The sequence below is a fragment of the Streptomyces sp. NPDC030820 genome (genome assembly GCF_055572075.1).
In genome coordinates this window covers 390,646-445,958 of the sequence record NZ_JBVIEB010000007.1, presented here as the reverse complement: position 1 = coordinate 445,958, position 55,313 = coordinate 390,646, and the positions used below count along the sequence as shown (strand labels likewise).

55 protein-coding genes and 2 pseudogenes (2 of these 57 only partly in view) are annotated in these 55,313 nt (G+C 71.2%); 24 read left to right on the top strand and 33 right to left on the bottom strand.

Features of this window, described 5'->3' with window-relative positions; translation table 11 throughout:
* From ACZ418_RS22110 to ACZ418_RS22100, 3 genes are all read left to right on the top strand, one after another.
* Positions 1-503 carry the 3' portion of a TetR/AcrR family transcriptional regulator gene (locus tag ACZ418_RS22110; protein WP_468365371.1) on the top strand. 94 nt of this gene lie to the left of the window's left edge, so only the last 503 of its 597 coding nucleotides appear in the window; the start codon falls outside the window, past its left edge; it ends in the stop codon at positions 501-503.
* A gap of 109 nt (positions 504-612) precedes the next feature.
* Entirely contained in the window at positions 613-1,020 is a 408-nt protein-coding gene (locus ACZ418_RS22105) for a response regulator transcription factor (protein WP_468365369.1), read from the top strand.
* A gap of 80 nt (positions 1,021-1,100) precedes the next feature.
* Positions 1,101-1,871 (top strand): Hsp20 family protein, encoded by a 771-nt coding sequence (locus ACZ418_RS22100; RefSeq protein WP_468365367.1) that lies wholly within the window; start codon positions 1,101-1,103, stop codon positions 1,869-1,871.
* A gap of 150 nt (positions 1,872-2,021) precedes the next feature.
* On the opposite strand, the gene ACZ418_RS22095 is transcribed toward ACZ418_RS22100, so the two are convergent.
* Both ACZ418_RS22095 and ACZ418_RS22090 read right to left on the bottom strand, forming a co-directional pair.
* Positions 2,022-2,201 carry a hypothetical protein gene (locus ACZ418_RS22095; RefSeq protein WP_468365365.1) on the bottom strand — a complete coding sequence of 60 codons (180 nt, stop codon included), beginning with the start codon at positions 2,199-2,201 and terminating at the stop codon, positions 2,022-2,024.
* Positions 2,202-2,247: 46 nt separating this feature from the next.
* Positions 2,248-2,382: an Hsp20/alpha crystallin family protein gene (locus ACZ418_RS22090; RefSeq protein WP_468365363.1), complete on the bottom strand. Its 135-nt coding sequence runs from the start codon at positions 2,380-2,382 to the stop codon at positions 2,248-2,250.
* On the opposite strand from ACZ418_RS22090, the pseudogene ACZ418_RS22085 reads away from it, so the two are divergent.
* Positions 2,367-2,465 (top strand): annotated as a pseudogene (locus ACZ418_RS22085) (virginiamycin B lyase); the annotation flags it as partial. The gene ACZ418_RS22090 and the pseudogene ACZ418_RS22085 sit on opposite strands and share 16 nt — an antisense overlap.
* Before the next feature lie 428 nt (positions 2,466-2,893).
* Here the strand turns inward: ACZ418_RS22085 and ACZ418_RS22080 are convergent.
* Genes ACZ418_RS22080 through ACZ418_RS22070 form a run of 3 tightly spaced genes read right to left on the bottom strand, consistent with a single transcriptional unit; the run spans position 2,894 to position 6,235 of the window.
* Complete coding sequence (locus ACZ418_RS22080) at positions 2,894-4,423, bottom strand: sensor histidine kinase (RefSeq protein WP_468365361.1); 1,530 nt, start codon at positions 4,421-4,423, stop codon at positions 2,894-2,896.
* Positions 4,420-5,136: a response regulator transcription factor gene (locus ACZ418_RS22075; RefSeq protein ID WP_468365359.1), complete on the bottom strand. Its 717-nt coding sequence runs from the start codon at positions 5,134-5,136 to the stop codon at positions 4,420-4,422. The genes ACZ418_RS22080 and ACZ418_RS22075 overlap by 4 nt, the downstream gene beginning before the upstream one ends.
* Before the next feature lie 49 nt (positions 5,137-5,185).
* The gene (locus ACZ418_RS22070; RefSeq protein WP_468365357.1) at positions 5,186-6,235 is read right to left on the bottom strand and encodes a helix-turn-helix domain-containing protein; all 1,050 of its coding nucleotides are present in this window, start codon (positions 6,233-6,235) and stop codon (positions 5,186-5,188) included.
* 9 nt (positions 6,236-6,244) lie between these two features.
* On the opposite strand from ACZ418_RS22070, the gene ACZ418_RS22065 reads away from it, so the two are divergent.
* The 3 genes from ACZ418_RS22065 (at position 6,245) to ACZ418_RS22055 (ending at position 9,951) form a co-directional block, all read left to right on the top strand.
* Positions 6,245-7,756 (top strand): sulfatase family protein, encoded by a 1,512-nt coding sequence (locus tag ACZ418_RS22065; protein WP_468365354.1) that lies wholly within the window; start codon positions 6,245-6,247, stop codon positions 7,754-7,756.
* 124 nt (positions 7,757-7,880) lie between these two features.
* On the top strand, positions 7,881-9,083 hold the full coding sequence (locus ACZ418_RS22060; protein WP_468365351.1) for a beta-1,3-glucanase family protein: 1,203 nt from the start codon (positions 7,881-7,883) through the stop codon (positions 9,081-9,083).
* Between the two features lie 46 nt (positions 9,084-9,129).
* A complete protein-coding gene (locus ACZ418_RS22055) occupies positions 9,130-9,951 on the top strand; it encodes a thaumatin family protein (protein WP_468365349.1) in 822 nt (273 codons plus the stop codon).
* Between the two features lie 209 nt (positions 9,952-10,160).
* Here ACZ418_RS22055 and ACZ418_RS22050 read toward each other — a convergent pair whose 3' ends face one another.
* Entirely contained in the window at positions 10,161-10,565 is a 405-nt protein-coding gene (locus ACZ418_RS22050; protein ID WP_468365347.1) for a CAP domain-containing protein, read from the bottom strand.
* Between the two features lie 145 nt (positions 10,566-10,710).
* On the bottom strand, positions 10,711-11,148 hold the full coding sequence (locus tag ACZ418_RS22045; RefSeq protein ID WP_468365344.1) for a DUF6924 domain-containing protein: 438 nt from the start codon (positions 11,146-11,148) through the stop codon (positions 10,711-10,713).
* Positions 11,149-11,382: 234 nt separating this feature from the next.
* On the opposite strand from ACZ418_RS22045, the gene ACZ418_RS22040 reads away from it, so the two are divergent.
* The 3 genes from ACZ418_RS22040 to ACZ418_RS22030 are packed head-to-tail and all read left to right on the top strand — an operon-like array spanning position 11,383 to position 13,447.
* Positions 11,383-12,102 carry a chitinase gene (locus ACZ418_RS22040; protein ID WP_468365342.1) on the top strand — a complete coding sequence of 240 codons (720 nt, stop codon included), beginning with the start codon at positions 11,383-11,385 and terminating at the stop codon, positions 12,100-12,102.
* Positions 12,103-12,112: 10 nt separating this feature from the next.
* The gene (locus ACZ418_RS22035; RefSeq protein ID WP_468365339.1) at positions 12,113-12,967 is read left to right on the top strand and encodes a glycoside hydrolase family protein; all 855 of its coding nucleotides are present in this window, start codon (positions 12,113-12,115) and stop codon (positions 12,965-12,967) included.
* Between the two features lie 45 nt (positions 12,968-13,012).
* A complete protein-coding gene (locus tag ACZ418_RS22030; protein WP_450987658.1) occupies positions 13,013-13,447 on the top strand; it encodes a septal ring lytic transglycosylase RlpA family protein in 435 nt (144 codons plus the stop codon).
* 52 nt (positions 13,448-13,499) lie between these two features.
* Here ACZ418_RS22030 and ACZ418_RS22025 read toward each other — a convergent pair whose 3' ends face one another.
* The 5 genes and pseudogenes from ACZ418_RS22025 to ACZ418_RS22005 form a co-directional block, all read right to left on the bottom strand.
* Positions 13,500-14,684: an ROK family transcriptional regulator gene (locus ACZ418_RS22025; RefSeq protein WP_468365335.1), complete on the bottom strand. Its 1,185-nt coding sequence runs from the start codon at positions 14,682-14,684 to the stop codon at positions 13,500-13,502.
* A 184-nt stretch (positions 14,685-14,868) separates the two neighbouring features.
* Positions 14,869-16,407, bottom strand: a complete 1,539-nt coding sequence (locus ACZ418_RS22020; RefSeq protein ID WP_468365333.1) for a serine/threonine-protein kinase — start codon at positions 16,405-16,407, stop codon at positions 14,869-14,871.
* 577 nt (positions 16,408-16,984) lie between these two features.
* Positions 16,985-17,120: pseudogene (locus ACZ418_RS22015) on the bottom strand (dihydrofolate reductase family protein); the annotation flags it as partial.
* 320 nt (positions 17,121-17,440) lie between these two features.
* A complete protein-coding gene (locus ACZ418_RS22010) occupies positions 17,441-17,821 on the bottom strand; it encodes a toxin Doc (RefSeq protein WP_468365332.1) in 381 nt (126 codons plus the stop codon).
* A 2-nt stretch (positions 17,822-17,823) separates the two neighbouring features.
* Positions 17,824-17,994 carry an antitoxin MazE7 gene (locus ACZ418_RS22005; RefSeq protein ID WP_468365329.1) on the bottom strand — a complete coding sequence of 57 codons (171 nt, stop codon included), beginning with the start codon at positions 17,992-17,994 and terminating at the stop codon, positions 17,824-17,826.
* A gap of 46 nt (positions 17,995-18,040) precedes the next feature.
* On the opposite strand from ACZ418_RS22005, the gene ACZ418_RS22000 reads away from it, so the two are divergent.
* Complete coding sequence (locus ACZ418_RS22000; protein WP_468365327.1) at positions 18,041-18,271, top strand: Tn3 family transposase; 231 nt, start codon at positions 18,041-18,043, stop codon at positions 18,269-18,271.
* On the opposite strand, the gene ACZ418_RS21995 is transcribed toward ACZ418_RS22000, so the two are convergent.
* Positions 18,259-18,936: a TetR/AcrR family transcriptional regulator gene (locus ACZ418_RS21995; protein ID WP_361233922.1), complete on the bottom strand. Its 678-nt coding sequence runs from the start codon at positions 18,934-18,936 to the stop codon at positions 18,259-18,261. The two genes, ACZ418_RS22000 and ACZ418_RS21995, sit on opposite strands and share 13 nt — an antisense overlap.
* Positions 18,929-19,333: a PaaI family thioesterase gene (locus tag ACZ418_RS21990; protein ID WP_468365324.1), complete on the bottom strand. Its 405-nt coding sequence runs from the start codon at positions 19,331-19,333 to the stop codon at positions 18,929-18,931. Before ACZ418_RS21990 ends, ACZ418_RS21995 begins: the two co-directional genes overlap by 8 nt.
* Before the next feature lie 369 nt (positions 19,334-19,702).
* Between ACZ418_RS21990 and ACZ418_RS21985 the strand changes: the two genes are divergently transcribed.
* On the top strand, positions 19,703-19,894 hold the full coding sequence (locus ACZ418_RS21985; RefSeq protein ID WP_468365321.1) for a MerR family DNA-binding transcriptional regulator: 192 nt from the start codon (positions 19,703-19,705) through the stop codon (positions 19,892-19,894).
* Positions 19,895-20,507: 613 nt separating this feature from the next.
* The gene (locus ACZ418_RS21980; RefSeq protein ID WP_468365319.1) at positions 20,508-21,887 is read left to right on the top strand and encodes an MFS transporter; all 1,380 of its coding nucleotides are present in this window, start codon (positions 20,508-20,510) and stop codon (positions 21,885-21,887) included.
* A gap of 388 nt (positions 21,888-22,275) precedes the next feature.
* Here ACZ418_RS21980 and ACZ418_RS21975 read toward each other — a convergent pair whose 3' ends face one another.
* The 4 genes from ACZ418_RS21975 to lnt all read right to left on the bottom strand — a co-directional run bounded on the left by ACZ418_RS21975 (position 22,276) and on the right by lnt (position 27,320).
* The gene (locus tag ACZ418_RS21975; protein ID WP_468365316.1) at positions 22,276-24,195 is read right to left on the bottom strand and encodes a helix-turn-helix domain-containing protein; all 1,920 of its coding nucleotides are present in this window, start codon (positions 24,193-24,195) and stop codon (positions 22,276-22,278) included.
* A gap of 76 nt (positions 24,196-24,271) precedes the next feature.
* Positions 24,272-25,087: a 3-hydroxybutyrate dehydrogenase gene (locus tag ACZ418_RS21970; protein WP_468365313.1), complete on the bottom strand. Its 816-nt coding sequence runs from the start codon at positions 25,085-25,087 to the stop codon at positions 24,272-24,274.
* A 54-nt stretch (positions 25,088-25,141) separates the two neighbouring features.
* Positions 25,142-25,621, bottom strand: coding sequence for an NUDIX hydrolase (locus ACZ418_RS21965; RefSeq protein WP_468365311.1), 480 nt, complete (start codon positions 25,619-25,621; stop codon positions 25,142-25,144).
* Between the two features lie 88 nt (positions 25,622-25,709).
* Positions 25,710-27,320 (bottom strand): apolipoprotein N-acyltransferase, encoded by a 1,611-nt coding sequence (lnt, locus tag ACZ418_RS21960; protein ID WP_468365308.1) that lies wholly within the window; start codon positions 27,318-27,320, stop codon positions 25,710-25,712.
* Positions 27,321-27,782: 462 nt separating this feature from the next.
* Here lnt and ACZ418_RS21955 point away from each other — a divergent pair, with 462 nt between their 5' ends.
* Entirely contained in the window at positions 27,783-28,754 is a 972-nt protein-coding gene (locus ACZ418_RS21955; protein WP_468365306.1) for an O-antigen ligase family protein, read from the top strand.
* Positions 28,755-28,793: 39 nt separating this feature from the next.
* On the opposite strand, the gene ACZ418_RS21950 is transcribed toward ACZ418_RS21955, so the two are convergent.
* Together ACZ418_RS21950 and ACZ418_RS21945 are read right to left on the bottom strand one after the other, a co-directional pair.
* Positions 28,794-29,339, bottom strand: a complete 546-nt coding sequence (locus tag ACZ418_RS21950; protein WP_468365303.1) for a hypothetical protein — start codon at positions 29,337-29,339, stop codon at positions 28,794-28,796.
* A gap of 105 nt (positions 29,340-29,444) precedes the next feature.
* Entirely contained in the window at positions 29,445-30,230 is a 786-nt protein-coding gene (locus tag ACZ418_RS21945; protein WP_468365301.1) for a glutamate racemase, read from the bottom strand.
* Between the two features lie 39 nt (positions 30,231-30,269).
* Here ACZ418_RS21945 and ACZ418_RS21940 point away from each other — a divergent pair, with 39 nt between their 5' ends.
* Positions 30,270-31,463: a glycosyltransferase gene (locus tag ACZ418_RS21940; RefSeq protein WP_468365517.1), complete on the top strand. Its 1,194-nt coding sequence runs from the start codon at positions 30,270-30,272 to the stop codon at positions 31,461-31,463.
* Between the two features lie 6 nt (positions 31,464-31,469).
* On the opposite strand, the gene ACZ418_RS21935 is transcribed toward ACZ418_RS21940, so the two are convergent.
* Positions 31,470-32,825, bottom strand: coding sequence for a TerD family protein (locus tag ACZ418_RS21935; protein WP_468365298.1), 1,356 nt, complete (start codon positions 32,823-32,825; stop codon positions 31,470-31,472).
* Positions 32,826-33,111: 286 nt separating this feature from the next.
* Between ACZ418_RS21935 and ACZ418_RS21930 the strand changes: the two genes are divergently transcribed.
* The 5 genes from ACZ418_RS21930 (at position 33,112) to ACZ418_RS21910 (ending at position 38,277) form a co-directional block, all read left to right on the top strand.
* Positions 33,112-33,540: a DUF6643 family protein gene (locus ACZ418_RS21930; protein ID WP_468365295.1), complete on the top strand. Its 429-nt coding sequence runs from the start codon at positions 33,112-33,114 to the stop codon at positions 33,538-33,540.
* Between the two features lie 45 nt (positions 33,541-33,585).
* Positions 33,586-34,410, top strand: a complete 825-nt coding sequence (locus ACZ418_RS21925) for an MOSC domain-containing protein (RefSeq protein ID WP_468365293.1) — start codon at positions 33,586-33,588, stop codon at positions 34,408-34,410.
* 185 nt (positions 34,411-34,595) lie between these two features.
* Positions 34,596-35,201, top strand: coding sequence for an Rv1733c family protein (locus tag ACZ418_RS21920; RefSeq protein ID WP_468365290.1), 606 nt, complete (start codon positions 34,596-34,598; stop codon positions 35,199-35,201).
* 234 nt (positions 35,202-35,435) lie between these two features.
* Positions 35,436-37,874, top strand: coding sequence for a right-handed parallel beta-helix repeat-containing protein (locus ACZ418_RS21915; protein ID WP_468365287.1), 2,439 nt, complete (start codon positions 35,436-35,438; stop codon positions 37,872-37,874).
* Positions 37,875-37,926: 52 nt separating this feature from the next.
* On the top strand, positions 37,927-38,277 hold the full coding sequence (locus tag ACZ418_RS21910) for a VOC family protein (RefSeq protein WP_468365285.1): 351 nt from the start codon (positions 37,927-37,929) through the stop codon (positions 38,275-38,277).
* Here the strand turns inward: ACZ418_RS21910 and ACZ418_RS21905 are convergent.
* Positions 38,274-40,595, bottom strand: a complete 2,322-nt coding sequence (locus ACZ418_RS21905) for a hypothetical protein (protein ID WP_468365282.1) — start codon at positions 40,593-40,595, stop codon at positions 38,274-38,276. The two genes, ACZ418_RS21910 and ACZ418_RS21905, sit on opposite strands and share 4 nt — an antisense overlap.
* 293 nt (positions 40,596-40,888) lie before the next feature.
* Here ACZ418_RS21905 and ACZ418_RS21900 point away from each other — a divergent pair, with 293 nt between their 5' ends.
* Together ACZ418_RS21900 and ACZ418_RS21895 are read left to right on the top strand one after the other, a co-directional pair.
* Complete coding sequence (locus ACZ418_RS21900) at positions 40,889-41,719, top strand: DeoR/GlpR family DNA-binding transcription regulator (protein WP_055705365.1); 831 nt, start codon at positions 40,889-40,891, stop codon at positions 41,717-41,719.
* Positions 41,720-41,787: 68 nt separating this feature from the next.
* The gene (locus ACZ418_RS21895; RefSeq protein ID WP_468365279.1) at positions 41,788-42,261 is read left to right on the top strand and encodes an SRPBCC family protein; all 474 of its coding nucleotides are present in this window, start codon (positions 41,788-41,790) and stop codon (positions 42,259-42,261) included.
* Here ACZ418_RS21895 and ACZ418_RS21890 read toward each other — a convergent pair whose 3' ends face one another.
* The 8 genes from ACZ418_RS21890 to cds1 form a co-directional block, all read right to left on the bottom strand.
* Entirely contained in the window at positions 42,262-43,053 is a 792-nt protein-coding gene (locus ACZ418_RS21890; RefSeq protein ID WP_468365276.1) for an enoyl-CoA hydratase/isomerase family protein, read from the bottom strand.
* Positions 43,050-44,312 (bottom strand): cytochrome P450, encoded by a 1,263-nt coding sequence (locus tag ACZ418_RS21885; RefSeq protein WP_468365274.1) that lies wholly within the window; start codon positions 44,310-44,312, stop codon positions 43,050-43,052. Before ACZ418_RS21885 ends, ACZ418_RS21890 begins: the two co-directional genes overlap by 4 nt.
* Positions 44,313-44,438: 126 nt before the next feature.
* Positions 44,439-45,743, bottom strand: a complete 1,305-nt coding sequence (locus tag ACZ418_RS21880; RefSeq protein WP_468365514.1) for a cytochrome P450 family protein — start codon at positions 45,741-45,743, stop codon at positions 44,439-44,441.
* A gap of 94 nt (positions 45,744-45,837) precedes the next feature.
* Complete coding sequence (locus tag ACZ418_RS21875) at positions 45,838-46,440, bottom strand: GTP-binding protein (RefSeq protein WP_468365271.1); 603 nt, start codon at positions 46,438-46,440, stop codon at positions 45,838-45,840.
* Positions 46,415-46,789, bottom strand: a complete 375-nt coding sequence (locus tag ACZ418_RS21870; protein ID WP_365725390.1) for a DUF742 domain-containing protein — start codon at positions 46,787-46,789, stop codon at positions 46,415-46,417. The genes ACZ418_RS21875 and ACZ418_RS21870 overlap by 26 nt, the downstream gene beginning before the upstream one ends.
* Complete coding sequence (locus ACZ418_RS21865; protein ID WP_468365269.1) at positions 46,786-47,187, bottom strand: roadblock/LC7 domain-containing protein; 402 nt, start codon at positions 47,185-47,187, stop codon at positions 46,786-46,788. Before ACZ418_RS21865 ends, ACZ418_RS21870 begins: the two co-directional genes overlap by 4 nt.
* A complete protein-coding gene (locus tag ACZ418_RS21860; protein ID WP_468365266.1) occupies positions 47,184-48,386 on the bottom strand; it encodes an ATP-binding protein in 1,203 nt (400 codons plus the stop codon). Before ACZ418_RS21860 ends, ACZ418_RS21865 begins: the two co-directional genes overlap by 4 nt.
* A 233-nt stretch (positions 48,387-48,619) precedes the next feature.
* On the bottom strand, positions 48,620-49,744 hold the full coding sequence (gene cds1, locus ACZ418_RS21855) for an L-cysteine desulfhydrase Cds1 (RefSeq protein ID WP_468365263.1): 1,125 nt from the start codon (positions 49,742-49,744) through the stop codon (positions 48,620-48,622).
* Between the two features lie 351 nt (positions 49,745-50,095).
* Between cds1 and ACZ418_RS21850 the strand changes: the two genes are divergently transcribed.
* Both ACZ418_RS21850 and ACZ418_RS21845 read left to right on the top strand, forming a co-directional pair.
* Positions 50,096-50,419 (top strand): hypothetical protein, encoded by a 324-nt coding sequence (locus ACZ418_RS21850; protein ID WP_153542731.1) that lies wholly within the window; start codon positions 50,096-50,098, stop codon positions 50,417-50,419.
* A 253-nt stretch (positions 50,420-50,672) separates the two neighbouring features.
* Complete coding sequence (locus ACZ418_RS21845; RefSeq protein WP_468365259.1) at positions 50,673-51,272, top strand: ATP-binding protein; 600 nt, start codon at positions 50,673-50,675, stop codon at positions 51,270-51,272.
* Between the two features lie 545 nt (positions 51,273-51,817).
* On the opposite strand, the gene ACZ418_RS21840 is transcribed toward ACZ418_RS21845, so the two are convergent.
* The 3 genes in view from ACZ418_RS21840 to ACZ418_RS21830 are tightly spaced (each overlapping or abutting the next) and all read right to left on the bottom strand, a layout consistent with a single transcriptional unit that may run on beyond the window.
* Entirely contained in the window at positions 51,818-54,379 is a 2,562-nt protein-coding gene (locus ACZ418_RS21840) for an ABC transporter permease (RefSeq protein ID WP_468365257.1), read from the bottom strand.
* A complete protein-coding gene (locus ACZ418_RS21835; protein WP_468365255.1) occupies positions 54,376-55,122 on the bottom strand; it encodes an ABC transporter ATP-binding protein in 747 nt (248 codons plus the stop codon). Before ACZ418_RS21835 ends, ACZ418_RS21840 begins: the two co-directional genes overlap by 4 nt.
* Positions 55,119-55,313, bottom strand: the 3' portion of a protein-coding gene (locus ACZ418_RS21830; RefSeq protein WP_468365252.1) for an SHOCT domain-containing protein. 99 nt of this gene lie beyond the right edge of the window; 195 of the gene's 294 nt are visible here — the last part of the coding sequence; its start codon lies off the right edge, out of view; the stop codon is at positions 55,119-55,121. The genes ACZ418_RS21835 and ACZ418_RS21830 overlap by 4 nt, the downstream gene beginning before the upstream one ends.

Genomic DNA, 55,313 nt, shown 5'->3' with positions numbered 1-55,313 from the left:
AGGTGTTCGTCACCTCCGGCGTCGACGCACCGATCCGCCAGATCGCGGCCCAAGCGGGCGTCGGGATGGCCACGATCTATCGCCACTTCCCGACCCGGGCGGATCTCGTCACGGCCGTCTACCGCCATCAGATCGAGGCATGCGCCGAGGCCGGCCCGAACCTGCTGGCCAGTGCCGACTCCCCGCTCGACGCACTGCGCCAGTGGATCGACCTTTTCGTCGACTTCCTCGTCACCAAGCATGGACTCGCCGACGCCCTGCAGTCCGACCACGACCGCTTCGCCGCGCTGCACGCCTACTTCCTCGACCGCCTGCTGCCCGTCTGCGCCCAACTGCTCGACGCTGCGGTCGAGGCCGGTGACATCAGGCCCGGTACACAGCCATATGAGTTGATGCGCGGCATCGGCAACCTCTGCGTCGGACGCGACAACGACCCCCGCTACGAGCCCCGACGGCTGATCGCTCTCCTTCTCCAGGGACTGCAGCGACCTCACGCGTCCTGATGCCGACGAGCGGCATCGCGACCTGGTCCCGCCGGCGTCCTTGGTCGGCTGAGCGTGTGCGCCGGCAGCGAGCGCCGTCTGGACGGCGTTGTCGTCATCGGTGCAGGCGGTGAACAACACGACCTGGACGGTGGGGTGCTCGGCGCGGATGCGGCGGGTGGCCTCCGCGCCGGCCATGCGGCGGTCTCCCGGCAGGTCACCCTCGACCCCGAAGTCCAGCAGCGGCTGCTGGCCGCAGCTGTACGCGGCCGCCGGCCACCAGACCGCCACGACCAGGACCACGAACCGCAGGCACCGCCCTCGGCCCTCCAGCTCACCCCCCCCCCGCGAGGAGGACGTGCTGCGGCTGCTCGCCACCGGACTGCCGAACGCCGCCATCGCCCGCCGACTGCTCATCGGCCCGGCCACGGTCAAAACCCACGTCAACCACCTGTTCGCCAAATTCGGCGTCAGCACCCGCGCTGAGGCGATCGCCCGGGCCCACAGCCACGGCTGCACCACCGTCAGCACCGACTGATCACAGCAGATCGCAAAGGGCCTCGACCGCGCACGGGTTGGGGAGCATCCGCGCCAGCAGTGCAGCAGCGACGAGGACGCATGGCTACCCGACCCCGGGCGGTCGGCCGTATCCAGTTGGCGGTCCCGGCGGAGCCGGTCTCTCCTACTGGGGGTGTCTCATCGAGCCAGTTCGACTACCGGGTGACACGGCTGCAGGACACCGACGAAGAACACGTCAGCGCCGAGCTTGCCGACGGCGTGCTCACCGTCAAGGTCCTCAACGCCGAGAAGGCCAAGCCCCGACGCATCCAGATCGCCGGCTGGCAGCCGTACCGAGCGCGCCCACCGGGGCGGGCTCGCCCGCTTGGCAAGTGCGGCTCGACCCTCGGGGCGCAGGCTGGCTACCAGGTCCGGCAAGGCCCGCGCGCGCGGGGCACGCCGGGTGCGGACTCGGCGAACCCCAACATCGGCCATCGGCAGTTGCCGGGACGGCGGTGGACGTCACAGCCTCAGCCCCTCGTCACGCCGTGCGGCCGGACGGATGTGGCGGAGTCAGGGCCGCGGGCTACGCCTCGCCACTGCATTGCTCGCCATGACCAGAGCACCCCAGCGGCCCGCCGCTGTGCCCCAAGCATCGTTCGAACACCATGGCCTGGCCGTGACTGTTGCGATGCTCCGAGCGGAGCCGGAAGGACTTCCGACGACACCCCGCTCATGGCCTACGTCACGAGCGAGCCGGGCGGAGAGCCTGTGAACCAGAGCGTGGTCGCCGGGCGCGCACGGTCCTGGGTGCGTGCAGGCCCAGAAGAGGCCGCGGCCACGGAGTTCGGGCTTCTGAATCGACTATCCGCCGGGTATGGCACCGGCTGAGGCGCGGCACGGTTCCGGCGGCCGTCGATCGCCCGCGATGGCGCCCCGGTTGGGCGACCCTGGCATCGCGTATCGACGCCGGCAACTTCGCCCCGCAGTGAGCAGCCCCGCGGAGCGCATGCGTCTCGCTCGGTCCCTCGATCACCTGTCTCACGCCGCCTTGCAGTGCTCGTTGGCGCTTAGGACGGTCCGCAGTCGCTGGTAGCGGTCGAGGCCTTCCCAGGTGTCGTGGTCGGGCGGGCTGGGGTTGCGGTGTCCGGTGCTCCAGGCCCAGACGCTGGCGGCGATGCCGACGACGAGCGGGAAGAGCAGCCACAGCAGGGCGCCCACGGTTTCAGCCTCCTCGATGCGATGGGACGGGCGGGCCAGGCAGCTCTCAGGCGGTCAGCTGCTTGGGTGCGCCGCCGGACACGGCGATCTTGCGGGGCTTGGTGTGTGCGGCCAGGGGGATGCGCAGGGTGAGGACGCCGTTGTCGTAGGCGGCCTCGCCGGCAGCCGTGTCCAGGGTCATCTGAACCGCACGGCATGACCGTGGGTCCCGACGGCGCTCTCTGGACGGCCCTCGAGACGGGAGGAGTCGCGCGGTTGGCGTGAACAGATGCTCGCGGTGCACGCCATGGCAGGTGATGGACGGAGGGAAGCGGTACACGTTCACCGGTGCCAGGCCGTAGTCGCGTCCGGCATCCATGCACACGCCGTCGCCGATCTTGTCCCCGCATACGTCGAGCGGGTTCGTAAGGGTGAGCCCGTAGGTGGTTCCGGCCCCATAGGCGGCGATCGCTGCCGCGATCCCGATCACAGCCCAGCGGGCGGGCCGCAAGGGCTTCCCCGATCTGGCTGGAGCCCGGTGACAAACACCAAAGATCGCCACTCACTGTACTTCGACCAGCCGCGTCGGCGCCGACCTCGCGGCGGGTCCGGAATCGACCAGGCCAAACGCGTCAGGCCGTCCCGACCACTGTCCATCCCCAGCAGGCTCGGCACTCCCTGAACCCTGTAGCCGACGTGGAAGCACCGTCAGGTCAACGGCCTGATGCGCACTGGCCGGGCGAAGTCCTGTCAGGAGCCCTCCGAACGGGATCGGGTGGTTCGCCGGCGGTGCTGGTCAGCCAGTCCCGGTGCAGGATCGGCAGGGTGTGCTCCACGTCCCGGACGGTGGTGGCCGGCAGCCTTATCTCGAAGCGTGTGCCTGGGCGGCGGTCGGAACGGTCCTGCACGGTGATCCGGCCTCGGTGCAGGGCGACCTGCTGGGCGACCAGTGTCAGGCCGAGGCCGGAGCCCGGGCTGTCCGGGCCCCGGCGGAAGCGCTGGAAGACCTCCTCACGGCGTTCGGGAGGAATGCCGGGACCGTGGTCGTCCACGACGAGCACCGCAGTCGGCTGATGCGCATCGACCGACAGGCGCAGCGTCACCTCGATACGGGCGACGCCGTCGTCGGCGCGGCCGTGGGTCCAGGCGTTGGTCAGCAGGTTGTCCACCACGGAGCGCAGCCCCTGCTCCCAGCCGTGGACCTGCACCCCTGTGGCGGCGCGCACGGACACGTCAGCATCGGGGTGCGCGCGCCGCAGGTCGGAGACCGACGCGTCCACCACCTCCGCGAAGTCCAGGGACGTGAACGCGTCCGCCTCGATCAGGTCGCCCTGTGCGAGTGACTTCAGCATCACCAACAGCCCGAGCAGACGGGCGTGCTCGCGCCCGAGGTCCTCGAGCACCTCCTCCCGGTCCTCGGGGCCGAGGTCGGGGTGGTCGGTGAGGACGTCGAGGTTGGTGCGCATGCTCATCAGCGGGGTGCGCAGCTCGTGGGACGCGGTTGCGGCGAATGCGCGGGCGGTGGCCAGCGCCTCACCGGTGCGGGCGACCTGCTCGTCGTAGCGGGCGAGCACGGTCTGCAGCGTGTACGCCAGGTCGTCAACCTCGACGACCCGACTCGGGGTGTGCTCCAGGCGCGCGGTGCTGCTCCTGGGGTCGAGGCCGCTGGTACGCCGCTGCAGCCGCCGTAGTGGAAGAACCGCCCGGGCCGCGATGGCCCAGGCGGTGGCTCCGGACACTGGCGCGGCCACCAGCGCCCCGGTCAGCACGCGTCGGCGAACCAGCGCCAGTTCGTCCTCGGCGGTGTCCGGCGACAGCAGCCAGAGATTCGGAGTGGTGCCCTCCTTCGCCGCGCCGACGCGCAGCGACATCACCAGCCAGTCCTTGCCGCCGGAGGCCACGGTGACCGGGCTCGGGGCACTGCGGGGCAGTGTGGGGGACGGGTCGGGCTGCGGGCCTGCCGAGATCGTGTCGGCGGGACCGGTCAGCCGGACTCCCACGTCCCGCGCGGAGTTGACCAGCCGCCGTCGCCGGACCTGCTCCAGGATCGGGTGGTCGGTGCCGGCGACGTCCAGGTATGCCTTGGCGTTCTTGGCGACGACCGTTGCGCGGGCACGCAGTTGGTCGTCCCGGTGTGCGCGCAGGTCGCCGGTGACCAGGTGCAGCAGCAGCCAGCCGGAGGCAAGGACGAGCAGGGGGACGCTCGCGCCGACCGCGAGCGCGATGCGGGTGGACAGTCTCACGGCGCGCCCCCGGTGTTCCGGTCCTCGCCGTCCGCGCGCAGGACGAAGCCGACCCCGCGCACGGTGTGCACCATCCGGGGCCGGCCGCCTGCCTCCAGCTTGCGCCGCAGATAGCTGACGAAGGTGTCGACGGCGTCACTGCGGACCTGGAAGTCGTATCCCCAGACCCAGTCCAGCAGTTGCTCACGGGTGAGCACGATGCCCGCGTTGCGGGCCAGGATCTCCAGCAGCGCGAACTCGCGCCGGGTCAGTTGCAGTGGCCGGTCGTCCAGAACGGCCTGGTGGGCGGCCGGGTCGAGGACGAGGCCGCCGACGCGGAGGGGGGCGGTGGCGGCCGGCGGGCGGCGGCGCAGCAGGGCGTGCAGCCGCAGGACCAACTCCTGGAGTGCGAACGGCTTGACCAGGTAGTCGTCCCCGCCCGCCTGTAGGCCCGCCACCCGGTCGGCCGTCTCGTCCAGCGCGGAGAGCATCAGCACGGGTACGTCGTCGCCGTCGTCGCGCAGGGCCCGGCACACGTCGATGCCGCTGAGATCGGGCATGCTGACGTCCAGGACGACGATGTCGGGGCGGCCGACGCGGGCCTCCGCCAGACCGGTGTGACCGCCGTCCGCGACCGTCACCGTGAATCCGCTCAGCCTCAGCCCCCGTGCCAGTGACCGCCGTATCGCCGCGTCGTCGTCGACCACCAGCACCCGCCCGGCCTTGCCTGCCATGCACACCTCGATTTCACCGCGTCGAACGAGCTTGCCCGGAGGAGACCGATCAAAGCACGGGCAGGCTCTGCCCGAGACCGCAGGAGCGCCTCGTCCGGTACTGCGACGGCGTGCATCCCATGATGCGGCGGAAGCTCCGCGAGAAGTGCTCGGAACCGGAGAATCCGCAGCGCCGTCCTATGCGGGCGATGGTGTCGTCGCCGGTCTCGAGATACTTGCGGGCCAGGTCGATCCGGAGTTCGGTGAGATAGCGGTACGGGGTGAATCCGGTGGTGGCCTTGAAACAGCGTACGAAGTGGAAACGGCTGAAGGAGACCAGGGACGCCAGGTCGCCGACCGAGACCGGTTGTTCGAGGTTGGCCCGCATATAGGACAGAATCGTCTCGAGCTGCCCTGAGCTCAGCAGACCGGCTGTCCTGCCCGAACCGGACGAGTGCGGCGCGAGCAGGTGGGCGGCGATGAACTGCGCCGCCGACTGCGCGTACAGGTCGTCAGCGCCGACCTCGCTCGCGGCCGCCACCGCCTTCACCATGGCCGCGAGGAGCGGGTCGAACCGCGTCACCGGGTGCGGATCCCACAGATATGGGACGCGCGACCGCAGGTCCTCCTCGGTGATGAACCGGCGCAGCGTGTCGACCGGGAGGGTGAGGGTGGCGATCGTCACGGGCTCGTCACCGGTCGGTGCCACGACCAGCGTCCGGCTCAGCCCCGGGGGAATGATGCACACGTCGTCGGGAAGTGGGAACGCCTCTTTCCCTGTCCGTGTGCCGTGACCTTCGCGAATTTCCAGAAGCCCGCTCAGATGGGCATTCAGTTTGATTCCTGAAGACGACGGCAGATGGAACGTGTGGACGCCCTTCTTGAACGTTTGCTTCCACACGTGCAGGGAGTTCCATGCTTTGTTCCCCACCCCGCTGGTTACCTCCAACGCCCGGTTTCCTCTCGTCCGGTTCCACGGCTCTCGATGCAGGTGCCGTGTATAGAGTGCAGGGGAATCAGAGGCTGCCGCAAGGCGACTGGTCCGGATTAATTGGCCTGAGCACGGAATAATTCGGCGGGAGGCAATCTGATATTGACCGGGGCGGATTCCTGCTGCCACGCTCCCAGCATGATTCGCACTCGTCAATTGCTGACACTTACAGCCGGCTTGGCGGCGATGGTGTTCGCCGCTCAGAGCGGAATGAGCGCGGCGACAGCCCACGCCACCGCCCCCACCGTGAAGCCGGCCGCGGCCACGGCAGCGGCCAAACCGAACATCGTCTTCGTACTCACCGACGACATGTCCACAAACCTGCTCCAGTACATGCCCGAGGTGCAGAAGCTCCAGTCACAGGGCACGTCGTTCAGCGACTTCGTGGTCAGCAACTCGCTCTGCTGCCCGTCCCGTTCGTCCATCTTCACCGGTGAGTACCCGCACAACACCGGCGTCCTCAGCAACACGGCAGGGTCCAACGGCGGCTTCAAGGCCTTCCACGACAACGGCCTGGAGAAGGACACCTTCGCCGCCGCCCTGAAGGCCAAGGGCTACCGCACCGCGATGATGGGCAAGTACCTCAACGGTTACGACCCCAAGTCCACGGTCGACGGCCAGCAGCCGTACGTGCCGCAGGGCTGGAGCCAGTGGGACGTCGTCGGCAACGGCTACCCGGAGTACAACTACAAGCTCGCCCACAACCACAAGATGGAACCCCACGGCGACAAGAACAAGGACTATCTGACCGACGTCCTGAGCGAGAAGGGTCAGTCGTTCATCAAGAAGTCCGCGGCGGCGAACAAGCCGTTCATGCTGGAGGTCGCCCTCTTCACACCGCACGGTCCGTCCACGCCGGCCCGCCGGGACAAGAAGGACTTCCCCGGCCTGAAGGCGCCGCAGGGCCCCGCCTTCGACAAGCTCCCGACCAACGCGCCGCCGTGGCTGGCCCGGCAGAACCCGTTGACCCAGAGCGAGAAGACCGCGATCGACAAGAAGTTCCGCAAGCGCGCACAGTCGCTCCAGGCGGTCGACAAGATGCTCGGCAAGCTGCGCCAGAGCCTGACCAGCGCCCACGTCGCCGACAACACCTACGTCGTCTTCAGCTCCGACAACGGCTTCCACCTCGGTGAGTACCGGCTCAAGGCGGGCAAGCAGACGGCCTTCGACACCGATGTCCGGGTGCCGCTGGTGATCGCAGGACCCGGTGTCGCGGCCGGACGGACGAGCCACGCCCAGGTGTCGAACATCGACTTCGCGCCCACCTTCGAGAAGATCGGCGGCGCCGCGGTGTCGTCCAAGGTGGACGGGCACAGCATGCTCCCCCTCCTGGACGGCGGCTCGGACGCGGGCTGGCGCACGGCCAACCTGATCGAGCACCGCCACGCCAAGCCGGCTCATGGCGACCCGGACAACGACGGCACCGAGAGCGTCAGCCCGCCGAACTACCACGCCATGCGCACCAACTCCTACACCTACGTCGAGTACGACAGCGGCGCGAAGGAGTACTACGACCTGAGCACCGACCCCGACGAGCTGCACAACATCGCCGGACAGCTGAGCCAGGCCCGCCTGGCGAAGCTGCACGCCGCGCTGACCGGGCTGAAGAACTGCCACGGCGACGGCTGCTGGAGCGCCGGACACCCGTAGCAGGGCTTCCCACGGGTGCCCTGGCCGCCCGCCGCGGCCAGGGCACCGCGTGGGCGGGCGTCCGCGCGCGCCCGTTTCCCCAGCGTGTTCCGTCACACACAGCACTGGAGAGAGGAATTTCCGCATGTTCTCGTCCGACGCCCACCCGCCCACCCGCCGCAGAGCGCTCGCCTCGATGGCGGGTGCCCTAGCCGGATCGGCGATCGTCTCCGCCGCCCCGCGCGCCTTCGCCGACTCCGACGGCGCCGACCCGGCCGCCGAGGCCGCGCGAGGGGGGCTGCCGCTCACGGTCGTCAACAGCAGCGGCAAGTTCGCCAACGGCAAGGTCCACCTGTACGTCGTGGGCAGCAAGGGAGACCGGCAGGTACGGCTCACCCGGCGGGGCACCCTGGCCCCCGTCAAGCTCTCCGACAACCACGCGGGCGGCTTCGCCGACTACTCCATCCCGCTGACCGCCCACGGCGCGACCAAGCTGCGACTGCCGCAGATGTCCGGACGTATCTACGTGGCCCTCGGCCACAAGCTGAAGTTCAAGGCCGTCAGGGGCGCCGACGGCAAGATCGGTCTTCAGCAGCCGGCCGGCTGGGTGGAGTCCGACCCCAACTTCTCCGTGCTGCACGACTTCGTGGAGTTCACCCACGACGCGTCCGGCATGCACTGCAACACCACCATGGTGGACATGTTCAGCGTTCCGATGATGATCGGGCTGAACGGAGCGAAGAACCACAGCACCGGCCGGCTGCCCGCCGGCGGCCGCGTGAAGGTCTTCAACGCCCTGAGGAACCACCCGGACTTCAAGCACCTCGTCATAGCCGACCGGCGCGTCATCGCCCCGAGCCACGGCCTCGACGCCGGCCGGTTCCCCCAGCACTACTTCGACGACTACATCGACAAGGTCTGGCACACCTACCAGAACAAGAACCTCGTCGTCAGGACGAACGCGGGCACATTCACCGGCCGGGTCAGGAACCAGCAGCTCACCTTCAGCGGCCCCGCGCAGGTCTCCTTCGCCAAGCCCTCCACCCGTGACGTGCTCTTCTGCGACGGAGCGCTCGCCGCCCCCAACGACGGGATCACCGGCCCCGTCGCCGCCGCCCTGGGCGCCGCGTTCAACCGCTCGACGCTGCTGAGCCACAGCAAGCAGCCCACCACCCGCGCGGCCACCTTCTACGACACCGCCGTCACCAACCACTACGCCAAGGCCATCCACGCCGCGACCAGCAACGGCAAGGCCTACGGCTTCGCCTTCGACGACGTCGCCGACTGGGCCTCCTACATCGAGGACCCCAGCCCCCAGCACATGCACCTGACGCTGACCCCGTTCTGAGACACCCGCTCTTGCGTGCAGCAAGCGACCACCGAGGGAGTACCAGGTGAAGAGATTACGTGAGTTGCTTCTCGCGGCCGTGCTGTGTCTCATGCCGGGCGTCGCGTCCGCCGGAGCCGCGCATGCCGCCGTGGCCGACGATTCCCGCACCGTGCCCGCCGCTACCACCGTCGCCGCACCCGAGGCGAGTGCGGCCGTCGGCGCCCACACGGTGACGTTCGTCAACCGGTCCGGGAAGAAGCTGTGGATCGGCAGCACCGTCAACAAGGACGAGCCCGACGGAGATTCGAAGGACCTGAAGTCGCTGCCCGTGCTCAAGCCCGGGCAGTCGGCGACCGTGACCATCCCGGAGGACAAGGCCCCCCACCACTGGCGCGGCAAGTTCTTCGCCCGCCAGGGATGTTCGGGCAAGTCGGGAAGCACGTTCCACTGCGCCATCGGCGACTGCGGAGTATTCGCCCAGCGCTGCGAGACGGGCGAACAGCCGGTCAGCCTCGCCGAGTTCAACTTCGACAAGAAGGACACGAAGGCGCCCTGGTACGACGTCAGCTACGTCAACGCCTTCTCACTCCCCATCACCATCGCGCCCAAGGGAGCCGAGAAGGTCACTAAGAACGGCTCGTGCTCGCAGCAGGGCTGCCGGAAGAACCTGCTGCGCTACTGCCCGAAGGCCGACCGGCAGCACAACTCCGCCGGGAAGACCGTGCTGTGCGTGAACCCGAACCGGGATGCCACCTCCGCCTACAGCGATGCCATCAAGAAGCACTGCCCCAAGGCCTACGCCTGGTCCAAGCAGGACCAGGAGACCGGCAACAAGACGATGCGGCAGTGCGCCAAGTGCAAGGGCTTCGTCGTGACGTTCTGGTGATCCCATGACCCCATGACCCCCTGCTCCACGAGTCGGCCGCCCCGCGCATACTCCCGCGGGGCGGCCGGCTCATATTCGGCTCGGACGCGTCGGCTCAGGCACGTCGGTTCAAAGGCATGGGTTCAGAACTTCGCGCCGAAGTCCTGCGTCCAATACGGGCCACCCGCCGAGCCGGACGCCTTCACGTAGCCGACGCCTATGTGCTTGAGCTAGCAGTTGAGGATGTTCGCCCGGTGGCCCGGCGACTTCATCCACGCCTTGACCACACCGGCGGCGGTGGCCTGACCGGCCGCGACGTTCTCCGCTAGTGAGCTCCAGCCGGTGTAGCCGGCTGCCTTGACCCGGTCCACCATGGTGCTGCCGTTGGAGCCGGTGTGCCCGACGTAGTGGTTTTGCGCCATGTCCGCCGTGTGGCGCTGCGCGGCCACGTGCAGGGCGGGCCTGATTTGAAGTGCCGAGCAACCGGCCTTCTTGCGTTCGGCGTTGGTCAGCTTAACCACTGCCTTCTGCATCGCGGCGGCACTGGGGGCCCCGGACGTGGAGACGGGCGCGGCGGAGGCGGGCGCGGTCAGCAGCGCGGCGGACGCGACCGTGCCCACAAGTGCCGTCGCCAAGTGCCGGGTGAACAGACAAGAGTTCTCCCCAATCAAGACAGGAATCGAGAGCGGTAACTCCAAGCTATCCGGCGACGTTTCCGGTACAGCGCACCTAAATTGCTTCAAGACCGGCCGCTATGGCTCTCCGTCACCAGCGCAGGATCTAGTCCTCGGCGCGCACCGCGTTGTGCGCGAACTCCCAGAAGTCCAGGTGTCCGATGGCCAGGTTCACATGCACATCGTTGACCAGCGTGGGCGACAGTCGGAACTCGCAGCCGAGTTCCTCGTCGCCCTCTTCCAGCTCCTCGGGTCTGGTGGAGACCGCGAGGAGGCTGTGGTCGCCGGTCATCGTGGCGGCGTCGGCCAGGAACACCACTTCGAGTCCCGGGTCGGCGGCCACGGCGGAGAGGGCCATCTCGTCCGGGCTCGCTCCCGCATAGGCACGGTCGTCCACCAGATGGTGGCGGACTTCGAACTCGCCGTCGGACTGATCGAGGAGCTCCACGACCGCTCGCCACGCCTCGTCGTCCGAGTAGTCCGTGCGTATGACCAGGGCTTCGGTCTCGAAGTCGTGTCCTGCACGGTTGATGACCGGTCGCATGAATCCCCTCCAGAAGAACGCCGGCGCCCGATCGCGAGGATGGCGACAGCTACTCCGGATTATATGCGCGCCTGTTCCGCACGCGCTTGTCGCGCTCGAACTCCCCGAGCAACAACTGCGAGCAACAACTGCCGTTCCCGAAGCAATTTCTGAGCCCTTTCTCCGGGCGGCGGCAGGTAGCTTCGTATCCGGGTTCCGATGGGCAACCCGCCTTTACTCCAAGGAGTTTCCCGTATGCGAAGGCTACGTGCCGTCTACGCCGTGCTCACCGCCGCATTGATAGCGATCTCCGCGGCCAATCTGAGCACCAACACGGCGTCCGCCGCAGAGCAAAGCGGTGGATTCGTCGTCAGCAAGGCTCAGTACAACAAGATGTTCCCGCACCACAAGAAGCTCTACACCTACGAGGGCCTGGTCAAGGCGATGAAGGCATTCCCGGCCTTCGCGCACACCGGCGACGCCAAGACCAAGAAGCGTGAGGCCGCGGCCTTCCTCGCGAACGTCAGCCACGAGACCAGCGGGCTGATCTACATCAACGAGCAGAACAAGGCCAACTGGCCGACCTACTGCCAGCAAGAGCCCTACGGCTGCCCGGCCGGCCAGTCCGCGTACCACGGCCGCGGCCCGCTCCAGATCAGCTGGAACTACAACTACAAGGCGGCCGGCGACGCGGTCCACATCGACCTGCTGAACCACCCGAACCTCGCGGCGACGAACCCCGTCGTGACCTGGAAGCTCGCGCTCTGGTACTGGATGACCCAGTCCGGCCCCGGCACCATGACGCCCCACCACGCGATGGTCAAGAGCGGTGGCTTCGGCGAGACCATCCGCAGCATCAACGGCGCCATCGAGTGCAACGGCGGCAACCCGGCCGAGATGAAGGACCGGGTCGCCAAGTACAAGAAGTTCACCAAGATGCTCCACGTCGGCGCCGGCGCGCACCTCAGCTGCTGAGGGAGGCGTCATGCGGAAGGTACGCGTCCTTGCCCTGCCGTTCCTGCTCTCGGCCGTGCTCGTGGCCGGCAGCCAGAGCGCCACGCCCACTGCGTTCGCGGCCGACGGCCATTCCGTTGCCGCCACCTCCGCGGCGAAGAAGAAGGGCATCAGCGCCTGGAAGTTCGACGGCGTCACCAAGGCGCTCGCCGACTCGAACTCCGGCTGGTTCTACACCTGGTCGTCGGGCAAGGGAGGAATCAAGCCGCCGCGCGGTGTCGAGTTCGTGCCCATGATCCATGACGCGGGCTCGGTGACGAACAAGGAGCTCGGCCTGGCCAAGAAGCAGGGCAAGAACCTGCTCGGCTTCAACGAGCCCGACAGGTCGGATCAGGCCCACATGACCGTGAAGCAGGCACTCGACCTGTGGCCCCGGCTCCAGTCGACCGGTCTGCGGCTCGGCGCCCCCGCCGTGGCCACCGGCGGCGATGTCGCCGGCGGCTGGCTGGACCGGTTCATGAAGGGCGCCGCCGCCCGCCACTACCAGGTCGACTTCATCCCCCTGCACTGGTACGGCGCGGACTTCGACGCCCAGCGCGCGACGGGGCAGTTGCGCAGCTATCTCGAGGCCGTGCACGAGCGCTACAAGAAGCCGATCTGGCTCACCGAATACGCCCTGATCGACTTCTCGTCCGGCACCCCGCGCTATCCGTCCAAGGCGCAACAGGCCGCATTCGTGAAGAAGTCGACGGCCATGCTCCAGCACCTGGACTACGTCCGGCGCTACGCGTGGTTCACCCTCTCCACCGACCACGGCGACGGCACCGGCCTTTACCACGGTGCGACGGCCAACCGGGTGGGCGTCGCCTATCGCTCCGCGGGCTGAACACAAGATCAATCAGTCAAAATCACGAGAAACGAGGGAAAGAACATGAGCAAGCGGACCCTGCACGCCTCCATCGCGGCCGGTGCGGCCGTACTGACCGCGATGGTCGCCCTGGCTCCGGCGAGTTCCGCCGCGACCGCTTCCGCGCAGGCTCAGAGGCCGAAGTGCTGGGCGACGCACTACGGCCCGATACCCGCCGGCAGCACCACCGCCAACGGCGACATCTTCGACAACAGCAAGAACACCGCGGCGACTTCGCTCACCCGCAATCCCCAGCTGCCCTTCGGTACGAGGGTGCGGGTCACCAACGTGGCGAACGGCAAGTCCCTGGTCGTGCGCATCAACGACCGCGGCACGTTCAAGCACACGAAGGCGGAGCCCAAGTGCCTGGACCTGACCGACGGCGCCTTCAGGCGGCTCGGCGGGAGCCTCAACCCCGACGCCGGTCACATCGTCGTCCGGCAGAAGGTGCTGAAGTGACCCTCTGAGAGAGACGGGGTGACCGGCGGCCGGAGCGGCTGACGTCTCCGTGTCACGGTATGAGCGCCCGGGTTGCCTCCCGCAGCCCGGGCGCTTCGTGATCCGGGTGCCGCCGGAGCAGAGCGAGGGCGCCGAGGGCGGTGCCGGTATCGCCGAGTCCGGCCGGAATCACTCGGGGCACCCCGTACGAGCAGCGCGCGACATGCGTGTCGAGCATGTGCTCGATCGGTGCCATCAGGGCTCGACCGGCGTCGACCAGCTCGCCGCCGATGACGATCACGTCGGGTCCGACGGCATGGCTCACATCGGCCAGCACCCTGCCGACATGCGTGCCCACCCGTTCCAGAACCGCGTGCGCGGCCGCGTCGCCGGACTCCAGCGCGCTCACCAGTTCCGGCAGGTCCGCTGCCGCGGTTCCCGCGGTGCGGCAGGCGTCGAGTACGGCCCCGATCGACGCCACTGTCTCCAGGCATCCGATCGCACCGCACTCGCAGGGCGCGCCGCCCGGGTCCACGGTGATGTGGCCGAACATCCCGGAGCGGCCGTGGGCGCCGCGGTGCAGTGTGCCGGCCATCACGAGTCCGCCGCCGACGCCGTGCGACAACCGCAGGTACAGCACGTTCTGTTCACCCGCGGCGGCACCCCAGATCGTCTCGGCCAGGGTGGCCAGCCGGGTGTTGTTGTCGATCAGTGCCGGTGCGCCGAAGCGTTCGCGCACGCGTGCCGCCACGATGTCGTGCCGAGGCGCCCACAGCGGGCCCTGCCCCGGCGTGCCGACCGGTCCGACCACCCCGACGCCGATGCCGTTCAGGGCGCCCGGTCGCAGCGTCCCGTGCGTCAGCTTGTCCGCCAGTCGCCACGCAAGGTCGATGCGGGTCTGCCACGGGGTGTCGGGGTCGTGCGGTTCGCCGGTGGTGCCGACGATCTCGTGCGCCGCGTTCATCGCGGCCACCCGCACCGCCCGTCGCGCGAACTCGATGCCGAGCAGCCGGCCGGCACCGGGGTTCACGGTCAGTACCTCCGCCGGGCGGCCCCGCTTGCGCCGGGCCGCCTCCGGAACCGAGGCGAGGACGCTGCCGTTGTCCATCAGCGCCCCGACGGCGTTGTAGAGCGTGGTGCGGGACAGGCCGCTCAGGATCCGTAAGTCTCCCCGAGTGAGCGGACCGTGCTCGCGCAGCAGGCTCAGTACCAGGGCCTCGTGCGCGCTGGAGGCCCGTCTCGTCGTCTCAGTCAGCATGGCGGAAGGCGCCCCCCTCTTTGAGCACAACTGTTGCGTGAGGGGACGGAGATCAGTCGTCCGTCCCCCGTGGCGCAAGAAGCTAGAGGGCGTCTTTGTGGGAATTCTGTGGAGCCACTCAGAGGGAGGACACCTGGGCGTATGCGGTGTTGCCGCGCGCCGGAGGGGGCTGACGCCGCCCGGGTCAGGGTTGAGGCGTGACGTGCACCTGCACGGTCAGCGTGCCGCTGTTGTCCTGGGAGCAGGCACCGGAGGCGTCGTTCATGCCCAGTTGCAGGCGGGCGTCGCCGGTCGCCCGGAAAGTCAGCTTCCGCCCGACGATGTGCATCGGGAAGTCCTGCTCGCCCACGAGTCGGGCCAGCAAGGAGCCGAACGGAGCCCCGACTTTGACCTTGCAGGCCTTCGTTCCCTCCGGCAGCTGGTTGGTTTTCGGGTCGTAACCGGCCGGCCCGGTCATGGGCAGCTTTCGGGAGTTGGCCGTCCATTCTCCGGACACGAACTGGACGGTAATCCGGTCGCCCTGATGGACGGACACGCCGGTGACCGGCTGCCAACCGGCCGTCGACTCGACGACCTGACGGGCCGTCCCCGTTTTCGGAGCGTTCGGAGTTTTCGGATCATCCTTGAGCGACAGCGTTCCGGTGAGGAAGAGACCGCCCGCAAGGCCCGTCGCCAGTATGGCCGTTCCGGCCAGCCCCCATCGCAGCCGCTTCGGCCACGCCGAGCGGGATGCCTGCGGCTGCGGCTGTGGGAGTTCGAGCGGCGTGGTGTGGCGCCCCGGCGGCACGGTCTCCGCGGCCGGGACGCGCCATTTGGGGTTGGCGGCCATCGTGTTCGCGTCGGCCATCGGGGCCGCAGGCCGGTGCGCGAGTACGGTCGCCGGCGGCAGGAACTCGACGTCCGGCTCGCCGGCCACGACGGCTCGCAGCGCGGAACGCACGGCTGCCGTCGAAGGACGCTCGCCCGGGGACTTGCGCAGCAGCGCTTCGACGACCGGGCGCAGCGGACCGAGCCGCTCCGACAGGCTGGGTTCCTCGTACGCCACGGCGTGCATCGTCGCGGGTGCTCCCGGCCTGCGGAAGGGGGACTCGCCGCAGCACACCGTGGCGAGTGTGGCGCCCAGTGACCACAGGTCGGAGGCCGGTCCTACCTCTGTTTCCATCACGCGCTCCGGCGCCATGAACTCTACGGAGCCGACCACTTGACCGGTGCTCGTCAGGAACTCGCCGTCGTCCAGGGCCGCGATGCCGAAGTCAGTGAGGACGGCGCTGCCGTCACGGCGCAGCAGCACGTTGGCGGGCTTGATGTCCCGGTGCAGAGTCCCGACCGCGTGGACGGCGTCCAGCGCGTCGATCAGTTGCAGGCCGACGGCGGCGGTCTGCTGCGGTGTGAGCGGTCCGGTCTCGGCTGTCCGATTCGCCAGTGAGGACCCTTCGACGAGTTCCATGACGATCCACAGCCGGTCCTCGGACTCGACCAGGTCGTGGACTCCCACCACATGGGGATGCGGCACCCGGGCGACCGCGCGGGCCTCGCGGATGGCACGCCGTACCCGTACGCGGTGGTCCTCGTCGCCGTCGGTGAGGACGTGCAGTTCCTTGGCGGCGACCGGCCGGTCCAGCAGTTGGTCGTGGGCGCGCCAGACCGTGCCCATGCCGCCTCTGCCGAGGACGTCGTGAAGCAGATACCGTCCGGCGATCACCCGTTCCGAACGCGTGGTCACCTGGTCACCATCTCCGGATATCACGCGCTCTCACGTTTCCTTTGGGAGCGGTGTCCGCCGGAGCGCTCCAGCCGCCCGCGGAGCAATCCGCGCGCTTGTCCGCCGAGGTTGATGCTGGGATCTGCCGGTTGCGACGCCGGCCTGCCCGGTGGGGCGCCCGCTGTATCTCCCCGAACTCGCGGGCCGCGGACCTGAGACGGCGCCGACGCGGTCCACGGCCCACCGGGTGTTGCTCCGCAACGGCCTGGTCCTCACCCAGGAGGCCGATCTTGTCTTAGCTGGAATGGGAGCTTCCTTTGCTGGGTTCGTCCGGGCCAAGCGCTACGTGCGGATGGTGTGACACGGCCGGCGTCCCGCCGCTCGATCCCGAATTGCGGTTACTGGTTCGATCCACTCGGCACTCGTTTGCCCTGCCGTGAGCCTTTGCCAGACGCTAGAACCATGAGGAGAGCGGCAGCAAGGTTCGAAGGGGAGGATTAAATGCCCTGTCGCGCGGATTAATTCGAGGATCGCCGGGCCGAGCTCCGCCCCGAACATCACCGCGGCCCGGTTCCATGCCTTCGGCTCGAGTCGGCCGGCGCACCACGCGGTGGCGCAGGTGGACGACTCTCGATCCGAAGGTGGGGGTCTCGACGAGTTCGAGATCCACCCGGCGCTCGCGCCGGGGAAAGAAGGAACGAGATGCCACCGCCGACCAGCACCGGGTAGACCCTCAGGGCTTCGTCAAAGTTGCGCCTTGCGCTCTTTGTTCGCGTCTCTCTCGGGAGGTCGGGCTCCTGCTGCTTCTCGGATGAGAAGAGCCCATGGATGAACACCACTCCGAGGCTGGCAGCGCCTGCACTCACTGGGCCTCCATACATTCCACACAACGTCCCATGTGTGGCCGATTGTTGCGTAGGTGGGGCCGCTCGACGCGGTAGTACGCGGAGACGTTCAATCGTTAGCTCCCGGCGGCAATCCGGACAGCAAGTGGCGGGCCAGACCGATGTGGAGAACGTGTCTGGCCCGCCGGGTGGGGGTTCGAGCGGTGCTGTCACCCGTTGCTGCGCCAGGAGCGCAGCCGGTCGGCGATATCGTAGACAGTGAGCCGTAGTGCACGGATGTCGGTGATCAGGTCCCGCCACTGTTCGTATGGGGCATCCACGGTCTCTCCGGACGCCTCGCTGTAGGCCACCGCGACGCCGTAGGCGTAGAACTCGTTGCGCGCCGGCAGCGGTCGCAGCAGCACAACCTGTTCCATGAGTGCCGCCGCTCGCCAGTAGGCGTCGGGCGAACCCTCGCCCAGGGCCGGGGTGTTCACCCGATGACGGGCGACAGCGGCGACCAGGGCGGAGTAGTCCTGTACCGCGAGGTCCTTGCCGAGGAGTTCTTCCTGTCCGTCGAGGAGCCAGCGGATGTCGATGTGCAGTTCCAAGGTCAGGCCGCCCGGCGGGGGGCCCGGGCGGGAAGCCCGCCGAAGTCACGGTCGAATGCCTCGGCGATGCCCGGGCGCCGAATGGCGGCGCGGAAGGCGTCCGTGGCCGTGGACAGTTTGGCCTGGTTCTCCTCCTCGACAGCCAGTTCCGCGAGGTAGGCGCGGACACTCATGCCGCGAGCGGTGGCGAGGGCCGCGAAGCCACTTCAAAATCGGCGCATGATCGGCAAGCAGCTCACCACCGCCGAGGCCCGCCACCGCCTGGCCCGGCGGATCTTCTTCGGACAGCGCGGCGAACTGCGCCAGCACTACCGCAAGGGCATGGAGGACCAGCCCTTTTTCCGCCCCGCGCAGGCCGGCCGTCGACCGCTGCGCCAAGCGTCGGCCGATGAGAACGCCAGCGAGGCGAAGCGGAGCGTTGCCCAGGGCAGAACAGTTCACGTTTCGTAGCGGCCATGGTGCGCGCGTGAGAGGGCGGCGGCGCCCTGGCAGGCGAGGGTGGCGGCATCGTCTGCGTACTGGGGGATGTCGTCGGGCCATTTCGAGGTCGGCTGGAGGATCAGCAGCGAGACGGCACCGTGCAGGCACGCGCAGATGGCCCGGGTCAGCGCCGTCACATCGCCGTGGAGCACGCCGGCGTCGGCGCATCGCTGCACCGTTTCCCGCAGGAATCGGAAGCAGGCGTCGGCGACCTGCTCAGTGGCGGCTGTCGCGGGTCCGGTCGCGACCAGGCGGTAGCGCAGGGGATGGTCGAGCCCGAACCTGATGTAGGCGACACTGCGCTGGTGGAGTTCGGCGAACGGGTCGGTGGTCTGGGCGCTGATGCTCAGCATCCGTCGGCCGAGCTCGTCCCAGACCCCGAGGCACACGGTGTGCAGCAGTTCCAGTCGGTTGTCGAAGTGCAGATACACCGAGGGGGTGCTGACCCCGACAGCCTGTGCCACCGCACGGATGGTCACGCCGTCCTCGCCGGCGTCGTCGAGCAGCGTGCCGGCCGCTTCGATGAGCTCGTCCCTCAGCCGGCCGCCGTGGCCTCGCTTGGCGCGGCTGCGCCGACGGCCTTCGGTTGTGCTGGCGCGGCCGTCGGCCGTGGTCTGGCCGGGTCCCTTAGTCATGGCGCCTCCGGAGGGCGACGAGTTGAGTGACGCGGACGCAGAGCCGGTCCTTGTCATCCCTGATGTCGATTTCCACGGCGACCGTTGACTTGCCGACGTGCAGCGGGCGGGAGCTCGCGAAGGCGCCGGTGCCGTGTACGGGCCGCAGGAAGTGGGTGGTGGATTCCATGGTCGCGGGGACGCTGTCGGCGGTCCCGTTCAGCGTGGCGCACACGGCGCCGGCTACATCGGCCAGCCCCATCAGTGCCCCGCCGTGCATCGCGGCGCCGACGGTGGACTGCTCGGGCGTGTAGGCGAGTTGCGCGGTGACAGCGTCGGCGTTGAGGGATCCGAAGCGTATCCCGAGCGTCCTGGCGAACGGCGCCAAGCTGTAGACGTCTTGCGCGGTGATGGTCATCGCGGCCCCTCAGGTTGTCGCCGTTAAGTTAACAGTGACATGTTATGTGGACGTCACGGTTCGCGTCCACGCCTATGGTGCGAGGCTGCAGGGCTGTGCAGCCTTCCGGTGCCGATCGGAGGCGTACTGAGAGACGCCGAGCTGTCACTCGGATGAGACAACTTCAAGTGTCTGGAGAACCATCTCCTTTCGGCTGGAACACTGGCTCACCCGGAAGCGCGCTGGGCGGTGGCAGCTGGTCACGGGCCTGCGCCAGCATCGGTTCAACCGGCGGTTGCAGCACCATGCACCCGGTCTACGGCACCACGGCCGGGACCGCGAGTCGTGCCGGCGATCTCGACGCCACACCCATCGAAGGAACCGCCGCCCATGCTCACCGTGGGCCGCGTCGCCCACCAGACCGGGCTCACTCCCAAGGCCATACGCCTCTACGAAGCCCACGGACTCATCGACCCGCCTGCCCGCACCGCCTTACGCGCCCACCCTGCACCAACTGGACGCCTGCGGACGGTCTCTACGACATGTGCCATGTGGTACCGCACACGCGGGCGACTCCCATAAGGCGTCGCCCTTCCTGCCCTCAGTCCCCTCCCACGCACACGAAGCCGAGGGACAGGAAAGATCCGGACCATACGCGGACCAACCGAGACGCAAAGGCCACCGCTTACACCCTGCAGTTCAGGGGCTCGTAAGCGCTGAACCACCAGCAGACGAAGAATCTGCTGGGCCGAACGCGTACCACGCGCAGGCGCAACGCCTTGTCCGTGCCCGCAGAGCCAAACGGCAAAGCCGGGTCGACCTCTCGATCAGGTCGCCTACCGCGCAACGGCCCTGAGCCGACCGGCCCCAAGATGTCCGAGTTCAACGGAGCGTAGTCAGCACCAAGTCAGCACAGGAGGGGTGAACACGGGTGATGACGTGGGCTTTTAGTCAGCACCCAACCAGCACGGGAGTCGGCACCGCGCCGGCAAATCACCCCGAACTACCCGTCCCGGACGAGACTCGTTTCGACCACCTTCGAGTCCCGGAACCGCCCTTCCGTGAGCGGGCATGGTGGCCGCACGCATAGCCAACCCCCGAACTATGGTGCCCCACCACATGTGCCCCTGACCTGCATCTTCCTACCGTGTGCCGACACGTACCCGTCCCCACCGCACACGAGGAAGTGGCGCACATGGCATCCGAAGCATCATCCGCTCCCCCAACCCCCGCCAGCCTCCCCCGTATCGTCGCCGCCAGCCTCATCGGCACCACCATCGAGTGGTACGACTTCTTTCTCTACGGCTCCGCCGCCGCGCTGGTGTTCAACAAGCTGTTCTTCCCGGACTCCGACCCGCTCGTCGGAACGCTGCTGTCGTTCCTGACGTATGCCGTCGGGTTCGCGGCCCGCCCGCTGGGCGCGCTCGTGTTCGGGCACTACGGTGACCGGCTTGGGCGGAAGAAGCTGCTGGTGCTGAGCCTGGTGCTGATGGGCGGAGCGACGTTCGCCATCGGGCTGTTGCCCACGCACGCCACCGTCGGGGCCGCCGCGCCCGTCCTGCTGACCACCCTTCGGCTCGTCCAGGGGTTCGCGCTCGGCGGTGAGTGGGGCGGTGCCGTCCTGTTGGTGTCGGAGCACGGGGACGCGCGGCGGCGCGGTTTCTGGGCCTCGTGGCCGCAGACCGGCGCACCGGCGGGGCAGTTGCTCGCCACCGGTGTGCTCTCGCTGCTGACCGCCGTGCTCTCCGACGACGCCTTCGGGACCTGGGGCTGGCGGATTCCGTTCCTGCTCTCCGGTGTGCTCGTGCTCATCGGTCTGTGGATACGGCTGTCCGTCGACGAATCACCCGTGTTCAAGGAGGCGTTGGCGCGGGCCGAGTCCCGGCGTGCGGAGGAGGCGGAGAAGCTGCCGCTGGTCTCCGTGCTGCGGCACCACTGGCGGGACGTGCTGGTGGCCATGGGCGCCCGCATGGCCGAGAACATCAGCTACTACGTCATCACCGCCTTCATCCTCGTCTACGCCACCACCTCGGCCGGCGTCTCCAAGCAGACAGCGCTCAACGCCGTGCTCATCGGCTCCGCCGTGCACTTCGCCGTCATCCCGGCCTGGGGCGCACTGTCCGACCGGGTCGGGCGGCGGCCCGTGTACCTGCTCGGCGCGGCCGGCGTCGGCCTGTGGATGTTCCCGTTCTTCTCGCTCGTGGACACCGGGTCGTTCGGCTACCTGGTCCTGGCCGTGACCGTCGGGCTGGTGCTGCACGGCGCGATGTACGCGCCCCAGGCCGCCTTCTTCGCCGAGATGTTCGCAACGAGGATGCGGTACTCGGGTGCGTCCATCGGCGCCCAGTTCGCCTCCGTGGCGGCCGGCGCGCCGGCCCCGCTCATCGCCACCGCGCTGCTCGACGACTACGGCAGCTCCACTCCGATCGCCCTGTATGTGATCGCCGCCGCTGTCCTGACGCTGATCGCCGTGGGCGTGGCCCGGGAGACGCGGCACCGGGATCTCGCCCATGTCGAGGCCGAGGGCGGCGAGTCCACCGCTACCGGCCAGGCCGCACAGGCGCACACGGCCTGACCCGGCACAACTCCGCCCCACCGCACGCAACTCCACCCGGCCGGCGCGGTTCCGCCCGGCCGGCGCGGCTCCGCCCGACCAGTACGGGTCCACCCAACCGGCACGGTTCCGTTCGGCCGGTGCGGTTCCGTTCGGCCGGCGCGACTCCATCCGACCGACGCGGCTCCGTTCGGCCGGCGCGACTCCACCCGACCGACGCGGCTCCGCCCGACCGGTACGGATGCGCCCAACCGGCGCGCGCGGCTCCATTCGGCCAGCGCGTGTCCGCCCGTCCGGCGCGGCTCCGCCCGACCAGTACGGATCCGCCCAACCGGCGCGGTCGCCACCGCCGTGGCCCTGCGCGACGCACATCCGCTGCCCAGCCCCGTACGGCGCGCCCGTACGGGGGTCAGCGTCTGTTTGGGGCCGCCAACCGGTTTAGTCGCAGGGCCAGTTGGATCTCCAGGGCGCGGGCCGGGGTCTGCCAGTCCTCGCCCAGCAGCCGGCCCACCCGCTCCAGCCGTTGGGCGACCGTGTTCACGTGGACGTGCAGCGCGTCCTTGGTGCGGGCCGGGCTCATTCCGCAGGCGAAGTACGCGTCGAGGGTGCGCAGCAGTTCCGTACCGCGTCGCTCGTCGTAGGACACCACCGGTCCGATGGTGCGGTCGACGAAGCCGGAGACGTCCCGTTCGCCTGCGAGGAGCAGGCCGAGGAAGCCGAAGTCCTCGGCCGCCGCGCCGTCCCCGGCCCGGCCCAGCAGGTGCAGCGCGTCCAGGCAGCGGCGGCCCTCGGCGTAGGCGGTGGCGATGGTCTCGGGGTGGGTGGTGAGCTCGGTGACGGGGGCGGAGGCACCGACCGTGACCGGCTGGTGGACGGCCGTCCCCAGCTGGTGGGCGGTGCGCCGGGCCAGGTCCGTGGCGGTGTCGCCGGTGGTGAGCGGCAGCAGCAGGACGGTGCCGCCGTCGCGCGCGGAGGCCAGTCCGTGCCTGGTCGCGGCGAGGTGGGAGGCGGCCGACCACAGCCGGCGGCGGGCCGCGGCCTCCTCGTCGGCGTCGGCCGCCGGACTGTCGAGGCGTGCGGCGAGGACGACATGGGTGGCGTCCAGATCGGCGTGCAGCCGGGCGGCGCGTTCGCGCAGCAGGCGCGGATCCCGGTCGCGCGTGTCCAGCAGGTCGTCCAGCAGTTCGCCCCGCACCCGCTGTTCGGCCTCGGCCGCCGAGCGGCGGGCGAGCAGCAGCAGCGAGGTGACCATCGCCGCGCGCTCCAGGGTGCGCTGGTCGACGGGGTCGAGGCCGGGGTGCCCGCGCAGGACCAGCGCGCCGAGGAGTTCGCCGCCCGCGGCGACCGCCGCGATCCAGTCGTTGCCGTGCCGTACGGCGTGTCCCTCGGCGCGGGACGCCTCCAGCGCCTTGGCCGGTGCCGCGTCGGCCTCGCTGAACTCCACGGTGCCGTCGAGGACTTCCGAGACTGCGGCGGCCACGTCGTGCACCCCGCCGCCGCGCAGGACGAGTTCGGCGAGCCGGTCGTGGACGTCCGAGGCGCGTTCGATGACCGCGCTGCGGTCCTGGATGATCTCGTTGGCGCGCTCCAGGCCGGCCAGGGCGGCGCGGGTCTCGGTGAGCAGGTTGGCGGTGTCGATCGCGGCCGCGGCGAGCGCGGCGAAGGAGCCGAGCAGGGCGATCTGCGCGCGTTCGAAGACGCGTGCCCTGCGGTCGGCGGCGAAGAGGACGCCGATGACATGCGGGCCGAGCATGAGGGGGACGCCGAGGATGGCGACGAGGCCCTCGTCGCGGACGCCGGCGTCGATGGTGAGGGTGTGCTGGAAGCGGGCGTCCTTGAAATAGTCGTCCGTGACGTACGGCCGTGTCGTCTGGGCGACCAGTCCGCCGAGGCCCTCGCCCATGCCCAGGCGCAGCTGCTGGAAGCGGGCGGAGACCGAGCCCTCCGTGACCCGCATGTAGGTGTCGCCGCGCGCCGGATCGTTCAGGGTGAGGTAGGCCACGTCCGTGCCGAGCAGGGAGCGGGCGCGCTGCACGATGGCCTGCAGCACCGCGTCCAGATCACGCAGGCCCGCGAGGTCGTGGGCGGTCTCGAAGAGCGCGGACAGCTCCGCCTCGCGGCGCCGACGCCCCTCCAGCTCGGACCGGACCCGCAGGGCGAGCAGCTTGGCCCGTTCCAGCGCGGCGGTCCGGTCGGCCGGCCCGCCCTCGGCACGGGCGAGCAGCACCGGCTGCTCGTACGCCTCCGCGGAGGCGTCGTGGGCCAGCAGCTCGAGGTACGGGGCCTCGATGCTGCCGCTGGGTGCCGACTGAAGGTGATCGCGAGACATGGTCACAGGATTCCGCATCGGCCGCCCGGCCCGGCAGTCCTGTGGAAAACTCCCGGGCCGGGCGGTGCCGGGCGCTTCAGTGGGCCGTCCACCCGCCGTCGAGCACCAGCGAGGTGCCGGTGACGAAGGACGCCTGCGGGCTGCACAGGTAGGCCACGGCCTCGGCGACCTCCTCCGGTTCGATGAGCCGCTGGAGCGCGCTGTCCTTAAGCAGGACCTCGGACAGCACGCGTTCCTCGGGGATGCCGTGCGCCTGCGCCTGGTCGGCTATCTGCTTCTCCACCAGGGGTGTGCGCACATAGGCCGGGTTCACACAGTTCGAGGTCACCCCATGGGCGGCGCCTTCCAGAGCGGCCGTCTTCGACAGGCCCTCCAGACCATGTTTGGCGGCCACATACGCGGACTTGAAGGCAGAGGCGCGCAGACCATGGACGGAGGACACATTGACGATCCGGCCCCAGCCCTGCGCGTACATGTGCGGCAGTGCGCCGCGGATGAGGCGGAACGGCGCCTCCAGCATCACGGTCAGCACGGTGTGGAAGACCTCGGGCGGGAACTCCTCGATGGGGCGCACCAGTTGCAGGCCCGCGTTGTTGACGAGCACATCGGCGCCGGCGGCGGCGCGTTCGGCGGCGTCGAGGTCGGTGAGGTCCACGGCGTGCGGTTCGACGGTTCCGGGCAGGTCACCGGCTCGTTCCGCCTGCTGGCCCAGCTCGGCCAGGCCGACCGTGTCCCGGTCGACGGCCCGCACCCGCGCACCGGCGGCCGCCAGCCGCAGCGCGCAGGCGCGGCCGATGCCGCTTGCGGCGCCGGTGACGAGGGCGGTGCGGCCCCCGAGGTCCAGGGCGAGGGGCTGAGGGCGAAGGCCAGGCGAAAGGCTGGACGAGGTCATGTGCCGACCCTAGGCGGCACTCCCCCGTCACCACATGTGGTGACCGCCCATACTTCAGCCGACAGTCGTAGGGTCAAACCATGTGGGTGCCTCGGACATGGCCTGCTTGATCCGAAAGTGGCCGAACTCGTTGAGTTCGGGCAGCGCGTCCACCGTGAACCAGCCCACTTCCAGGGACTCGTCGTCGTTGACCCGCGCCGCGCCGCCCACGGCCCGGCAGCGGATGGTGATGTCCATGTACTGGCACTGGTCACCGTTGGGATAGGTGACCGGATCCAGGGCCTGGACGAGGACGACCCGCTCGGCCACGCAGCGCACCGCCGTCTCCTCGAAGACCTCCCGCACGGCACAGGCCGCCGGCTGCTCACCGGGCTCCGGAATGCCCCCGATCACCGACCACTTGCGGGTGTCGGTCCGCCGGCCCAGGAGCACTCTGCCCTCGTCGTCGAAGACGATCGCGGTGACCCCGGGGAGCCAGAGCAGCTGCCGGCCGGCGGAGGCCCGGAGCGTGCGGATGAAGTCAGGAGTAGCCATGGGCCCGACCCTAACGGGCCGGACCCGTGTCCTCCTGGCGGTTCAGTGGGCGCACGCACCATTTCAGGGGCGTATGCCGGTCGTACGGCTACGCGCCACCGACGCGCCGACGGCGCAGCCCGGACCCGATCGCCCAGCCGACACCGCCCGCGGCGACCAGCACCAGAGCGATCTCCGGGAGGATGCCCAGTTCGGTGGCGGGGGTCTTGGACGTGCGCAGCGGCACCTTCTGGACGAGGTAGGCGGGCACGAACATGCCGGTCCGCTGGGTGATCTTCCCGTCCGGCATGATGATCGCGCTGACGCCGCTGGTCACCGGCACGGTCACGGTGCGGCTGTGCTCGACGGCGCGGACCCGCGACATGGCGAGCTGCTGGTAGGTCATCTCGCTGCGGTCGAAGGTCGCGTTGTTGCTCGGCACGGAGATCATCTCCGCGCCGTGCGTGACCGTGTCCCGCACGTCCCAGTCGAAGGCGGCCTCGTAGCAGGTGGCCAGGCCCACCTTGGCGCCGTCGATGTCGAACACGCCCGGGGTGCTGCCGCGGCTGAAGTCCTGGCGGACCATGCCGGTCCAGTCCTTGTTGACCGCGCCGACCAGCCCGCGCAGCGGGAGGTACTCGCCGAACGGCTGGATCTGCCGCTTGTCGTAGGTCTGCGTGGGCCCCTTGGCCGGGTCCCACAGGATCTGCTCGTTGAGCAGTTTGCCGTCCCGCTCCACGACGCCACCGACCGATACGGGCACGCCGACGGCCTTGGCGGCGCCCTCGATGACGGCGGCCGCGTCGGTGTTGGCGAAGGGGTCGATGTCGGAGGAGTTCTCCGGCCACAGCACGTAGTCGGGTTTCGGGGTCTTGCCCGCCTTGATGTCGGCGGCGAGCTTCAACGTCTCGCGGGCGTGGTAGTCGAGCACGGCCCGCCGCTGGGCGCTGAACTCCAGCCCGGAGCGCGGCACATTGCCCTGGATGACCGCGACGGTCCGGGTGCCGTCCTCGGCCTTGTCGCTCACCAGCGGCCGCGCGGCGACCGCGCCCGCCACCGGCACCGCCACGCTCAGCAGCGCGGCGGCCGCCGCGCCTCGCCGCACGGCCCGGGTCCGGCGCCGCTCGGCGATCAGCCGGCCGGCCTCGTACAGACCGAATCCGCACAGGACGACCGCGAAGCCCAGCACCGGCGTGCCGCCCACCGCGGCCAGCGGCAGGAAGACGCCGTCCGCCTGCCCGAAGGCGATCTTGCCCCAGGGGAAGCCCCGGAAGGGCACGCGCGCGCGTACCGCCTCGCCCGCGATCCAGACGGCGGCCGCCCACACCGGCCAGGCCGGCAGCCGGGAGACTGCGGCGACACCGACGCCGACCAGGGCGACGAAGATCGCCTCGATGGCGACGAGGGCCAGCCAGGGACCGGGACCGACCTCCACACCGGTCCACACCAGCAACGGCAGCAAAAAGCCGAGCCCGAAGAGGTAGCCGAGGCCGAGGGCCGACTTCCAGCCACGGCCGCGCAGCACCCAGCCGAAACCGGCGAAGGCGGGCAGCGCCAGCCACCACAGGGTGCGCGGCGGGAAGCTGACGTAGAGCAGCACTCCGCAGAGCGCGGAGGCGACGGCCGGGAACAGGCGGAGCAGGCGGCCGCGGGACGCGCTGGGCGCGGGGGACGGCTGGAGCCGGTCCGGCTGGTCCACGGAAGTTGCGGTGACGGTCACCCGGGTGAGTGTACGGCCGCCGCCCTGGCCGCCGACAGCGCGGTTCGCAGGCCGGGACCGACGCCACCGGCCTGGTTGTGCCTGGTCGCCGACGCGCCTGTGTGGGGCCCGGCACCCGTCCCGGCGGCCGGGTGCCGGCACCGACTCGCGGTCGGCCGCACGACGAGCACCGTCCCACCTCGCGGCGGCCGCGCGGAGGGCGCGTTCCGCCCCACCCTCCCCACGCCGTTCCGCCCGCCCCACCGCGACCATCCGCCGCATCTCGTGCCCAAACCGGTCATCAACCGCTACGGTGAGCCCAGCCTCGGCAGTGCGGCCGGATCCGGCGCCGTGCCAGGCCGCGGGGGCAGGGGTCGGGACCGGGGACGAGGGGCAGCGGTGGGGTCGACGGGGACGAAGTCCGCGGCCGGTGTGGACACGGGCGCGGTCAATGTCAGACGAAACGTTTCTGACGGGGCGGGCATGATCCTGCTGGGCGCCTGCGCCGGCTGGTCGCTGATCACCGCGGCGGCGCATGACGGACGACCCGAGGGCGTGCTGCTCGCGGTGCTCGCCGTGGTCGCCGGTCATGCCGTCGGCCGGGTGTCCGGAGCTCTGCTGCCGGTGGCCGCACCATGCGCCGGCGCGGCGGCCGGACTCGCGCTGGCCGTGGCCCTGCCCGGTCTCTCCGCGGGTCCCCGGTACGCCGCCCCGCTCGGCCACGCCGGTGGCACGGCCGCACTGCTGGCGCTGGCCACGGGTGCCGCGTGCTGCGCCGGCTGGGCGACGTCCGTACCGGAGCTGAGGCTGATGCTGCGGCTGCTGGCCGTCGGGACCGTGCTGACCGGGGGCTTGCTGGGCTCGGCTGCCGGGTGCGTGGCGAGTGCCGCCGTACTGTTGTGTTCGCTCGCAGCGGGCTCGGTGTCCCGCCGGGGCGTGTGTCTGCTGGGCCTGGCGGTGGCGGCGGCGCTGGCGGCCGGCACGGCCTGGGCTCTCGCCGCCGATGTGGTGCCGGTCGGCCTCGCCCGGGTGCTCGAAGGCCGGCTGGGCGCGTACCGGGTCGCGCTGTGGCAGGACGCCCTGCGGCTGGCGGGCCGGAACCCGGGGCTCGGCGTCGGTCCGGGACGGTTCGGCGAGCTGAGCGGCACCGCTCCGCAGACGCTGTCCGCCGACGGCAAGCCGCACTCGGCCCTGCTCCAGCTGGCGGCGGAGCAGGGCGTCGTCGGGGCGCTCCTGTTCGTCGCCGCGTTCTGCTGGGTGCTGCACGCGCTGTGGCGCTCTCCTCGCTCCACCCCGGTCGCCCTGACCGCCGGCGCGGCCCTGACGGCGCTCGCGGTGTTCGCCACGGTGAGCGATGCGCTCAGCTTCACCACGGTGACCGTGGGCGCCGGGCTGCTGGCCGGATGGGCGACGGCGCGGCCGTGGGCGCGCGACGGCGCGGAGCCCCGGCTCTGAACGGTGTCATGGCTCGCGCTACCTGCGTAGCGCGCGGCCTCAACGGGCCGAACCGGGAGTGATCGTCCGCAACCGGGCCCTGATGACCCGTACCGCCGACTCGGCGTTGTCCACGGTGATCGTGAAGGTGTGGCCGTCCCACAGGCGCAGCACGAGGCCCTCGCCACGGCGTACGACCACGGCCGTGCCCTTCTCGGGCCGCCAGCGGTAGCCCCAGCCGCCCCACTGCCGGGGTGTGACGAGGGCGGTGAAGTCGGCGCCGGCCACATGGGAGAGCGGGATGCGGCGCCGCGGCAGCCCCATGTGGCCACAGCGGACCTCGAGGCACTCCTTGTCGAGCTTGAGGTCGACGTGCACGAAGGCGAGCGTGCCGAAGAGGACCAGGAGACCGGCGGCGATGCAGCCCACGACGGACATCACCAGTGGGGCGATGCCGGAGGTCCATGCCGAGTCCACGGCCAGCTCGATACCGAGGGCCATGCAGGCAGCGCCGACCAGCGCCAGCAGCCACTGGACCCGGTTCGTGGCGCGCCCGGTCCAGATCTCGGGGTTCGGGCCGTCGTCGGTGTGGCGGTGGTCCCTCATATTTATGAGGTTACTCAGGATTCCCTGCGCGGGCAGGGCGTGGCAGACAGTGACTGAGCCGGGGAGGTCGGACCGGGCCGGGCGCGCTCTTCGCCGCGCGGCCGGTCAGCGGACGGGGCTGACCGCCTGCAGAAAACGGCCTTCCGCATAGGACAGCGCCGTCTCCGGGAGCGTGGCCTCGCGACCGCTGAGGAGCACCGCGAGGGTGGTCTCGGCGACGGCGGCGGGGGCCGGCTCCGCGCCGATCCGGCGCAGGGCCTGCGCGGCCACCGCCCCGGCGGAGCCGTGCAGGGCGAGCGGCGGACGGCCGGGCCGCTGGACGGCTGCCCGGATGCGCTCGCCGACCAGCTCGTAGTTGGTGCAGCCCAGGACGACGGTGGTCACGTCCTCGGGCGTGCGGGCGGCGGCCGAGGCGATCGCGGCCTCGATCGCGCTCTCGTCCGCGTGGTGCACCGCGTCCGCGAGACCGGGGCATGCCACCTCGGTGACGGCCACCCCGGCGGCGAACTGCTCGATCAGATTCCGCTGGTACGCGCTTCCGGTGGTGGCGGGGGTCGCCCAGATCGCGACGTGCCCGCCGCCCGCTGCGGCCGGCTTGATCGCCGGGACGGTGCCGATGATCGGCAGGTCCGGTTCGAAGCGGCCCCGCAGCACCGGCAGGGAGTGCACGGAAGCGGTGTTGCAGGCGACGATCAGGACGTCGGGCTCGTGGGCGGCGGCGGCCTCGGCCACGGCGAGGGCCCGCTGGGTGATGTCCTCGGGAGTGCGCGGCCCCCAGGGCATCCCGTCGGGGTCCCAGGAGAGCACGAGATCCGCGTCGGGCCGCAGTCGCCGTACCGCGGCGGCGGCGGGGAGCAGGCCGATTCCGGAGTCCATGAGCGCGATCTTCACCCGGCCACGATAGACGATCGGGTCTTGCGGGCCGGTCCGGTGGGGCAGACTGCGGGCGTGAGCGCCCTGCTGTGGATCACCGTCGTATCGCTGGCCGCATGGTGCTGGCTGCTGCTGTGCCAGGGCTTCTTCTGGCGCACGGACGTCCGGCTGCCGCCGCGCCGGGAAACGGACGCATGGCCGTCCGTCGGTGTGGTCGTACCGGCTCGCGACGAGGCCGCCGTGCTGCCCGCGAGCCTGCCGTCACTGCTGGCGCAGGACTATCCGGGGCGCGCCGAGGTCTTCCTGGTGGACGACGGAAGCACCGACGGCACCGGGGAACTGGCCCGTGAGCTGTCCCGGCGGCACGGCGGACTGCCGCTGACCGTGGGCTCTCCGGGCGAGCCGCCGGCGGGCTGGACGGGCAAGCTGTGGGCGGTGCGGCACGGCATCGGCCTGGCACGCGCGCGTGACCCCGAATACCTGCTGCTGACGGACGCGGACATCGCGCACGCTCCGGACAGCCTGCGCGCGCTGGTGGCGGCGGCCCGCGCCGGGGGCTTCGACGTGGTGTCGCAGATGGCGCGGCTGCGGGTGGAGAGCGCGTGGGAGCGGCTGGTGGTGCCCGCGTTCGTCTACTTCTTCGCGCAGCTGTATCCCTTCCGCCGGATCGGGCGGAAGGGCTCGCGTACGGCCGCGGCGGCGGGCGGCTGTGTCCTGCTGCGCGCGGACATGGCGGAGAGGGCTCGCATCCCGGACGCGATCCGGCACGCCGTCATCGACGACGTGGCACTCGCGCGCGCGGTGAAGGGCGCCGGCGGGCACGTCTGGCTGGGGCTGGCCGACCGGGTGGACAGCGTGCGGCCGTATCCGCGGCTGCGCGACCTGTGGCGGATGGTCGCGCGCAGCGCCTACGCCCAGCTGCGGCACAACCCGCTGCTGCTCCTCGGTACGGTCGCCGGGCTGGCGCTGGTGTATCTGGTGCCGCCCGTCGCGGTGGCCGTGGGAGCGGCGGGCGGCGCTGCGGCGACGGCGGTCGTCGGCGCTCTGGCGTGGGCGGTGATGGCGGGGACGTACGTGCCGATGCTGCGCTACTACCGGCAGCCGCTGTGGCTCGCTCCGCTGCTGCCGTTCACCGCGTCGCTGTATCTGCTGATGACGGTCGACTCGGCCGTACAGCACTACCGGGGGCGCGGGGCCGCCTGGAAGGGCCGCACGTACGCGCGCCCCGATGCCGTGCCCGACGAGGGCTGAGCGCGGTCACTTGCGGCCGGGCGTCCAGTTCATGCCCCATCCGTAGGCGCGGTCTATGGTCCGCTGCGGGCTCACTCCGCGCTCCGGCACCAGATACCGCGCCTCGCGCTGCACCAGGAGGTCGCCGCCCGTGTTGGTGATCAGGGCGAGCGCACACACCGTGGACGGCACGGTGCACTCGTCGAGCGAGAAGTCGATCGGGGCGCCGTGCTGCGGCTGGAGGGTGACGGTGGCGTGCAGGTCCGCGAAGGAGTTCGCGCCTTCGTAGATGGTGACGAAGACGAGGATGCGCCGGAAGTCCTGCCTGTGGTCGAGGTTGACGGTGAGGTTCTCACCGCTCGCCACGGCGCCGGTGCGGTCGTCGCCGTCGAGGTGGATGTACGGCGGCCGGTGCAGCGAACCGAAGGCGTTGCCGAGGGCCTGTACGACCCCTTTGCGGCCGTCGGCGAGCTCGTACAGGGCGCACAGGTCGAGGTCGATCTCTCCTCGCCCGCCTCCCCACCGGCCGCCCCAGCCGGAAAGCTCTTTACGCATCTGCCAGTTGAGGTTCACCCGCATGGCACCGGAGGTTCCGCCCTGCTTGGCGAGCGAGACGGAGGGCGCCGTCTTGGTGAGGGTGACCTTGGACAGGCGGACGGGCTGAGGCGCCGGAGGGGGCGCGGACGCGGACGGCATGGTGGGGAGTGGCGGTGCGGGGGTCGGCGCCGGAGGCGGGGGCGGAGTCATCGGGGCGGGTGCGGTGGGCGGGGGCGGAGTCACCGGGCGCGGCGCGGCGGCCGGTGCGGTGGGCGGGGGCGGAGTCACCGGGCGCGGCGCGGCGGCCGGTGCGGCGTGCTGGGGCTCGTCCACGGTGATGCCGAAGTCCGTCGCCAGGCCCTCCAGTCCGCTGCTGTAGCCCTGGCCGACGGCGCGGAACTTCCAGCCGCCCTGACGGCGGTAGAACTCACCGAGCACGAAGGCCGTCTCCACCGTCGCGCCCGGACTGTCGAAGCGGGCGACCGCCTGGCCGCTCACGGCGTCCGTCACCTCGATGTAGAGGCCGGGGACCTGCCCGAAGGTCCCGCCGTCGGCAGAGGCGGCGAGGACGATCCGCTCGATCGCGCCCTCCACGCGCGCGAGGTCGACGGACAGAGTGTCGATGACGGCCGCGGCATCCGTCCGCTTGCCCTCGTGGCGCACCGCGCCGGAGGGATGGGCGGGCTGGTTGTAGAAGACGAAGTCGTCGTCGGAGCGGACCCTCCCGGTGGCGAGCAGCAACGCGGAGGCGTCCGCGTCGGGCACGCCGGGTCCGGGGCGCCAGCCCAGTTCGACACGCAGCGCCGTGGTCGGCACCGGCGCGTTCGACCCCTTCAGCATGGACATGCCCGCCCCCATCCGTGTCGGCTTCCGTACACCCTCGGCCGTCCCGTCATCCCTACCCGCACAACCTATTCGCCGGTGCCGCGAACCCCCACGACCGGCTCAGGAAGATCGCTGGTCAACTCCCGGTAACCCCGCAGGAACTCGCCCTTTACACGATTAAAGCGCGGATCGACGTCCCTTTTTGCCAAGTTCGCTCGGATTGGGGATCCCGGGTCACTGCGGACACGGAAAACAACCCTCTTATCGGTCTCCCCAACGAGCACATCGTGGGCTTAACTTATGTGCCATGACCTCCCCCCGCTCCACTTATGGTGGCGGCTACTACTCCGCCTCCTTCCCGGACACCCCGATCTACGACTCGCTCGTCGCCGAGCGCGGTACCCCGCAGATCGCCCCGATCCGGGTCCCCGCCGCCTACGACACGGGCAGCAGCCTGCCCGCTCTGCCGTCGGCCCTGCCCGCCCTCCCGGCGGCACCCTCCCCGCAGGCTCCGGCCTACGGCTACCCGCACACGCCGCAGCCCGCGCCGTTGCAGCAGGCGCCCACGGCGTACATCCCGCAGCAGGCCGCCGCGCCGCGGGGTTACCCCGGCCCGCAGGCCCCCCAGCAGCGCCCGATGGGCACGGGTTACGAGGCCATGCGCCCGGCCGCGCCGCGGCCCGCGCCGGCTCCCTACCAGGACCCGTACAACAACCAGCAGTACCGCGGCTACTGACCGGCGCGCCAGCCGCCGGTCGGTGCCTGCTGGCACGATGGCGGCATGGAAAACGCCGCATTGCAGTCGATCCACGTTCATCCGGTCAAGGCGTTCCGGGGTCACGCGCCCCGGGAGGCTGTGGTGGAGCCCTGGGGCCTGGCCGGTGACCGGCGCTGGACGCTGATCGACGACGGGGGAAAGGTCGTCACACAGCGCGAGCAGCCGCGCCTCGCGCTGGCCGCCGCCGAGCCCGAGGCCGGCGGCGGCGTTCGTCTGTCCGCGCCCGGCCAGGCGCCCTTGACGGTGTCTGTGCCCGAGCCGGCCGGTACCGTGGCGGTGAACGTCTTCGGCACCAAGGTCGAGGCGGTCCCGGCGTCCGCGGCCGCGCACGCCTGGTGCAGCGCCTTTCTGCGGGCGGACGTCCGCCTGGTCCACATGGACGATCCGGCCACCCGCCGCCCCGTCGATCCCGAGTACGCCCTGCCCGGCGAGATGGTGAGCTTCGCCGACGGCTACCCCTTGCTGGTCGCCACGACGGCCTCCCTCGACGCCCTGAACTCCCTGATCGCCGAGGGTGCGCACGCCGCCGAGGGCCCGCTGCCGATGAACCGCTTCCGGCCGAACGTCGTCGTCGCCGGCACCGAGGCCTGGGCCGAGGACCACTGGTCACGGATCTCCGTAGGAGAGGTGGTCTTCCGGGTCGCGAAGACGAGCGGACGCTGCGTCGTCACCACCGTCGACCAGGACACCGCCGTATGCGGCCGGGAGCCCCTGCGCACCCTGGCACGCCACCGCAAGGTCGGATCCAGGCTGCTCTTCGGCCAGAACCTCGTGCCCCTCTCGCGCGGCACGATCAGGGTCGGGGACCCGGTGCGGGTGCTGCGGTAGCGCCCGGCGGCGGATCCACGGGCGGGGAACCGGGGGCGGGTCCCGGTCGTTGGGAGGCATGAGAGATTCGTGAGAAGCCGCGTGCGTGACCCGTCCGCGGTGGACGTGATGTCGCTCTCTCTTGCTCCGGGCTGCGGATGCGCTCCCGCGCCGGGGGATATGACGGGGCGTAAGGGGGTGGGGAGATGCGGGCGATCAATGGCCTGTGGCGCTGGCGGCACAATCCGCTGCGCCGTGCGACCGACCTGGCCGAGGCGTGGGTGGCCCTCGTGGCGCTGGTGCTGGTCGCCGTGGCCGCGCCAGTGGTCGGCTGCCTGGTCGGTGCCGCTGCCCAGGACTCGCTGCAGCGGTCCGTGCGCGAACAGCGGCACACGCGCCACCTCGTCACGGCCACGGTGGTGCGTGATCTGGGCGAGGCCCCGCTGGAGACCGACCCCGACACCACCGCGGCGCGCGAGTCCCGCAGCCGTGTCCTCGCCAGCTGGACCGCGCCGGACGGCACCAGCAGGCACGGCTCGGCCCTGGCCGACCTCAAGTCCCCGCACTCGGGCGACCGCTTCGGACTCTGGACGGACCCGCACGGCCGAATAACGACCCGCCCGCTGGACTCCCCCACCGCCACGACACACGCGGTGCTCGCCGGAATCGGCGCGGCCCTGCTGGTCGCGGGCCTGGTCGAAGCCGGCAGACGGCTGACGGTGTGGCGCATGGTCCGCGGACGGTACGCACGCTGGGACCAGGCCTGGGACCGGGCGGGCCCGGACTGGGGCAAGGCGGGCACCGGCTGCTGACGGCCTTCCGGCTCTGGTCAACCCACCAGGCACGCACACGCTACGGTGGACCGGCCGAAGCGCTTTCGGCGACAACCCGCGGGTGAGCGAACCGCAGGGGCACGCGCAGGTTTTCGGGAAGCGCGAACGCGCACCAGCCCCAGGGGCTGAGCACGGTCGCGGTCCCGGCACCGGCGGCAAGTGCCCCCGGGCAAGCGAGCCATCAGTACGACGAGGTGGGGGCACAGCAACGCCATGGCACAGGGCACGGTCCAGGTGACGCACACCGGTACGTCGCGGTGGCGGCGCCGCACAGGCGAGTACGCATCGCTCGCCGCCGCCCTGGAGGCCGCCGCCGACGGCGACGTCCTCACCATCGCCCCGGGCACCTACCGGGAAAACCTCGTCATCCAGCGGGCGGTGACGCTCCGTGGCCCGGAGGGCTCCCCCGGTTCGGTGCGGATCGCGCCCGTGGACGGGGTGCCGCTCACCGTGCGCGCCTCGGCCGTGGTGCAGGACCTGCACGTGGAGGGCCAGGACGCGGCGGCACCCGCGCTGCTGGTCGAGGAGGGCACGCCCGAGCTGATGGACGTGCGGATCGTGACCCGGTCCGCCGCGGGCATCGAGGTGCGCGGCGGTGCCCGCCCGACCGTGCGCCGCTGCACCGTCGACAACCCGGCCGGCATCGGCATCGCCGTACTCGACGGCGGGAGCGGGGTGTTCGAGGACTGCGAGGTCGTCGCGGCCGGGCAGGCGGGCGTGGCCGTCCGCGGCGGTGCGCATCCGCGTCTGGAACGCTGCCGTGTGCACCACGCCTCCGGCACCGGGATCACCGCCACGGGCGAGAACTCCGCGCTGGAGGCGGTGGGTTGCGAGATCTACGAGGTCCGCGGCTCCGGCGTACAGGTGACCCAGCGGGCGACGGCGCAGCTGACCGACTGCGATGTGCACCGTACGACGGCCGACGGCGTCACCCTGGACACGGACGCGGTGCTCACGCTCGCCGACTGTCACATCCACGACATCCCGGAGAACGCGGTCGACCTGCGCTCCCGCTCGGTGCTCACACTGACCCGGACGACGGTCCGTCAGTTCGGGCGCAACGGCCTGTCGGTGTGGGATCCGGGGACCCGGGTGGACGCCCACCAATGCGAGATCTTCGACAGCACCGGCGACTATCCGGCGGTGTGGGTCAGCGACGGCGCCACCGCCGTTCTCGACTCCTGCCGGGTGCACGATGTGCCGGACGCCCTGTTCGTGCTGGACCGCGGTTCGCGCGCGGACGTCGTGGACAGCGATCTGTCGCAGGTGCGCAACACGGCGGTGTCGGTGAGCGACGGGGCGACCGCTCAGCTCGACGACTGCCGGATCCGGGAAGCGGCGACCGGCGCGTGGTTCCGCGACCACGGCAGCGGCGGCACGCTCAACAACTGCACCATGGACGGCACCCAGACCGGCGTCATCGTCACCAAGGGCGCCGACCCGACCATCGAGCGCTGCACGGTCGACTCCCCCGCCGAGGCGGGCTTCTACGTCTCCGCGGGTGGCCGCGGCAGCTTCCTGAACTGCCGGGTGAGCGGCAGCGGCGGTTACGGCTTCCATGTGATCGACGGCTGCCGGGCGACGCTGCGCAAGTGCCGTACGGAGCGCTGCGCGCGCGGCGGTTACGAGTTCGCCGACGCGGGCCCGGACGCCGGGTCCGGGACGGGCCCGGTCGTGGAGGACTGCACCAGCGACGAGAGCGGCGGCATGCGGCCGCCCACGGTCCGGGAGACCGCCGTCGAGACGGTGTCGCACTCCCCCGGGCTGCTCGGCTCCATCCCGGGGCAGCGCAGCACGGAGCAGGAGCCGCTGGTCGGCGCGGCCGAGCCGGCGAAGCCGGTGCGGACGTCGAAGGACGTGCTCGGGGAACTCGACGCGCTGGTGGGCCTGGAGAGCGTCAAGCGCGAGGTGCGGGCGCTGACCGACATGATCGAGGTCGGGCGGCGCCGGCAGCAGGCGGGCCTGAAGGCGGCCTCGGTCAAGCGGCATCTGGTCTTCACCGGCTCGCCCGGCACGGGCAAGACGACGGTCGCCCGCCTCTACGGCGAGATCCTCGCCTCGCTCGGTGTGCTGGAGAAGGGGCACCTGGTGGAGGTGTCCCGGGTGGACCTGGTCGGCGAGCACATCGGTTCCACGGCGATCCGCACCCAGGAGGCGTTCGAGAGGGCGCGCGGCGGTGTGCTGTTCATCGACGAGGCGTACGCGCTGTCCCCGGAGGACGCCGGGCGCGACTTCGGCAAGGAAGCCATCGACACGCTGGTGAAGCTGATGGAGGACCACCGGGACGCGGTGGTGGTGATCGTCGCCGGCTACACGGCGGAGATGGAGCGCTTCCTCTCCGTCAACCCCGGTGTCGCCTCCCGCTTCTCCCGCACCATCACCTTCGGCGACTACGGCCCCGAGGAGCTGCTCAGGATCGTGGAACAGCAGGCCGACGAGCACGAGTACCGGCTGGCGCCGGGCGCGTGCGAGGCGCTGCTGAAGTACTTCACGGCCATCCCGAAGGGCCCGGCGTTCGGCAACGGCCGTACCGCCCGGCAGACCTTCGAGGCGATGGTGGAACGGCACGCGAGCCGCGTCGCCCAGCTTGCGGACCCCAGCACCGACGATCTGACCCTGCTGTACGCGGAGGACCTTCCGGAGCTGCCCTGACCGCCCGGTCCCGGACACCCCGGCCTTGCGCACGAGCTTCTGGAGGATGTGGATGAAGGCCCTGACGACGCTCGCCCGGCTCTACGTGGACGACCTGGACAGGGCGTTGCCCGCACTGCGCGAGCTGACGGGTCAGGACGTCCGCACCCGGTTCTCGCACGGCGCTGTGGAGGTCGCGAGCATCGGCGGCTTCCTGCTGGTCGCGGGCAGTGAGCAGGCCCTCGCCCCGTTCCGGGACGTGCAGAGCACGGTGCTCGTGGACGACCTGGATGGCCTGCACGCGCTCGTGACGGCCCACGGCGGGGAGATCCTGGACGGCCCGCGCGAGGTGCCCACCGGCCGCAATGCGACGGTGCGGCACCCGGGCGGGGTCGTCCTGGAGTACGTCGAGCACACGGCCTAACCGGCGTCCGCCTGGTGCTGCGTGGGCTCCGGCCGTGGCCCCGGCAGCTCCGGGCGCAGGCGGTCCAGCAGACGTGCGCGTTCCCGGGAGAAGACGGGGTCCGCCTGGTAGTCGGAGTGGCCGAGGATGGGCGCAGGCAGGGGGTGCGCGGGCGTGCGGCCGTAGGCGAGCGGGTCCTGCAGGGGGCCGTGGTCGACATCCGGCGTGGCGTCGTCGGGGACGCGGACGGGCCCGCCGATGGGGTCGGTGCCGCGGTAGAGGTTGCCCCAGCAGGCGACGTCGCGGTGCAGGGCGGCGAGCGCGGGCGGTCCGAAGTGGGCCGGGAACCAGCGGCCGTAGAGACGTTCCAGCGGGGAGCCGTAGGTCAGCAGCGCGACCCGGCCGCGGACGGACGGGGGCAGCTGCCAGGCGGCGGCCGCGGCCAGGACACTGCCCTGGGAATGGCCGGAGAGCACCAGGCGGCCCCCGGTGCGCCGGGTCCAGGTGGCCATGCGCCAGGTCAGGTCCGGCACCGCGCGCTCGGCGTAGCACGGTGGCGCGAAGGGGTGGGCGGCGCGCGGCCAGAAGGTGCCGACGTCCCAGAGGATGCCGATGGTGCGCCGCGCCGAGGCGTCCCGGTAGGCGCGCCTGCCCCAGGTCACGAAGAGCACGAAGCCGAGGCCGACCAGCCAGGAGCCCACCGCCTGCGAGGTCTCGGCGACGGCCTGCAGGGCGTCGTAGGTGCGGCGGGCGGCTCCGTCGGGGGTCTTCCGGGTGGCCAGCGCGCCGGCCAGCGCCGCGGCACCGAGCAGCAGGGTGGTGGCGGTGAGCACGGCGACGATGAGGGGCGCCCGGTCGGTGAGGGTGGCCATGGCGCGGACGTGGGCGATGGCCCGGGTACGGCCCGGGTCCTCGGGTTCACCGGGATGCTCGTGGCGGACCCGGTCGCGTTCGGCGCGGGCCAGCCGGGCGGTGCCGAGCCCGAGCCGGACGGCGAGGAGCAGCAGGACCACGAGGGCCGGCGGGATCGTGGACGCCTGCCAGGTGAGCAGGACCGGCGGGCCGGGGAGTGCGGCGTGGGTGCCGTCGAGCCAGTCCGCGACGCGCTGTGCGACCCCGCCGGACATGACACCGCCCAGCGCGCAGGCGAGCAGCGCTACGGCCGGTCCGCCCAGGCCCCGCATGCCGGCGCGCGGATCGGGGCTGCGGTGGTGGAGGCACCCGGCCACGACGGCGAGCGCGACGACCAGCAGCCCCTGGGCCAGCATGAGGGCGCCGAAGGCCGGGTCGCCCGGCAGCCGTCCGGCCGACCGCCAGCCGGGCCGGGCCCAGCCGGCGTAGACCACGGTGAACAGCAGCAGGGCGAGCGCGCCGAGCGGCAGGAGCCGTACGACGTGCCGGTCGAGCCGCTGGTCGAGGCGGTTCTCGCTGCGGCCCCGGCAGCAGACGACACCCACGGCCGTCGCCGCCCAGGCCAGCAGGGCCGCGGTGAGCAGCCGGCCGAGGACGTCCAGGGCGGCGGAGCCGCCGGGCCGGTGGTCGAAGCGGACCGCGGGGGCCGCGACGGCGGCGGCGACGGTCAGCAGGGCCGCCGCGGTGTGCGCGGCGCGCAGCCGGGCCACGAGGCGGCGCCCGTACCAGAAGCCGGGCCTGGTCAGCGCGCTGCCGTCGGTGTCCGGCTCGGGGTCGTGGGTCATCGGCCGATGGGACTCGTACGCGCTCCAGGTCCGGCGGGAGAGGTACCAGAGCAGGCCCGTCAGCGCGGTCGGCACCAGTGCGGCGAGCGCCAGCCGGCGGCCGGGCAGGCTCCACCAGGTGCCGTGCCCGCCGGGGCCCGTGGACGCCGGGGGTGCGAGGAAGGCCAGCCAGGAGTTGCGGTGGGCGCAGGACCGGACGCCGGCGCACTGCCAGGCCACCAGATCCAGGGCCACCTCGCAGGCGGCGGCCACCAGCAGCACGGTCAGGGTGAGGGCGGCCAGCCGGACCAGGAGGCCGTACAGGCGGACCGTGCGGTGCCGGCCGGCCGCGGCGGGGCGCATCCAGTGGGCGAGGTTGACCACCATGAACGGCAGCAGCAACAGCCACAGGGCGCGGCTGCTGTCGCCGGAGGTGAGATTGCACCAGACATACGCCTCCTGGACCGGCCCGTCCCGTGGCTCTCTCCTGTTCCCGGCGTCCTCGGCGCGCCGGAAGATCGCGGCCGTGTCGTCACCGGTGACCCGGACGGGGCGCGGGTCACCGAGCATCTTCTCGGGAGTGGTCCCGCCCACCCCGTGCACCAGCAACTCCAGCTCGGCCTCCGTCTGCCGCTCGCCGTGGCGTTCCTGTGCGCGGTCCACCGTTCTCGCACCCCCCGTGACGCGCCCGAAGCACTGTGCCGATGCGGGTTTCAGGATCTCCGGTCCGGGGATGTCGCACACCTCACGTCACGGAATCTCCCCGATCTGTGTGACAGTGGCCCGGGCGGCCGGGGCGGATCTGGCATGCGCGCGTCGTGACAGGTGGTGGCGCAACCGGTGCCGACCCGTGAAAAGATGGGACGCCCGCGCATCTTCGGCCGGTCGGAATCTCCTGGTCGGGGGCGGTGCGCCGGGCGTGTCGGACGGATGGCGGCGAAAGGACCGGAGCGTACGTGAGTGAGAATCAGAACCTCCTCGCGGAGCAGCGCCGCGCCCTGATCCTGGACGAGGTCCGGCGCCGGGGCGGTGTGCGGGTCAACGAACTGACCCGCAAGCTCGGCGTGTCGGACATGACGGTGCGCCGCGATCTGGACGCCCTCGCCCGCCAGGGCGTGCTGGAGAAGGTGCACGGCGGCGCGGTGCCGGTGGTCGAGGCCAGCACGCACGAGCCCGGGTTCGAGGCGAAGTCGGGTCTGGAGCTGACCGCCAAGGAGGACATCGCGCGCGCCGCCGCCAAGCTGGTCACCCCGGGCACGGCGATCGCCCTGTCCGGCGGTACGACGACGTACGCGCTCGCCCAGCAGCTGCTGGAGGTGCCGGACCTGACCGTCGTGACGAACTCGGTGCGGGTCGCGGACGTCTTCCACGCGGCGCAGCGCACCTCGGGCCAGCGGCAGGGCGCGGCCACGGTGGTGCTGACCGGCGGTGTGCGCACCCCGTCGGACTCGCTGGTGGGGCCGGTGGCCGACCAGGCGATCGCCGCCCTCCACTTCGATCTGCTGTTCCTCGGTGTGCACGGCATATCGGTCGAGGCCGGACTGTCCACGCCGAACCTCGCCGAGGCGGAGACGAACCGGCGGCTGGTGCACTCCGCGCGCCGGGTCGTGGTGGTCGCCGACCACACCAAGTGGGGCACGGTGGGCCTGAGTTCGTTCGCCGCGCTGGAGCAGGTGGACACGCTGGTGACCGACGCGGGCCTGCCCGCCGAGGCACGTGCGGAGATCTCCGAGCACCTGCGGGTGGTGGTGGCGGGCGAGCCCGGGGAGGACGACGCAGACATCTGAGGGTCTGTCAGCTATGGTGGGCCGCCCGGCCGACCGCTCCGCGGGAGTGGCACAAGGGGGTTACGTCCATGGCTCGTCGTCTGCGTCCGGTGGACCTCGGCTTCGTCGGGGCCGCGCCCGTACGTCTGGTCTTCGCCCGGGAGGTCTCCGCGTCCCCCGAGCAGGTCTTCCGCGCGCTCGCGGAGGACGTGCCCGGCTGGACGCAGTGGTTCTCGGCGGTGACGCTCGCCCGGGCCACCGACGGCGGCGCCGGGCGTGAGATCCGGCTCAGGGGCGGGACGCGGTTCGAGGAGACGGTGCTCGTGGCGAAGGCGCCCGAGGTGTACGCCTACCGCGTCGACGCCACCAACGCACCGGGCGTCCGTGCCCTGGTCGAGGAGTGGCGCCTGACTCCTCTGGGCGCGGGCAGCCGGGTGCAGTGGACCTTCGCCGCGGACGGGGCGGCGCCGTTCCGGTTCGTCCTCGGGCTGGCCCGGGCGGGCCTCGGGCGTGCCTTCCGCGACGCGGTGACGTCCCTGGACCGGCGCCTGGCGAGCGGCTGATCAGCCGGCGCCGCGGGCGTGCTGCGACTCGGTCACGACCGCTGCCATCAGTTCCGCGTCCAGTGCGGAGACATCGGCCAGACGCGAGGCCGCGGACAGCGAGTTGAGCAGGGTCTTGGTGACGCGCAGGGCCGCCTGGGGGCGGCGGACGATGGGCCTGGCCCAGTCGGCGACGGCCGCGTCCAGCTCGTGCGCGGGGACGACCTTCTGCAGGATGGACAGGGACTGGGCCTCCGCCGCGGAGATGGCCCGGCCGGTGAGGACGATCTCGCGCACGCGGGCGGCACCGACCTCGTTGATGAGACGGGGCAGCAGGCCGCCCCATGCGGTGGGCAGCCCGAGCGCGAGTTCGGGCAGGCGGAAGGTCGCGTCCTCGGATCCCACCCGGAGATCGCAGGCGAGCGCGAGGGCGAAGCCCGCCCCGATGGCCTTGCCGTGGACGCGTGCGATGGTGACGGCCGGGTTCGCGGTCAGCGCCTCGCAGACGCGCCGTGCCTTGGTTCCCGACATACGGATCCCGCCGCCCGTGGGGTCGAGGGCGAGATGCCGGGCGGACTCGCCGCGGTCCCCGCCGAGGCAGAAGTCGTCGCCGCTCCCGGTGAGCACGAGCACGCGGACCGCCGGGTCCTGGTCCTGGAGGACCGCCAGGAGGTCGTCCAGCAGGGCGTCGGTGACCGTGTTGCCCTGCTCGGGGGTGTTCAGCTCGACGGTGAGGACGGCACCCTCCCGGTGGGTCCGCAGGGTCCGCCGTACGGCACCGGCCGGGAAGGTCGTGAGGGGGAGGGCGGTCATGTGGTCACTTTCAGGGAGGTGATGCGCCGGAAGACCATCCGGCTCGCATGCGTCGGACCCGCGGTCGGCCGCAGGGTGGGGAATCGTTCCAGCAGCTGGGTGAGCAGGAGACGGGCCTCCAGGCGGGCCAGGCCGGAGCCGAGGCAGTAGTGGACGCCGCCGCCGAAGGTGAGGTGGGCGCCCTTGCGGCGGATGTCGAAGAGGTGGGGGTCCGGGTTGCGGCGCGGATCGTGGTTGGCGGCGCCGTACAGGACGTGGACGGTGGTGTCCTTGGCGATGGGGACGCCGGCGAGAACGGTGTCGTCGGCGGCGAAGCGTGAGTTGAGGTGGATCGGCGGGTCGTAGCGCAGCGCCTCCTCGATCGCGTCGTCGATGTGCTCGGGGTGCCGGCGCAGCCAGTCGGCCCGGGCGGGGTCCTGGGTCAGGAACCACACGGCGTTGGTCAGCAGGGTCGCGGTGGTTTCCAGGGAGGCGATGGTGATGAACATCGTCAGGTCGTACAGCATCTGGTCCGCGGCCGCCCGGTCGTCGGGGTACTGGGCGTCCCAGTAGCGGATCCAGCCGCTGAGGACGTCGTCGCCGGGGTGTGCGCGCCGGTCGGCGATCAGGCCGGTGAAGTAGGCCCGCATCTCCAGGGTGGCCTGGGCCGAGACGGCCAGTTCGCTCTTGGTGGGGATCAGTTCCTGGGCGTGGACCTGGCGGTGGGTGAAGTCCAGGATGTGCGGGTAGTGCTCGGCCGGGATGGCCAGCCAGTGGCCGACGGTGTGGATGGGCAGCCGGTCGCCGACCGTGGTGACGAAGTCGGCCTCGCCGTGGGCGCGCAGCTGTAAGTCGAGACGGTCCAGGAGCTCGGTGACATGGGCGGCGATCTGCGGCTGCATGGCGTCGAGGGTGCCGCGGTCGAAGAGGTTGCCCAGGGCGCGGCGCCGCACGGAGTGCTCGGGCGGGTTGAGGCGGGACAGCGTCCGCGTCATCTCCTGGGTCGCCGGGTCCTGCCAGCGCGCCATGTCGGGTCGGCGTTGCTGCCAGGCGAAGTCCGGCACCAGCCAGTTCCTGCCGCGCAGGATCTGGTTGCAGGCGTCGAATCCGGTCACGAAGTACCCACCCCAGGGAGCGGGCACCACCTCACCCAGTGCGCGCAGTTCGTCCCAGACGGGGAGGGGGTTGGCCTGTCCTTCGTCTGAACGCAGCCGGCGAAGGAGAGGGATGACGGCTCGGCGGTCGGTGGTGGTGCCGCTTATGACGCCAACGGCGGTCACGCGAAGCTCCTTTGTGGCTGGGCGCTACCGATACCGCCGGAACCTACCCTTCCCCCCTCCCTGATCATGCGCCTGACAGTGTTGCTCCTGTCACATGCCTCCCGCCAAACCGCCGCATGTCACACATCAGACCCGGAAGATGTCCAGGAAGGTGCTCCAGAAGCCCTTCTTCCTGGCCGGCTCCTGACGGGCGGCGGCGACCGGAGCCGTGGGGAGCGGCTGCTCCCCCGCGGCGGGGACGGTCCGGCCCTGCAGCGCGGCGGCGATATGGGTGGCCGGGGTCGGGCTGAAGGCCACGGGCAGTGCGACCAGCGCCCGGTGGAACGGGCCCGGCCGCCACTCCAGCTCCTTCTCGTGGACGGCCAGCGTCAGGTCGGGCAGGGCGTTGAGGATCTTCTCGATCGCGGTGACGGCGATGACCTGCGCCGGGTCCTTGGCCGGGCATGCGTGCGGACCGGCTCCCCAGGCCAGGTGGGCGCCCTTGCTGTTCCTCCGGCGGGCCTCGTCCAGCGCGGGATCGGTGTTGGCCGCGGCGAAGCTGATGACGACCGGTGTGCCCGCCTCGGCCACCACTCCCCCGAGGTCCACGTCCTGGACCGGGTAGTGGGTGGCGTAGTTGGCGATGGGCGCCTGGTTCCACAGCACGTGATCGATCGCCTCCTCGACCAGCAGCCCGGAGTCGCGTCCGCTGGTGTCGGGTGACAGCAGCAGGAGCAGGGCGTTGCCGATCAGGTTGCGCTCGGGTTCGACGCCGGCGCCCATCAGCATGACCAGCTGGTCCTTGAGCTCCTCGTCGGTCAGCCCCGCGGGGTGCTGGATCAGCCAGGAGGTGACGTCGTCGCCGGGCTGCCGGCGCTTGAGGGCGATCAGCTGCATGAGGCAGGCGGTGAGTTCCTCGTTGGCGCGCAGGGCGTCCTTGCCGTCGAAGATGGCCGACATGGCGCTGGTGAGGGTGTCACCGATGTCCGCGGGGCAGCCGAACAGGTTGTTGAACAGCAGCAGCGGCAGCAGTTTGGCGTAGTCGTTGAGGAGGTCGGCCCGGCCGCGCTCGCAGAACTGGTCGATCAGGTAGTCGGCGATCGGCTCGACGTCGCGGCGGATCCGGGTGATGTTGAGCCGGGCGAGGCTGTCCGTGACGGCCTTGCGCAGCCGCAGGTGCACGGCGCCGTCGGTGAACAGGCAGTTGGGCCGGTACGCCATCATCGGCAGCACCGGGTGGTCCAGCGGGATGTGCCCTTCGCCCAGGGCCTTCCAGCGGCGGGCGTCCCGGGCGAAGAGCGTGGAGTTCTGCAGCACGCGCAGGGCCGTCTCGTGCCCGACGACCAGGGTGGCGTCGATTCCGGGGGCGAGTTCGACCGGTCCGGCCGGACCGTGGGCGCGCAACCGGTCGTAGACCTGGTGGGGGGCGGCGGCGAACGCGGCGTCGTGCATGGGGCATCTGGCGCCGGCGGGGGCGGGGACTGACTGGCGGTCCATGGGGTTCCTTCTGCTGGCTCCGGGCTGGTGGTCCGGGGGGATGGGCGGGTCAGGCGGCTCGGGTGAGCAGGTGACGGACGAGCGCGATCAGCGCATGGGCGGAGGACTGCCGGTCGCGGGCGTCGCAGTAGACGACGGGGGTGTCCGGGAGCAGGTCGAGGGCCTCGCGCACCTCTGCCTCCTCGTAGACCGCGGCCGGATCGAAGCCGTTGACCGCGATGGCGTACTCGAGGCCGTACCGCTCGACGAGGTCGATGACGGGGAAGGTCTCCTCCAGCCGGCCCGGGTCGACCAGCAGCAGTGCGCCCAGCGCGCCGCGGGCCATGTCCTCCCACAGCTGCATGAAACGCTGCTGTCCCGGCGTGCCGAACAGGTACAGCACGAGGTCGTCGCTGAGCGTCAGACGCCCGAAGTCCAGGGCGACGGTGGTGGTGGTCTTGCCGCCCACGCCCCTGAGGTCGTCCACATGGAGGGATGCCTGCGTCATCTTCTCCTCGGTGCGCAGCGGGGTGATCTCCGACAGCGAGCCGATGAAGGTCGTCTTGCCCACGGCGAAATGCCCGACGACCAGGATCTTGGCAGCGTTGGTCACCGCGCTGGAGACGTAGATGGATCCAGGGGCGGTCTCAGCCGATGAGGGATTGGAGTCCATTCAGAACCTTCTCGAGGGTCGCTCTGTCAACGTTCTGAGCCCGGGGCGGCTCGGCGCGGCGCAGGAGGTGGCCCTGCTCGAATAAATCGGTCAGCAGCAGCCGGGCCACCCCCACCGGCAGTCCCACGTGGCCCGCGACCTCGGCGACCGACAGGTAGCCGCCCGCGCACAGCTGCCAGATCGCCATCACCTCGGGGCCGGCTCCCAGCGGAGGGGTCCGCTCGGGAGCCAGGGTGACCAGGGTGTGCAGCGCCAGGTCGTCCGCGGCCGGCAGGCTCCGGCCGCCGGTGATGACGTAGGAGCGGACGAACTCACTGGTGACGGAGGCCTCTTCGCCGGGCGTGGTCATACCCCGGCACCGTTCTCCGACCGCGGTGCCACACTCATCGCCTTGCTGAGGGCGGCCACCGTCTTCTGCATGCGGAAGGACATGGCCTCCATGTCGACGTCCAACGCGGCCGAGACGGCGAGGTACGAGCCCTGGCCGGCGGCGATCAGGAAGATCCAGCCGCCGTCGTACTCCAGCAGCGTCTGCTTCCAGATTCCGTGCCCCGCTCCCACGAACCCCGCGACGGCTCGGCTCAGCGACTGCATCGAGCTGATCGCGGCGGCGTTCGTCTCGGCGTCGTCGCGTGCGATGTCGTCCGAGCGCTGCAACAGCAGGCCGTCTCCCGAGACGAGGATCGCGTGCCGGGCTCCGCGTACTTCGAGCACGTCGTTCAGCACCCAGGACAGGTCGATCTTCACTGGTTGTCAGGTCCTTCCGTGGTGTTCGTGGTCCGCCCGAGCTGGGTTCCGCGCGCGAACGCCCCGAGCCGTGAGGCCGTCACCTCGCTGGCCGGCTCGGGAGTCTCCTCCTGGCCGGCGCTGTCGAGGGCCGGGACCACCGTGACGGGGCTGCTGCGCCGCCGGCGTTTGGGCAGACCTCCCGAGGTCGTTCCCACCACGTGCGAGGGGCCCACCACCGGGACCGGCGCCAGGCGCTGGGGGGCGGCCTCGGGGGCCGCGGTGTCCTGGGCATCGGCCGCCGGGGAAGGAGTGTCGGCCGAGAGGAGACTTTCGGGCACACGAATCACTGCACGCACTCCGCCGTAGGGGGACACGGAGCCGACGGACACGGCGAAGCCGTAGCGGGCGGCGAGCATGCCGCACACGGCGAAGCCGAACCGCGGCGGATCGCCGAGACCGGTGATGTCGACGGGACCGTCCACGGAGAGCAGGGCCGCCGCCCGGTCCTTGGTCTCCTGGTCCATGCCCAGTCCGGCGTCGTCCACGATGAAGCAGACACCGGTCGGCACGGTCTGGATGTTGACCTCGACGGGCGTTCCGGGCGCGCTGTAGTTCGTCGCGTTGTCCAGCAGTTCGGCCAGGACGACGGCCACCGGCTCGACCGCCTTGCCGACGAGGGAGATGCTGACCTGCGAGTGGACGCTGACCCGGTCGAAGTCCTTGATCCTGCCCTGGGCGCTGCGGGCGACGTCGTAGACGGTCGCCGCGCCGTCACGCCTGCCCAGCCATCCGCCGCACAGGACGGAGATGCCCTTGGCCCGGCGGCCGAACTGGCTGCCGGTGTGGTCGACCGTCATCAGGTCGGCCAGGACCTCCGTGGTGTCGCCGTACTTCTTCAGCAGGCTGTCCAGGAGGACCTGCTGTTCCTCGGCGAGCGACTGGAGCGTGCCCATAGCGGACTTCAGCACCGCCTTGGTCGACGCCTCCGCGTCGGCCCGTACGTCGGCGAGGTCACGCTGATGCTGTGCGGTCAGCGCGGCGATGTGCGTGTGGAGCTGCCCGACGTCGCCGCGGGCCTGTCCCAGTCCTGCCTCGAGGTCCTTTCTCGTTCTTCGGAGCGCCATATTGGTTCTCCGGGCCCGCATCACTGCGACGACCGCAGCGACGAGCACCACCAGCAAGATCCACAGCAGTGGATCCGTGGTCAATGACGTCATGAGACTCTCTTCAAGTCGCATCGCGCCGGAATCGTGCGAGCGCGATGGTGCCTTTGAGACTGTCCCCCCGTACGCGTTCATGACACGCCGTCAGCCCACCGAAAAGTGGGATGATCTTATCAGTCACACAGACACAATCGACTTGCCCAGAACGCCAATTGAGACGTCACCAAACCCTCACAACCCCGTCACCCGCCCGTTGGGCACCGGCCGCCGAAGGGACGGGGACCGGCTCAGTCCGGCCACACGCCCGTGGCCAGCAGGGTCTCGATCGCTGCGGTGTACGGCGCGATGTCCAGGCCCTGCCCGGCGAGCCAGGCGTCGGAGTAGTACTTGTCGAGGTAGCGGTCGCCCGGATCGCACAGCAGGGTGACGACGCTGCCCCGGCGACCCTCGGCCACCATCTCGGAGACGATCTTCAGCGCGCTCCACAGCCCGGTGCCCGTGGAGCCGCCCGCCTTGCGGCCGATGGCCCGCTCCAGGGCCCGTACGGCGGCGACGCTGGCCGCGTCCGGGACCTTCATCATCCGGTCGATCGCCCCGGGCACGAAGCTCGGCTCCATGCGCGGCCGGCCGATGCCCTCGATCCGGGAGCCGCAGTCGCAGGTGACGTCCGGATCGCCGGTGGTCCAGCCCTCGAAGAAGCAGGAGTTGTCCGGGTCGGCGACGCAGATACGGGTGTCGTACTGCATGTAGTGGACATAGCGGGCGAGGGTCGCGGAGGTGCCGCCGGTGCCGGCCGTGGCGACGATCCAGGCGGGCTCCGGGAAGCGCTCCAACTCCAGTTGGCGGAAGATCGATTCGGCGATGTTGTTGTTGCCGCGCCAGTCGGTGGCCCGCTCGGCGTAGGTGAACTGGTCCATGTAGTGGCCGCCGGTCTCCACCGCGAGGCGGGCGGACTCCTCGTACATCTTCCGCGAGTCGTCCACGAAGTGGCACCGTCCGCCGTGGAACTCGATGAGGCGGCACTTCTCGGCGCTGGTCGTGCGCGGCATGACCGCGATGAAGGGCACGCCGATCAGCTTGGCGAAGTAGGCCTCGGAGACGGCCGTGGAGCCGCTGGAGGCCTCGATGACCGGGCGGCCGGGTCGGATCCAGCCATTGCAGAGGCCGTAGAGGAAGAGGGAGCGGGCGAGGCGGTGCTTGAGGCTTCCGGTGGGGTGCGTCGACTCGTCCTTGAGGTAGAGGTCGATGCCCCACTGCTCGGGGAGGGGGAAGCGCAGCAGGTGCGTGTCCGCCGATCGGTTGGCGTCCGCCTGGACCTTGCGGACGGCCTCTTTCAGCCAGTCGCGGTAGGCGGCGTCGCTGCGGTCGACGTCGAGGGTGGCGCCGGTCCGGGTCTGGTCGGTGGTGCTCACGGCGGTGCTCCTTAGGCTGGGCGCCGACGACGCCTCGCGCGGCCGGCACCTTGAGCATAGGCATCTTTCACACCGCTTCCCACCTGCATAAACGCATCTTTGAGCGACCCAAAGCCGCCCTGGGGCACAGGCGCACGAGGCATCCGGGGGCGCATTGGCGGGAGTGCTCCGGGCGGCTTTCGCGGGCGCCACGCACGTACTGGTGCTCCCGGCCGCATCGGGGCAGACTGCACGCCAGGGGACGATCGTCCCGAACGCAGGCGCACGCCGCCGTCGGGCGCGGGCGCACACTGGACCGGACGCGAGCGCACACTGGATCGCGGAAGCACACGGGCAAGGGGGCGGCGAAGGATGGCGGAGCCGGAGTTCACAGCCACGGGCGTGCGGATCGGCAAGCGGCTGCGTTCGCTCACCCGGGCCGGTCAGGTCCGGATCAACGACGGCAGGCTGGAGTTGCTCACCAGCTACGGCAGCGAGATCGACAGTGCGCCGGTGCAGGCGGTGCGCGCGTCCAGGCCGTGGTTCCGGCCGGACGACAAGGCGTTGGCCGACCTCAACGGCAAGCGGTACCTGCTGACGCTGGGCGAGCACGACCCCGCCCCGGGCGAGCCGGGTCCCCCCGCGGCACGGCGGTTCATCGAGGCGGTGCGCCGGGCCGCCGGACGCGGCGGCTGACAGCCGTACGGCCGCCGGCCGGGGAGCAGGCCGGTCGTGTTACTCCGAGCAGCGGTCCGTCGCGGCGAGTTGCGGGACCGCATCCCCTGCGTCACGCTGGTCTCACGTCACTCTGGGTTTACCGGCGATAACGCTGCGAACCAGCCCGCCGGCCATGCAGCAGGCGGACGTTTGGACGCAAGCACCCTGCTGGATCCGTTGTTCTCCGTGTTCTTCCGGTTCTTTCGAACCTCTACATCGGGGAGTCGCAGCCGTGATCAGTCACCCAAGCAGGCACTGCACGGTGGAGCTCCAAGCCCTGCCGTCGCGGATCGGCCAGGTCCGCAGAATCGTATCTGCGCAGTTGCGCTACTGGCACATGGACGCGTTGATAGACCGGGCCGCGCTCGGTGTGACGGAGCTGCTCAGCAACGTCCACCGGCATGCCAGGCCCGACAAGTCGTGCACGGTCGAGCTGGAGCTGGCGCCGGACCGCCTCACGGTCTCGGTGCGCGACAACGACCCACGGCTTCCGGTGCCGGCCGACGTCGCGGACCTGTCGGACGGTGGCCCGCTGGCCACCTGCGGGCGCGGGCTGGCGATGGTGGCGGCGGTGAGCGAGAGCTGGGGCGCCCGGCCGGACGGCGAGAACGGCAAGGTCGTCTGGTTCACGCTGCCGGCCCCGGCGGTGGTACGGCCGTATCCGGCCCATGCCCCGCGCCGTGCCGCCGAGGTGCGGCCGGCGCCGGAACCCGTCCGCGTCGGCGCGGCGGCCAAGGCACCGGCGGGGACACCTGTCGGCGCCGGGGTCGCGTTGAGTGCCGAAGCTCCCGCCGGAGCGCAGGCTCCCGCCCGGTCGGCCGTTCCCGGCTGACCGGGCGGTGACGGGGCCTCCGGCCTCGCGGCAGTGCGCCCACCGCCCGGTCGGTTCGGACCGTGCGCGGGTGCGGGTACGTTGTGGCCAGTCGCGCAGTTCCCCGCGCCCCTGGGGAGTTGCGGCCGGCCACACCTGATGGGCCGACCGCCCGCAGCCACGGCCTGTCTCAGGCAGGCGGCAACCACAGCTCCCTCAGGGGCGCGGGGAACTGCGCGACCAGCCCACCGCGCACCCGCAGTCGCGAACGGTTTCGCACGGCCCGACGCGTAGGCGCAAGCACCCCCGCGCACCCGCAGTCGCGAACGGTCCGAACCGGCCCGGCGGGTGGGCGCGCCCCGGCCGACGCGACGCGGCGGCGCAGCCACGGTGCGCATCTTGGTGCGGTCGGCCGCAACTCCCCGGGGGCGCGGGGCTGTGTCGATATGCGGCTTCGCCGCGCGGGCGCGACCAGCCCACCACCCACCCGCACCCGCACCCGCACCCGCACCCGCCCACGGTCCGAACCGACCCAACGGCTGGGCGCCCCGGCCGACGCGACGCAGTCACTCCGTCGCGATGGCCCGCAGCACGTCCAGCCGGGCCGCCCGCCGCGCCGGGCGCAGGCCGGCCAGCGCGCCTGCGGTGAGGCCGACCAGGGCCACCACCGCGAGCCGGGCGGGCGGCAGGGCGAAGGCGAACGCGGTGTCGCTCGCGCCGTCGGACGCCTTCACCAGCACCCAGCCCAGGAAGGCGCCGAGCCCGAGACCGCCCACCGTGCCGAACGCGGCGACCAGGACCGACTCCCAGCGGACCATGGCCCGCAACTGGGCGCGGGTCTGGCCGACGGCCCGCAGCAGGCCGAGTTCCCGGGTGCGTTCGTGCAGCGCGAGGGTCAGCGTGTTGGCGATGCCGAGCAGGGCGATGACCACCGCGAGGGCGAGCAGCGCGTAGACGAGGGTGAGCATCATGTCGATGCCGCCCGCCGAGGACTGGGCGTACTCGTCCCGGGTCTGCACGGACGGATTGCCGTACTGTGCGGCGACCTTCTTCACCGCCGCCTTGCCGGCGTCGGCGCTCACCCCGTGCTTGAAGGTGACGGCGATCAGGGTGTCCGCGTCCTGGGTGCGGTGCGGGGCCCAGGCGGCGCGGGTGATGACATAGTCGCCGGCCAGTTCGGACTGGCCGTACACGGCCCGGACGGTGAAGTTCTCGCTCCTGCCGTCGGTGAAGGTCAGCCTGGCCCTGTCGCCGGTGCGCAGATGCTGCCGGTCGGCCTCCTTCCGGGTGAGGGCGATGCCGTCGGTGCCGAGGTCCCGCAGGGAGCCGGTGACCGTGCCGAGGTCGAAGGTGCGGGCGAGCGCGGCCGGATCCGTGACGGTCAACGCCCTTCCCCTGCCGTTGACTTCGGCGACCCCGCGGCCGAGGCCGACGGCGGTGTCCACCTGGGGAAGCCGCTGGAGTGCGGGGGCCAGCCGGGGGCTGAGTCCGCTGCCGCCCGCGCCGAAGGACGGGCTGCTGACGGCGATGTCACCGGCGAAGGACCGGGACACCGTCTGGTCCATCGTGGCCTTCAGCGAGGCCCCGAAGACGGTGAACAGAGACACGACGGCCACCCCGATCATCAGCGCGCTCGCGGTGGCCGCCGTCCGCTTCGGGCTGCGCAGGGCGTTGCGCCGGGCCAGGGAGCCGGTGACCCCGCGCAGTCGGTCCAGGGGGCCGCCGAGCAGCCGTACGGCCGTGGTGGCGGCAACCGGGCCGAGGACGACGAAGGCCGCCAGGGCGAGCAGTGCGCCGACTCCCGCCAGCCACACGGACGGGGAGACGAGGACGCCGGTCAGGGTCGTGGCGAGCGCCAGCGCGCCGAGCACACCTCCGGTGATCGCCCGGACGCGGGAGGCACCGGAGGTGTCGACGGCCGTCTCGCGCAGGGCGGCGAGCGGCGCCGTCCGTCCGGCGCGCCGGGCCGGCAGGAGCGCGGAGCCCAGACAGACCACGATCCCCACCGCGAGCGGCAGCACCATCGACAGGGTCTTGATCACCAGGTCACCGTCGGGGAACGGGAATCCGATCGCCGGGAACAGCGCCTGGAGCCCTGCGGCGATACCGATGCCGCCCGCGAGTCCGGTGAGGGACGCGGTGAGCGCGACGAGGCAGGCCTCGGCGAGGGCGGCGGCGGTCACCTGGCGGCGGGCCGCGCCGAGGGCACGCAACAGGGCGTTCTCACGGGTGCGTTGGGCGACCACGATCGCGAACGTGTTGTGGATGGAGAAGGTGGCGACGAGCAGGGCGACACCGGAGAAGACCAGCAGGAAGGTGGTGAAGATGGTCAGGAACTGGCTGGAGATCATGTCGGTGTTCTCCTGCGCGGACTGCTGACCGGTGATGGCCTCGACTCCCTTGGGCAGCACCGGAGTCAGCCGCCGGACCAGGTCCTGCTGGCTCACTCCGGGTTCGGCCCGCACCGCGATGGACGCCGCCTGGCCGGGCCGCGCGGTGAGGTACTTCTCGGCGTCGGCCCGGGTCATGCCGGTGAACGTCACCTGGGCCATGCCGTCCTGGCCGCCGAAGGTGGCGAGCCCGACGACGGTGACCTTCACGGGGTCCGGGGTGCGCAGGGTCGTGGTGTCACCGATCTTCAGACCGCCCTTCTTCGCGGCACCCCGGTTCACCACGACCTCGCCCGGCCTGGCGGGAACACGGCCGTCGGCGAGCCGGTAGGGGTTGAGCCGCGGGTCGGTGATCCAGTTGCCGGCGATCGTGGGCGGCCCCTGACCGCCGACCGGCTTCCCGTCGGAGCCGACGAGCTGGCCGGCGCCCTGGATGTTCGGGGCCGCGGCGGCCACGCCGGGGACCCGCTCGACGGTCTTCACCAGCGAGGTGTCCACGGGCCGCCGTACGCCCCGGGCCTCGCCGGGGGTGGTGATGGCGTCGGCACCGCGTACGACGGCGTCCGTACCGCTGGTGGCCTCGCCGAACATGCTGTCGAAGCTGGCGCGCAGCGTGTCGCCCATGACGAGGGTGCCGGTCAGGAAGGCGACACCGAGGAACACGGCGAGGAAGGTGCCGGCGAACCGGCGCCGGTGCGCCCGCAAGGACGTGAGGCTGAGCCGCAGCGAGGCGTTCATGACCGCACCTCGAAGGCCTTCATGCGGTCCAGCACCTTTTCGGGTGTCGGCGACTCCATCCGGTCGACCAGGCGCCCGTCGGCGAGGAAGAGCACCTCGTCGGCGTGCGCGGCGGCCACCGGGTCGTGCGTGACCATGACGACCGTACGGTCCATCTCCCGCACGGCGGAGCCGAGCAGGCCGAGAACCTCCGCGCCGGAGCGGGAGTCGAGGTTGCCGGTCGGCTCGTCGGCGAAGACCACATCGGGCCGCCCGGCGAACGCCCGTGCCACCGCGACGCGTTGCTGCTGGCCGCCGGAAAGCTCCGAGGGCCGGTGGTGCAGCCGGTCGCGCAGCCCGACGACGTCGACGAGCGCGTCGATCCACTCCGGGTCGCCGCGCCGCCCTGCCAGGTCCAGGGGCAGGGTGATGTTCTCCGCGACGGTCAGCGTGGGCACCAGGTTGAAGGCCTGGAACACGAAGCCGACCCGGTCGCGGCGCAGCAGGGTCAGGCGGCGGTCGTCCAGCGCGCCGAGTTCGGTGTCCCCGATGTAGGCGGCGCCGGAGGTGAGCGTGTCGAGGCCGGCCGCGCAGTGCATGAGGGTGGACTTGCCGGAGCCCGAGGGGCCCATGATCGCGGTGAAGCGTCCGGCGGGGAAGGAGACGTCGACACCGTCCAGGGCGCGTACGGCGGTGTCGCCACCGCCGTACACCTTCACCGCGTCCACCACACGGGCCGCGGCCCGCAGTGCGGTCGTGGTCATGCAGCGCCTCCCTTGCCCGCACGGCCGAAGTGCTCCTCCAGGACGGACAGGCGGCGCCAGTACTCGTCCTCGTCGATCTCGCCAGAGGCGAAGCGGCGGCCGAGGACCGCGAGCGGCGAGTCACCCGCGGGGCGTGAGCCGTCCATGGGCCGCCAGGGGCCGCCGCGTCCGCGCCAACCGGTGCGGCGCAG

Coding starts and splice junctions, on each gene's coding strand:
- ACZ418_RS22100 (WP_468365367.1), top strand. CDS start 1,101: ATGGCTACCCGACCCCGGGCGGTCGGCCGTATCCAGTTGGCGGTCCCG.
- ACZ418_RS22090 (WP_468365363.1), bottom strand. CDS start 2,382: ATGACCCTGGACACGGCTGCCGGCGAGGCCGCCTACGACAACGGCGTC.
- ACZ418_RS22075 (WP_468365359.1), bottom strand. CDS start 5,136: ATGGCAGGCAAGGCCGGGCGGGTGCTGGTGGTCGACGACGACGCGGCG.
- ACZ418_RS22065 (WP_468365354.1), top strand. CDS start 6,245: ATGATTCGCACTCGTCAATTGCTGACACTTACAGCCGGCTTGGCGGCG.
- ACZ418_RS22060 (WP_468365351.1), top strand. CDS start 7,881: ATGTTCTCGTCCGACGCCCACCCGCCCACCCGCCGCAGAGCGCTCGCC.
- ACZ418_RS22045 (WP_468365344.1), bottom strand. CDS start 11,148: ATGCGACCGGTCATCAACCGTGCAGGACACGACTTCGAGACCGAAGCC.
- ACZ418_RS22040 (WP_468365342.1), top strand. CDS start 11,383: ATGCGAAGGCTACGTGCCGTCTACGCCGTGCTCACCGCCGCATTGATA.
- ACZ418_RS22035 (WP_468365339.1), top strand. CDS start 12,113: ATGCGGAAGGTACGCGTCCTTGCCCTGCCGTTCCTGCTCTCGGCCGTG.
- ACZ418_RS22030 (WP_450987658.1), top strand. CDS start 13,013: ATGAGCAAGCGGACCCTGCACGCCTCCATCGCGGCCGGTGCGGCCGTA.
- ACZ418_RS22025 (WP_468365335.1), bottom strand. CDS start 14,684: ATGCTGACTGAGACGACGAGACGGGCCTCCAGCGCGCACGAGGCCCTG.
- ACZ418_RS22005 (WP_468365329.1), bottom strand. CDS start 17,994: ATGAGTGTCCGCGCCTACCTCGCGGAACTGGCTGTCGAGGAGGAGAAC.
- ACZ418_RS22000 (WP_468365327.1), top strand. CDS start 18,041: ATGATCGGCAAGCAGCTCACCACCGCCGAGGCCCGCCACCGCCTGGCC.
- ACZ418_RS21995 (WP_361233922.1), bottom strand. CDS start 18,936: ATGACTAAGGGACCCGGCCAGACCACGGCCGACGGCCGCGCCAGCACA.
- ACZ418_RS21990 (WP_468365324.1), bottom strand. CDS start 19,333: ATGACCATCACCGCGCAAGACGTCTACAGCTTGGCGCCGTTCGCCAGG.
- ACZ418_RS21985 (WP_468365321.1), top strand. CDS start 19,703: ATGCTCACCGTGGGCCGCGTCGCCCACCAGACCGGGCTCACTCCCAAG.
- ACZ418_RS21980 (WP_468365319.1), top strand. CDS start 20,508: ATGGCATCCGAAGCATCATCCGCTCCCCCAACCCCCGCCAGCCTCCCC.
- ACZ418_RS21975 (WP_468365316.1), bottom strand. CDS start 24,195: ATGTCTCGCGATCACCTTCAGTCGGCACCCAGCGGCAGCATCGAGGCC.
- ACZ418_RS21970 (WP_468365313.1), bottom strand. CDS start 25,087: ATGACCTCGTCCAGCCTTTCGCCTGGCCTTCGCCCTCAGCCCCTCGCC.
- ACZ418_RS21965 (WP_468365311.1), bottom strand. CDS start 25,621: ATGGCTACTCCTGACTTCATCCGCACGCTCCGGGCCTCCGCCGGCCGG.
- ACZ418_RS21955 (WP_468365306.1), top strand. CDS start 27,783: ATGATCCTGCTGGGCGCCTGCGCCGGCTGGTCGCTGATCACCGCGGCG.
- ACZ418_RS21950 (WP_468365303.1), bottom strand. CDS start 29,339: ATGAGGGACCACCGCCACACCGACGACGGCCCGAACCCCGAGATCTGG.
- ACZ418_RS21935 (WP_468365298.1), bottom strand. CDS start 32,825: ATGTCCATGCTGAAGGGGTCGAACGCGCCGGTGCCGACCACGGCGCTG.
- ACZ418_RS21930 (WP_468365295.1), top strand. CDS start 33,112: ATGACCTCCCCCCGCTCCACTTATGGTGGCGGCTACTACTCCGCCTCC.
- ACZ418_RS21925 (WP_468365293.1), top strand. CDS start 33,586: ATGGAAAACGCCGCATTGCAGTCGATCCACGTTCATCCGGTCAAGGCG.
- ACZ418_RS21920 (WP_468365290.1), top strand. CDS start 34,596: ATGCGGGCGATCAATGGCCTGTGGCGCTGGCGGCACAATCCGCTGCGC.
- ACZ418_RS21915 (WP_468365287.1), top strand. CDS start 35,436: ATGGCACAGGGCACGGTCCAGGTGACGCACACCGGTACGTCGCGGTGG.
- ACZ418_RS21910 (WP_468365285.1), top strand. CDS start 37,927: ATGAAGGCCCTGACGACGCTCGCCCGGCTCTACGTGGACGACCTGGAC.
- ACZ418_RS21895 (WP_468365279.1), top strand. CDS start 41,788: ATGGCTCGTCGTCTGCGTCCGGTGGACCTCGGCTTCGTCGGGGCCGCG.
- ACZ418_RS21890 (WP_468365276.1), bottom strand. CDS start 43,053: ATGACCGCCCTCCCCCTCACGACCTTCCCGGCCGGTGCCGTACGGCGG.
- ACZ418_RS21880 (WP_468365514.1), bottom strand. CDS start 45,743: ATGCACGACGCCGCGTTCGCCGCCGCCCCCCACCAGGTCTACGACCGG.
- ACZ418_RS21875 (WP_468365271.1), bottom strand. CDS start 46,440: ATGGACTCCAATCCCTCATCGGCTGAGACCGCCCCTGGATCCATCTAC.
- ACZ418_RS21870 (WP_365725390.1), bottom strand. CDS start 46,789: ATGACCACGCCCGGCGAAGAGGCCTCCGTCACCAGTGAGTTCGTCCGC.
- ACZ418_RS21860 (WP_468365266.1), bottom strand. CDS start 48,386: ATGACGTCATTGACCACGGATCCACTGCTGTGGATCTTGCTGGTGGTG.
- ACZ418_RS21850 (WP_153542731.1), top strand. CDS start 50,096: ATGGCGGAGCCGGAGTTCACAGCCACGGGCGTGCGGATCGGCAAGCGG.
- ACZ418_RS21840 (WP_468365257.1), bottom strand. CDS start 54,379: ATGAACGCCTCGCTGCGGCTCAGCCTCACGTCCTTGCGGGCGCACCGG.
- ACZ418_RS21835 (WP_468365255.1), bottom strand. CDS start 55,122: ATGACCACGACCGCACTGCGGGCCGCGGCCCGTGTGGTGGACGCGGTG.